The organism is Streptomyces sp. NPDC054849 (assembly GCF_053610945.1).
The window spans coordinates 1-55,003 of record NZ_JBSGZI010000045.1 but is presented as its reverse complement, the minus strand read 5'-3'; the positions used below and the strand labels follow the sequence as shown (position 1 = coordinate 55,003).

47 protein-coding genes and 3 pseudogenes are annotated in these 55,003 nt (G+C 71.8%); 28 read left to right on the top strand and 22 right to left on the bottom strand.

The window, feature by feature from the left end:
- The first annotated feature begins 112 nt into the window (after positions 1-112).
- The 8 genes from ACWGIF_RS20700 to ACWGIF_RS20665 all read left to right on the top strand — a co-directional run bounded on the left by ACWGIF_RS20700 (position 113) and on the right by ACWGIF_RS20665 (position 7,506).
- Entirely contained in the window at positions 113-667 is a 555-nt protein-coding gene (locus ACWGIF_RS20700) for a (2Fe-2S)-binding protein (RefSeq protein WP_453499359.1), read from the top strand.
- Positions 664-1,656 (top strand): FAD binding domain-containing protein, encoded by a 993-nt coding sequence (locus ACWGIF_RS20695; protein WP_453499357.1) that lies wholly within the window; start codon positions 664-666, stop codon positions 1,654-1,656. Before ACWGIF_RS20700 ends, ACWGIF_RS20695 begins: the two co-directional genes overlap by 4 nt.
- A 116-nt stretch (positions 1,657-1,772) precedes the next feature.
- Complete coding sequence (locus ACWGIF_RS20690; protein WP_453499355.1) at positions 1,773-3,944, top strand: xanthine dehydrogenase family protein molybdopterin-binding subunit; 2,172 nt, start codon at positions 1,773-1,775, stop codon at positions 3,942-3,944.
- Between the two features lie 77 nt (positions 3,945-4,021).
- Positions 4,022-4,408 (top strand): VOC family protein, encoded by a 387-nt coding sequence (locus tag ACWGIF_RS20685; protein WP_453499361.1) that lies wholly within the window; start codon positions 4,022-4,024, stop codon positions 4,406-4,408.
- 171 nt (positions 4,409-4,579) lie between these two features.
- Positions 4,580-5,260 (top strand): YoaK family protein, encoded by a 681-nt coding sequence (locus ACWGIF_RS20680; RefSeq protein WP_453499353.1) that lies wholly within the window; start codon positions 4,580-4,582, stop codon positions 5,258-5,260.
- Between the two features lie 152 nt (positions 5,261-5,412).
- Positions 5,413-5,766: a PRC-barrel domain-containing protein gene (locus ACWGIF_RS20675; protein ID WP_453499351.1), complete on the top strand. Its 354-nt coding sequence runs from the start codon at positions 5,413-5,415 to the stop codon at positions 5,764-5,766.
- Between the two features lie 161 nt (positions 5,767-5,927).
- Entirely contained in the window at positions 5,928-6,185 is a 258-nt protein-coding gene (locus tag ACWGIF_RS20670; RefSeq protein WP_453499349.1) for a DUF6296 family protein, read from the top strand.
- Positions 6,186-6,264: 79 nt separating this feature from the next.
- Positions 6,265-7,506, top strand: coding sequence for a glycosyltransferase (locus tag ACWGIF_RS20665; protein WP_453499347.1), 1,242 nt, complete (start codon positions 6,265-6,267; stop codon positions 7,504-7,506).
- 13 nt (positions 7,507-7,519) lie between these two features.
- Here ACWGIF_RS20665 and ACWGIF_RS20660 read toward each other — a convergent pair whose 3' ends face one another.
- On the bottom strand, positions 7,520-7,927 hold the full coding sequence (locus ACWGIF_RS20660) for a DUF3224 domain-containing protein (protein ID WP_453499345.1): 408 nt from the start codon (positions 7,925-7,927) through the stop codon (positions 7,520-7,522).
- Between the two features lie 205 nt (positions 7,928-8,132).
- Between ACWGIF_RS20660 and ACWGIF_RS20655 the strand changes: the two genes are divergently transcribed.
- The 4 genes from ACWGIF_RS20655 to ACWGIF_RS20640 all read left to right on the top strand — a co-directional run bounded on the left by ACWGIF_RS20655 (position 8,133) and on the right by ACWGIF_RS20640 (position 12,162).
- Positions 8,133-9,179 carry a PucR family transcriptional regulator gene (locus ACWGIF_RS20655; RefSeq protein WP_453499343.1) on the top strand — a complete coding sequence of 349 codons (1,047 nt, stop codon included), beginning with the start codon at positions 8,133-8,135 and terminating at the stop codon, positions 9,177-9,179.
- A 146-nt stretch (positions 9,180-9,325) separates the two neighbouring features.
- Positions 9,326-10,456, top strand: coding sequence for a hypothetical protein (locus tag ACWGIF_RS20650; protein WP_453499341.1), 1,131 nt, complete (start codon positions 9,326-9,328; stop codon positions 10,454-10,456).
- A gap of 230 nt (positions 10,457-10,686) precedes the next feature.
- Complete coding sequence (locus ACWGIF_RS20645) at positions 10,687-11,910, top strand: cytochrome P450 family protein (protein WP_453499339.1); 1,224 nt, start codon at positions 10,687-10,689, stop codon at positions 11,908-11,910.
- A gap of 72 nt (positions 11,911-11,982) precedes the next feature.
- On the top strand, positions 11,983-12,162 hold the full coding sequence (locus ACWGIF_RS20640; RefSeq protein WP_453499337.1) for a hypothetical protein: 180 nt from the start codon (positions 11,983-11,985) through the stop codon (positions 12,160-12,162).
- A gap of 53 nt (positions 12,163-12,215) precedes the next feature.
- Here the strand turns inward: ACWGIF_RS20640 and ACWGIF_RS20635 are convergent, their stop codons facing one another.
- On the bottom strand, positions 12,216-13,187 hold the full coding sequence (locus ACWGIF_RS20635; RefSeq protein WP_453499335.1) for a helix-turn-helix transcriptional regulator: 972 nt from the start codon (positions 13,185-13,187) through the stop codon (positions 12,216-12,218).
- 63 nt (positions 13,188-13,250) lie between these two features.
- Between ACWGIF_RS20635 and ACWGIF_RS20630 the strand changes: the two genes are divergently transcribed.
- Positions 13,251-14,396 (top strand): epoxide hydrolase family protein, encoded by a 1,146-nt coding sequence (locus tag ACWGIF_RS20630; protein ID WP_453499333.1) that lies wholly within the window; start codon positions 13,251-13,253, stop codon positions 14,394-14,396.
- 57 nt (positions 14,397-14,453) lie between these two features.
- Here ACWGIF_RS20630 and ACWGIF_RS20625 read toward each other — a convergent pair whose 3' ends face one another.
- Positions 14,454-15,569 carry an AI-2E family transporter gene (locus ACWGIF_RS20625; RefSeq protein WP_453499331.1) on the bottom strand — a complete coding sequence of 372 codons (1,116 nt, stop codon included), beginning with the start codon at positions 15,567-15,569 and terminating at the stop codon, positions 14,454-14,456.
- 229 nt (positions 15,570-15,798) lie between these two features.
- Between ACWGIF_RS20625 and ACWGIF_RS20620 the strand changes: the two genes are divergently transcribed.
- From ACWGIF_RS20620 to ACWGIF_RS20605, 4 genes are all read left to right on the top strand, one after another.
- On the top strand, positions 15,799-16,257 hold the full coding sequence (locus ACWGIF_RS20620) for an LIC_13387 family protein (RefSeq protein WP_453499329.1): 459 nt from the start codon (positions 15,799-15,801) through the stop codon (positions 16,255-16,257).
- 322 nt (positions 16,258-16,579) lie between these two features.
- Positions 16,580-17,791, top strand: a complete 1,212-nt coding sequence (locus ACWGIF_RS20615; RefSeq protein WP_453499327.1) for a lycopene cyclase family protein — start codon at positions 16,580-16,582, stop codon at positions 17,789-17,791.
- A 9-nt stretch (positions 17,792-17,800) separates the two neighbouring features.
- Positions 17,801-18,511, top strand: coding sequence for a class I SAM-dependent methyltransferase (locus ACWGIF_RS20610; RefSeq protein WP_453499325.1), 711 nt, complete (start codon positions 17,801-17,803; stop codon positions 18,509-18,511).
- Entirely contained in the window at positions 18,463-20,061 is a 1,599-nt protein-coding gene (locus ACWGIF_RS20605) for an FAD-dependent oxidoreductase (protein ID WP_453499323.1), read from the top strand. Before ACWGIF_RS20610 ends, ACWGIF_RS20605 begins: the two co-directional genes overlap by 49 nt.
- Positions 20,062-20,192: 131 nt before the next feature.
- Here the strand turns inward: ACWGIF_RS20605 and ACWGIF_RS20600 are convergent, their stop codons facing one another.
- From ACWGIF_RS20600 to ACWGIF_RS20575, 6 genes are all read right to left on the bottom strand, one after another.
- The gene (locus ACWGIF_RS20600) at positions 20,193-21,191 is read right to left on the bottom strand and encodes a DUF5914 domain-containing protein (protein ID WP_453499321.1); all 999 of its coding nucleotides are present in this window, start codon (positions 21,189-21,191) and stop codon (positions 20,193-20,195) included.
- On the bottom strand, positions 21,188-22,261 hold the full coding sequence (locus ACWGIF_RS20595) for a phytoene/squalene synthase family protein (protein ID WP_453499319.1): 1,074 nt from the start codon (positions 22,259-22,261) through the stop codon (positions 21,188-21,190). Before ACWGIF_RS20595 ends, ACWGIF_RS20600 begins: the two co-directional genes overlap by 4 nt.
- Complete coding sequence (gene crtI / locus ACWGIF_RS20590; RefSeq protein WP_453499317.1) at positions 22,258-23,796, bottom strand: phytoene desaturase family protein; 1,539 nt, start codon at positions 23,794-23,796, stop codon at positions 22,258-22,260. The genes ACWGIF_RS20595 and crtI overlap by 4 nt, the downstream gene beginning before the upstream one ends.
- Entirely contained in the window at positions 23,793-25,043 is a 1,251-nt protein-coding gene (locus ACWGIF_RS20585; protein WP_453499315.1) for a polyprenyl synthetase family protein, read from the bottom strand. Before ACWGIF_RS20585 ends, crtI begins: the two co-directional genes overlap by 4 nt.
- Positions 25,044-25,639: 596 nt before the next feature.
- Positions 25,640-26,089, bottom strand: a complete 450-nt coding sequence (locus ACWGIF_RS20580) for a hypothetical protein (protein WP_453499313.1) — start codon at positions 26,087-26,089, stop codon at positions 25,640-25,642.
- Positions 26,090-26,212: 123 nt separating this feature from the next.
- Positions 26,213-27,496, bottom strand: a complete 1,284-nt coding sequence (locus tag ACWGIF_RS20575) for a phage baseplate protein (RefSeq protein WP_453499311.1) — start codon at positions 27,494-27,496, stop codon at positions 26,213-26,215.
- Positions 27,497-27,877: 381 nt separating this feature from the next.
- On the opposite strand from ACWGIF_RS20575, the pseudogene ACWGIF_RS20570 reads away from it, so the two are divergent.
- From ACWGIF_RS20570 to ACWGIF_RS20560, 3 genes and pseudogenes are all read left to right on the top strand, one after another.
- Positions 27,878-28,154 (top strand): annotated as a pseudogene (locus ACWGIF_RS20570) (MBL fold metallo-hydrolase); the annotation flags it as partial.
- Between the two features lie 262 nt (positions 28,155-28,416).
- Positions 28,417-29,070 (top strand): GNAT family N-acetyltransferase, encoded by a 654-nt coding sequence (locus ACWGIF_RS20565; RefSeq protein WP_453499309.1) that lies wholly within the window; start codon positions 28,417-28,419, stop codon positions 29,068-29,070.
- An 88-nt stretch (positions 29,071-29,158) separates the two neighbouring features.
- Positions 29,159-29,704: a DM13 domain-containing protein gene (locus ACWGIF_RS20560; protein ID WP_453499307.1), complete on the top strand. Its 546-nt coding sequence runs from the start codon at positions 29,159-29,161 to the stop codon at positions 29,702-29,704.
- Positions 29,705-29,994: 290 nt separating this feature from the next.
- On the opposite strand, the gene galK is transcribed toward ACWGIF_RS20560, so the two are convergent.
- Together galK and galT are read right to left on the bottom strand one after the other, a co-directional pair.
- Entirely contained in the window at positions 29,995-31,233 is a 1,239-nt protein-coding gene (gene galK / locus ACWGIF_RS20555) for a galactokinase (RefSeq protein WP_453499305.1), read from the bottom strand.
- Positions 31,230-32,291, bottom strand: coding sequence for a galactose-1-phosphate uridylyltransferase (gene galT, locus ACWGIF_RS20550; RefSeq protein WP_453499303.1), 1,062 nt, complete (start codon positions 32,289-32,291; stop codon positions 31,230-31,232). The genes galK and galT overlap by 4 nt, the downstream gene beginning before the upstream one ends.
- A gap of 163 nt (positions 32,292-32,454) precedes the next feature.
- Here galT and ACWGIF_RS20545 point away from each other — a divergent pair, with 163 nt between their 5' ends.
- Positions 32,455-32,886 carry a VOC family protein gene (locus ACWGIF_RS20545; RefSeq protein ID WP_350625615.1) on the top strand — a complete coding sequence of 144 codons (432 nt, stop codon included), beginning with the start codon at positions 32,455-32,457 and terminating at the stop codon, positions 32,884-32,886.
- 69 nt (positions 32,887-32,955) lie between these two features.
- Here ACWGIF_RS20545 and ACWGIF_RS20540 read toward each other — a convergent pair.
- Positions 32,956-33,325 (bottom strand): annotated as a pseudogene (locus ACWGIF_RS20540) (transposase family protein); the annotation flags it as partial.
- An 84-nt stretch (positions 33,326-33,409) separates the two neighbouring features.
- Here ACWGIF_RS20540 and ACWGIF_RS20535 point away from each other — a divergent pair.
- A complete protein-coding gene (locus ACWGIF_RS20535; RefSeq protein ID WP_453499301.1) occupies positions 33,410-34,558 on the top strand; it encodes a CapA family protein in 1,149 nt (382 codons plus the stop codon).
- A gap of 72 nt (positions 34,559-34,630) precedes the next feature.
- On the opposite strand, the gene ACWGIF_RS20530 is transcribed toward ACWGIF_RS20535, so the two are convergent.
- The gene (locus ACWGIF_RS20530; RefSeq protein ID WP_453499299.1) at positions 34,631-34,927 is read right to left on the bottom strand and encodes a hypothetical protein; all 297 of its coding nucleotides are present in this window, start codon (positions 34,925-34,927) and stop codon (positions 34,631-34,633) included.
- A gap of 168 nt (positions 34,928-35,095) precedes the next feature.
- Here ACWGIF_RS20530 and ACWGIF_RS20525 point away from each other — a divergent pair, with 168 nt between their 5' ends.
- Positions 35,096-35,293 (top strand): hypothetical protein, encoded by a 198-nt coding sequence (locus ACWGIF_RS20525; protein ID WP_453499297.1) that lies wholly within the window; start codon positions 35,096-35,098, stop codon positions 35,291-35,293.
- A gap of 40 nt (positions 35,294-35,333) precedes the next feature.
- Here ACWGIF_RS20525 and ACWGIF_RS20520 read toward each other — a convergent pair whose 3' ends face one another.
- The 3 genes from ACWGIF_RS20520 to ACWGIF_RS20510 form a co-directional block, all read right to left on the bottom strand.
- Complete coding sequence (locus tag ACWGIF_RS20520) at positions 35,334-37,397, bottom strand: SpoIIE family protein phosphatase (protein WP_453499295.1); 2,064 nt, start codon at positions 37,395-37,397, stop codon at positions 35,334-35,336.
- Positions 37,398-37,708: 311 nt separating this feature from the next.
- Entirely contained in the window at positions 37,709-38,188 is a 480-nt protein-coding gene (bfr, locus tag ACWGIF_RS20515) for a bacterioferritin (protein WP_453499293.1), read from the bottom strand.
- Between the two features lie 211 nt (positions 38,189-38,399).
- Entirely contained in the window at positions 38,400-39,050 is a 651-nt protein-coding gene (locus ACWGIF_RS20510) for a DUF4232 domain-containing protein (RefSeq protein WP_453499291.1), read from the bottom strand.
- Positions 39,051-39,408: 358 nt separating this feature from the next.
- Between ACWGIF_RS20510 and ACWGIF_RS20505 the strand changes: the two genes are divergently transcribed.
- Both ACWGIF_RS20505 and ACWGIF_RS20500 read left to right on the top strand, forming a co-directional pair.
- Positions 39,409-39,828, top strand: a complete 420-nt coding sequence (locus ACWGIF_RS20505) for a VOC family protein (protein WP_453499289.1) — start codon at positions 39,409-39,411, stop codon at positions 39,826-39,828.
- Positions 39,829-40,045: 217 nt separating this feature from the next.
- Positions 40,046-40,501 (top strand): N-acetyltransferase family protein, encoded by a 456-nt coding sequence (locus ACWGIF_RS20500; protein ID WP_453499287.1) that lies wholly within the window; start codon positions 40,046-40,048, stop codon positions 40,499-40,501.
- A gap of 133 nt (positions 40,502-40,634) precedes the next feature.
- Here ACWGIF_RS20500 and ACWGIF_RS20495 read toward each other — a convergent pair whose 3' ends face one another.
- The 3 genes from ACWGIF_RS20495 to ACWGIF_RS20485 all read right to left on the bottom strand — a co-directional run bounded on the left by ACWGIF_RS20495 (position 40,635) and on the right by ACWGIF_RS20485 (position 47,289).
- Positions 40,635-41,963, bottom strand: coding sequence for an FAD-dependent oxidoreductase (locus ACWGIF_RS20495; protein WP_453499285.1), 1,329 nt, complete (start codon positions 41,961-41,963; stop codon positions 40,635-40,637).
- 942 nt (positions 41,964-42,905) lie between these two features.
- Complete coding sequence (locus tag ACWGIF_RS20490) at positions 42,906-45,209, bottom strand: DUF6777 domain-containing protein (protein WP_453499283.1); 2,304 nt, start codon at positions 45,207-45,209, stop codon at positions 42,906-42,908.
- 1,003 nt (positions 45,210-46,212) lie between these two features.
- Positions 46,213-47,289, bottom strand: coding sequence for a ferritin-like domain-containing protein (locus tag ACWGIF_RS20485; protein ID WP_453499281.1), 1,077 nt, complete (start codon positions 47,287-47,289; stop codon positions 46,213-46,215).
- Here ACWGIF_RS20485 and ACWGIF_RS20480 point away from each other — a divergent pair.
- Positions 47,282-47,638, top strand: coding sequence for a hypothetical protein (locus tag ACWGIF_RS20480; protein ID WP_453499279.1), 357 nt, complete (start codon positions 47,282-47,284; stop codon positions 47,636-47,638). The genes ACWGIF_RS20485 and ACWGIF_RS20480 overlap by 8 nt on opposite strands.
- Positions 47,639-47,827: 189 nt before the next feature.
- Positions 47,828-48,664, top strand: a complete 837-nt coding sequence (locus tag ACWGIF_RS20475; protein ID WP_453499277.1) for a hypothetical protein — start codon at positions 47,828-47,830, stop codon at positions 48,662-48,664.
- Between the two features lie 243 nt (positions 48,665-48,907).
- On the opposite strand, the gene ACWGIF_RS20470 is transcribed toward ACWGIF_RS20475, so the two are convergent.
- The 3 genes from ACWGIF_RS20470 to ACWGIF_RS20460 form a co-directional block, all read right to left on the bottom strand.
- A complete protein-coding gene (locus tag ACWGIF_RS20470; protein WP_453499275.1) occupies positions 48,908-49,432 on the bottom strand; it encodes a hypothetical protein in 525 nt (174 codons plus the stop codon).
- Between the two features lie 1,051 nt (positions 49,433-50,483).
- Positions 50,484-51,110, bottom strand: coding sequence for a DUF4190 domain-containing protein (locus ACWGIF_RS20465; RefSeq protein WP_453499273.1), 627 nt, complete (start codon positions 51,108-51,110; stop codon positions 50,484-50,486).
- Between the two features lie 1,085 nt (positions 51,111-52,195).
- Entirely contained in the window at positions 52,196-53,878 is a 1,683-nt protein-coding gene (locus ACWGIF_RS20460) for a protein kinase domain-containing protein (protein ID WP_453499271.1), read from the bottom strand.
- A 489-nt stretch (positions 53,879-54,367) separates the two neighbouring features.
- Here ACWGIF_RS20460 and ACWGIF_RS20455 point away from each other — a divergent pair.
- Positions 54,368-54,900, top strand: a pseudogene (locus ACWGIF_RS20455) (IS5 family transposase); the annotation flags it as partial.
- Positions 54,901-55,003 lie beyond the last annotated feature (103 nt).

The following is a 55,003-nucleotide window of genomic DNA, read 5'->3' as shown; positions in this document are numbered from 1 at the left end:
CCGCCGGCCTCGGCGCCGATGCGGCCGCTTGCCCCATGCGCGAGGTGTGAAATCCGCTCGGACCGGTTATCCGAGGGGGGATACCTTCACACTTCGGGACAAAGGGGCAGACGTGGCGCATCCCATCCAGGAGACCCGCTCCCGCGTCGGGCTGCAGGTGAACGGCCGGTCGTACGAACTCGACGTGGACCACCGCGTCACGCTCCTTGACCTGCTGCGGGAGCACCTCGGCCTGACCGGCGCCAAGAAGGGCTGCGATCACGGCCAGTGCGGCGCCTGCACCGTCCTGGTCGACGGGCGGCGGGTCAACAGCTGCCTGCTGCTCGCCGTCGCCCACGACGGCGCACGCGTCACCACCGTGGAGGGACTGGGCGACGACACGCGGGGGCCGCATCCCTTGCAGGAGGCCTTCCTGGAACGCGACGCCTTCCAGTGCGGCTACTGCACACCCGGCCAGCTCTGCTCCGCCGCCGGCCTGCTCGCCGAGGCCGCCGCCGACCCCGAGACCGCGGACCTCAGCCGCGCCGGGATCGCCGAGGCGATGAGCGGCAACCTGTGCCGCTGCGGTGCGTACCCCCGCATCGTGGACGCCGTACGGGACGTGGCCGCGGCGTCGCAGTCCGCCGCTCCGGCGAAGGCGCCGGGCGAGGGACGGGGGGTCGCGTGAAGCCGTTCGCGTACGTACGCGCCACCAGCCTCCCGGAGGCCATCGCCGCCCACGGCGGGCGGCCCGGCTCCCGCTACCTCGGCGGCGGCACCAACCTCGTGGACCTCATGAAGCTCGGGGTCGAGGCCCCCGACACCCTCGTCGACGTCACCGGCCTGCCCCTCGGCTCCGTCGAGGACAGCGCGGACGGCGGCCTGCGCATCGGCGCCGGAGTCAGGGGCGCCGACCTCGCCGTCCACCCGCTCGTCCGCACCCGCTACCCCGCGCTGTCCCAGGCCCTCCTGGCCGGCGCGTCGGCCCAGCTGCGCAATGTCGCCACCACCGGCGGCAACCTGCTCCAGCGCACCCGCTGCCCCTACTTCCAGGACGTGGCCAAACCCTGCAACAAGCGCGAGCCCGGCACCGGCTGCGGCGCCCGCGACGGCGTCCACCGCGACCACGCCGTCCTCGGGCACTCCGCGCAGTGCATCGCCACCCACCCGTCGGACATGGCCGTGGCGCTCGCGGCGCTCGACGCGGCCGTCGAGCTCCGCGGCCCGGACGGCGCCCGTACCGTAGCCGCGACCGCGTTCCACCGGCTGCCGGGCGACCACCCCGAACTGGACACCGTCGTGGAGCCCGGCGAGATCGTCACGGCGGTCACGCTCCCGGCGGTGCGCGCCGGACTGCCCTCGCGGTACCGCAAGGCCCGGGACCGCGCCTCGTACGCGTTCGCGCTCGCCTCCGTCGCCGCCGTGCTCGACATCTCCGAGGGACGCGTCCGCCATGTCGCGCTCGCCTTCGGCGGCCTCGCGCACCGGCCCTGGCGTGCGAGCGTCGCCGAGGAACGGCTGCTGGGCGCCGTACCCACCGAGAGTGCCGTACGGGAGGCCGTCGAGGCCGAACTCGACCGAGCGGAGCCGCTGCGCGACAACGCCTTCAAGGTCCCGCTCGCCCGCAATCTGGCCTGCGACGTCCTGAACTCCCTCGCCCGCGGCGCCCGCTCCTGAGCGCCCGCCTCCGCCCGACCCCTACTCGCCCTACTCGCCGCACCGCACTCGACCCAACCGACTCGACCCGACCCACTCGCCCGACCCCGTCCCGTCCCGGATCGCGAGGACCCGTCATGGACTCCATCCCCGCCCTGCAGGCACCCGCCCTCGGCAGCCCCGCCATCCGCCGCGAGGGCCGGGAGAAGCTCGCCGGCAAGGCCCGTTACGCCGCCGAGCACGCTCCGCCGGACCGGGCGTACGCCTGGCCGGTGCCGGCCACCGTGGCCCGCGGACGCGTCACCGCCGTCGACACCGCCGCCGCCCTCGCGCTGCCCGGCGTCCTCGCCGTCCTCACCCCCTTCGACGCGCCCCGCCTCGGCCCCGCCGACGACCCCACCCTCCGCGTGCTCCAGGATCCCGACGTGCCCCACCGCGGTTGGTACGTGGCGCTGGCCGTCGCCGAGACACCGGAGGCCGCCCGGGAGGCGGCCTCCGCCGTCGGCGTCACCTACGAGACCGAGCCCCACGACGCCGTCCTGCACGCAGACCATCCGGACGCCTACACCCCGGAGCGGGTCAACGGCGGCTACCCCGCCCACCGCGAGAACGGCGACGCGGCCGCCGCGTTCGCCGCCGCGCCGGTCCGTGTGGACTGCGTGTACGCCGTACCCCCGCTGCACAACCACCCCATGGAGCCGCACGCCGCCACCGCCCACTGGGAGCCCGGCACCCTCACCGGAACCGACACGGACACCGACACCGACACCGACACCGGTCCCACCACCGAGCCCGGGACCCTCACCGTGTACGACTCCAGTCAAGGTTCCGGACTCGTCCGCTCCACCCTGGCCTCCCTCTTCGGTCTGCCCGAGGACCGCGTCACGGTGGTGTCCGAACACGTCGGCGGCGCCTTCGGATGCAAGGGCACCCCCCGCCCCCACGTCGTCCTGGCCGTGATGGCCGCGCGGCACACCGGCCGTCCCGTCACCCTCGCGCTGCCCCGGCGCCACCTCGCGGCCGTCGTCGGCCACCGCGCGCCCACCGTGCACCGCGTGCGCCTGGGCGCCCGTACGGACGGCACGCTCACCGCCCTCGCCCACGAGGTCACCACCCACACCTCCCGCGTCCGCGAGTTCGTCGAACAGGCCGCCGTCCCCGCCCGCGTCATGTACGCCGCGCCCGCCCTCCTCACCACCCACCGCGTCGTCCCCCTCGACGTGCCCACGCCCTCCTGGATGCGAGCGCCCGGCGAGAGCCCCGGCATGTACGCCCTGGAATCGGCCATGGACGAGCTGGCCGAGGCCCTCGGCATCGACCCGGTCGAGCTGCGCATCCGCAACGAGCCGGACGCCGAACCCGACAGCGGCCGGCCGTTCAGCAGCCGCCACCTGGTGGAATGCCTGCGGGAGGGGGCCGCCCGGTTCGGCTGGTCCGCACAGCGCACACCTCGCCGGGACGGCCCGCTGCTGATCGGCACCGGCGTGGCCGCCGCCACCTACCCGGTGTACATCGCCCCGTCCGCGGCGCGGGCGCACGCCTTCCCCGACGGCACGTACCTCGTCCGGACCAATGCCACCGACCTCGGCACCGGCGCCCGCACCGTCCTCGCGCAGATCGCCGCCGACGCGCTACGGGTCCCCCTGGACCGGGTGACGGTCGAGATCGGGCACTCCGCGCTGCCGCAGGGCTCGGTCGCGGGGGGCTCGGCGGGCACCGCCTCCTGGGGCTGGGCCGTCCACGACGCCTGCACGAGCCTCCTCGACCTCCTCGCCCGCCGCACCGGCCCGCTCCCGGAGGCCGGGGTGTCCGTCCCCGCCGACACGACGCCCTCCGCCAAGCAGAAGTCCCCGTACGCGCGGCACGCGTTCGGCGCCCACTTCGCACAGGTGCAGGCCGACACCGTCACCGGCGAGGTCCGGGTCCGGCGGCTCCTGGGCGTCTTCGCGGCCGGCCACATCCTCAACCCGCTCACCGCCCGCTCGCAGCTCGTCGGCGGCATGGTCATGGGACTGGGCATGGCCCTCACCGAACACAGCACCGTGGACCCCGCCTTCGGGGACTTCGTCGAAAGCGACCTCGCCTCCTATCACGTCCCCGCCCACGCCGACGTGCCCGACATCGAGGTGCACTGGCTGGACGAGCACGACAAGCACCTCAACCCGATGGGCAGCAAGGGCATCGGCGAGATCGGCATCGTCGGAACGGCGGCGGCCATCGGCAACGCCTTCCACCACGCGAGCGGGCGCCGCATCCGCGAGCTCCCCCTCACGCCGGACCGCGTCCTGGCGGCCCTCGGTGGCGGGTGAGGGCGAAGCGGAGGGTCGCGGACCGGAAGCGGGGGGCGGCCGGCGGTTCTCACGGGTGCATGAGCGAAAGGGTGGCCATGGTCCATGTACTGGGCAGCAGAATTCTGCTGCGCCCCACCGATCCCGAGCGCTCACGCGCCTTCTACGGCGACATTTTGGGGCTCGCCGTCTACCGCGAGTTCGGCACCGGTCCCGAGCGCGGCACGGTCTACTTCCTCGGCGGCGGCTTCCTGGAGGTGTCGGGGCGCGCCGATGCGCCGCCCGCACCGGGGATGCGCCTGTGGCTCCAGGTCGCCGACGTGCAGGCGGCGTACGAGGAACTGCGCGGCCGGGGTGCGGACGTACTGCGGCCTCCGCTGCGCGAGCCCTGGGGCCTGATCGAGATGTGGATCGCCGACCCGGACGGCGTGCACATCGCCGTCGTGGAGGTGCCGGCCGACCATCCGCTGCGCTTCCGCCCCTGAGCCGCGCCACGCGGGCCGTCGAGGGGCAGGGCCGCGGGCGTGCACGGCCGCGGGTGTGCAGGGGAAACGGAACATGCCGCCGTTGGGCCGCATACGGTCGCGGCGGCCGGGGTCGGGTGATCCACTGGTGGGCATGGACGCGCGTGCGGAGCATCCCCGGCGGGGCGGAGGATGAGCGGCGCACGGCGCGGCCCGGCGCGATGGCTCTACCCCGAAGGACATCCCCACGCCCAGCTGGGACCGCTGCTCTTGGTGCTGACCTTCGTCAGCGGCCTGGTGGACGCGGCGAGTTTCCTCGGGCTCGGGCAGGTGTTCGTGGCCAACATGACCGGAAACGTGGTCTTCCTCGGCTTCGCCCTGGCAGGTGCCGGGGAGGCGTCGGCGCCCGCGTCCGCTACCGCCCTGGCCGCGTTCCTGGGCGGCGCCCTGGCCGGTGGGCGGTGGCGCCGGGCCGCCGAGCCGGCCCGGCTGTTCGCACCGCTGCCGGCCGTTCAGGCAGGACTGGTCGGGGTGGCACTGGCGGCCGTGGGGTGGGACCTCGGGCGGTATGCCGTCCTCGTGCCGCTGGCGGCCGGGATGGGGCTGCAGAACGCGGTGGTGCACCGGCTCGGCGTACCGGATCTGACCACCACCGTGACGACGCGGACCCTGACGGGGCTGGCCGCCGACCCCTGGCGGCCGGCCGCGGGGCGGCGGGGCCTGTCGGTGGCGACCCTCGCCTGCGGGGCACTCGCGGGCGGTCTGCTGCACGCCGGTCCCGGGCCGGGGTGGGCGCTGGTGGTCGTACTGGTGCTGCTTGCGGCCGTCGCGGTGGCGGCCGCGAAGGCCGGCCTGGCCGGCCGAACCACCTGACCACCTGACCCCATGACCACCTCTCAGATCCTCCCGGCGATGCGGTGTCGCGGGCCGACCCGGCCACGCAGTGAGGACGTGGGGTGTATCCGCGACGCCGCCGGGCAGGCGCGCCGTGACAGCAAGGACGCGATGAAGGGAGCCGTGCTCTCATGACCGAGAACGTCTGGGCCTACCGCCTCACCCTTGGGCACATCGAGGACGTGGACCTGTCCGGCTACAAGGTGGAGGCGATCGACGGCAGCATCGGAAAGGTCGACAAGCACTCCCACGAGGCCGGATCCGCCTATCTCGTGGTCGACACCGGCCCGTGGATCTTCGGCAGGGAGGTCCTCCTCCCGGCAGGCACCGTCACCGGCATCGACGTGGACGACAGGAAGATCCACGTCGAGCTGACGAAGGACCAGATCAAGGGCGCTCCCGCCTTCGTACGGGACGAGCATCTCCAGGACCGGGACTACTGGCAGCAGCTCGGCGGCTATTACGGCATCCGCCCACTCATGTGACGACCGTCTTCCGCCCTGCCGCCCGGCCGGGCCGCCCACTCCCCGTCCCCCAGTCGGACCCCGGTGCCGCGTGGTGCGTCTCGTCATCGAGGCTCATGCGGCACGTTGGTACGCGGCCCGTCCGCTGCGGGCCACGCGACAGCGGGATGTGGAGGTACGCAGTGGGCGATGACCAAGAGGATCGTTACGAGCTGGTGTTCGACAGGGGTGCGGGGGCGGAGGGCATGGACATCGTCGTCGTCACGCGCACCACGCAGACCGGTCCGGGCGGTCACCCCGTCTACGCCGACGACACCGGGATCATCCGCGCCGAGATCAGCGACCAGGGCGAGCTCCGGATGCTGCCCTCAGGGGGCCAGCAGGCCCTGACGCACCCCGTTCGCGCCCGCCGCGCCGGACAGGGCGACCAGTTCGGCTGAGGCCCGAAGCGCCCGCCCCGCCGCAGAGCCCCGCCCGCTGGAGTGACGTGACATCATGAGGTCGTGACATCATGAGGTCGTGCGCGTACTGATCGTGACCGCTGGTTCCTGGGGTGACGTCGCCCCCTACACCGGGTTGGGAGCGCGGCTGCGTGCCGCGGGGCATGAGGTGACGATCGCGACGCACAGCCGCTTCCAGGGCGCGGTGACGGCCCACGGGCTCGGCTTCCGTCCCCTGCCCGTGGACCCGCGCGAGCAATTGGCTTCCGCGGCCGGCCAGGGACTGGCCAGAGCGGTCAGCCCGCCCGTGGCCATGGCCCGCTTGGTGCGCATGGCCCGCACGTTCATGCCCCGGCTCACAGAGGGCGTCGTGGACGCCGTACGGCAGGGCGCCGACGTGCTGCTGAGCTCCACGCTCACCGATCCCATGTGCGCGGCGCTCGGCGAGGCGTCGGGACTGCCCAGCATCGGTGTCTACCTGCAGCCGATCGAACCGACCGGGGCCTTCCCGCCCCTCGTCACCGGGACCCGGTCGTTCGGCCCGTACGGGAACAGGCTGGCCGCGCAGGCCCTGTGGGCCGCCACCGACCGGCTCTTCGCCCCGGCGGTGGGCGGGCTGCGGCGTGAACTGGGCCTTCCATCGCAGAGGTTCGGCGGCCCGCTCGGCCTGCCGCGCGGGCGCACCGTCCTGCACGGGTTCAGCCCGACGGTCGTCCGCCGCCCCGCGGACTGGCCCGGGAGCCACGAGGTCTCCGGGTACTGGTGGCCCGCGGCGCCGCCCGGCTGGCGGCCCGCGCCGCGGCTGCTGGACTTCCTCGCCGCGGGGCCGCCACCCGTGTTCGTCGGCTTCGGCAGCTTCGTCGCCGAAGATGCGGAACGGCTGAGCGCGCTCGTCGCCGAAGCCCTGCGACGGGCCGGGGTGCGCGGCATCGTCCAGGCGGGATGGTCCGGCCTGCACGCCGAGGGCGACGAGCTGCTCACCGTCCAAGAGGTGCCCCACGCCTGGCTGTTTCCGCGTACGGCCGCCGTGATCCACCACGCGGGCGCCGGCACCACCGCGGCCGGTCTGCGCGCCGGGGTCCCGGCGGTCCCGGTCCCGGTCCAGCTGGACCAGCACTTCTGGGCAGGCCGCCTCAACGCTCTGGGCGTCTGCGGCCCACCGCTTCGCTACCAACGGCTGACCGCGCCCCGGCTGGCCGCCGCGATCGTCGCGGCGACCCGGACCCCCGCCTTCGCCGCCCGCGCCCGCCACCTCGCGGCCGTCCTCGCCCGGGAGGACGGCGCGGCGCGGGTCCTCACCGCCCTGGAGCGGCTCGGCTGAGACCCGTGCGCCGTCAGCCGAGCTGGTAGTCGAACCAGATCCGGTGCGTTCCATCGGTGTCGATCGCGATGCCTCCGGCGCCGGAGATCCCGGCCAGGTCCCCGGTGCCGCTCGTGGGAACGATGGTGAAGAACTCGGCGGTGCGGTCGCTGCCGGACGTCGTCGCCGAGTGCACGAAGTTGAAGGCGCCGTCCCGGCCGTGCAGCGAGCCTTCGAAGGACTCCATGGCCACGTAGGTGCCGACGCCGGTCGTCTGGTCGAACGCGGCGGTGAACAGGGTCGCCGCGCGGCCGGCCACCTCGCCCTCGAAGTGCTTCTCCATCGTCGCGACACCCACCGGGAGCCCTGTGGACACGGCCGGCTCAGGCTGCAGCCCGGCAGGGACGAACGCTGTGACGGTGAACGTTCCGGTAGCTCTCATGGGGCGACCGTACCGACCCGGTCCGACAACGCGCGGCGCCGTGCGGCGGACGCGGGAGTGCCGGGGCGCCCGCCCGGCCAGGGCGCGGTCACAGGACGGCACTCGCCACGGGGAGAGGTTCACCCGCCGTCCGTCGCGCATCCCGCCCCGATCACGCACCGTTCGGCGCCCCCTCCTCGCCGCCGCGGGGCCCTATCCTCCTGGCATGGAGGCACTGGCCTTACGGCTGTCGGGACTGGATTCGTACGTCGACGGCGCGATCCGCATCGTCGCGTTCTACGACACGCTGATGCGGCGACGGGTGGATCTCCCGGCGCTCGCCCGGTCGTCGGCGGGACTGGCCGGATGCGTGGCCGGAGTCCGGCTCCACGGCGCGGGACGGGTGATCCGCGTCTCGCCCGACGGCAAGCAGGCCCCCGACCCTCCCCAACCCGCCTCCGTCGCAGCTCCGATCACGCTCGACGAGGAGGAGATCGGCACGGTGTGGCTGGAACGCCCCGGCCCCCCGAACGCGCTCGACGAGGTGCTCCTCGATCGGCTCGCCATCGCCGCCGCGTCCGTCGCCGAACGGTACGGGCCGACCCGTACCACCATGGCCGACCCGGCCCTCGTCGAACTGGTGATCAGCGCCGACAGTGACGAGGCGGCCAGAGCGCGTGCGCTGCGGCTCCTCGGGTTCGCCGCCGGCCTGCCGGTCCGCGTCGTGGCCGTACGGTCGCAGCTGCCGCTCGATCAGGTCGGCGGCCTGGTCTGCCCGGGCCACCCGGTGAAGGCGGCACCGCTCGCCGACGTGGGCGTCATCCTGGCCACCGCCACCGCCACCGCCATCGATCCGGCCCGGTTCCCCCCGGGCGTCCTCGCGGGCATCGGCGCCGCGCAGCGCCCCGACCGGTCCTGGCGGGAAGCCCGCACCGCCCTCCGCTTCGCCACCCCCCGACGGCCGGTCGTCCCGTACGACGAGCTGGGGGCGTTGGCGTTGCTCGCCCACGTGCCCGAGGGCGCCGCGCGGGACAACGCCGACGTGGCGGCGATCGCCCGGATCGCCGAGAGCCCGGCGGATCTGGAGACGCTGGACGCGTACTGCGCCACCGGCTCCCTGCGCCGGGCCGCCGACCTGCTCCACCTGCACCACAGCAGCGTCGCCCGCCGGCTCGAACAGATCGGGAAGACCCTGGGCGTCGACGTCACCGGTCCCACCGGCCTGATGCGGGCCGGACTCGCCCTCACCGCATGGCGGCTGCTCGATGGCTGAGAAGGATCCGCGCCGGCCCCCCGGCATGCCCGAGCCGCGCCCGCACGACGCTGACCTGCGCGTGAACGGCCCATGAGTGCGGGGCCCGTGTAGTACCGCCGCAGCACGGCGGGTTACCGTGTCCCTTCATACGAGGGGGAACAGTGATGTCGCACTACACGGGGCCGGGACCGTACCCGGGGCAGCCCAATCCGCAGTGGGGAGGCGGCTGGACGCAGCCGCCCGCGCCGCAGCCGGGCGTCATACCCCTCCAGCCGCTCTCCGTCGGCGAGATACTCGGCGGCGCCTTCTCATCTTTCCGCCGGTACGCGAAGCCCCTGATCGGGATCATGCTCCTCATCCAGGGCATCGGGTTCCTGGTGGTGGCCATCGCGATCGGCGTCACCGCCGCCGCCGTACAGGACCGGTTCTCCGCAGTCTTCGACCTGGCACCGGGGCAGAGCCCCGCCGGCGACGACGTGCTGGCCCTGTTCCTGGCCTTCATACCGGCCGTCGTGCTCATGCTGGTCGCGATGACACTGGGCGCGGCGATGATCAGCGCCCTGTGTGCCGCGGTGATGCAGGAGGCCGTGGTCGGCCGCCCCACCACCTTCGGCGCGATGTGGCGCCGCTGCCGGTCCCGGCTGCCGTCGGTGCTCGGCGTCCTTCTGCTCACCTGGCTGATCGTGGGCGGGCCGATGCTCCTCCTGTACGCGATCTGCATCCCGCTGATCATCATGTCGGCGGCGGTCGATGCCGGCCCGGAGATCACTCTGACCGCGCTGTTCCTGGGCCTGTTCCTCTGCATGCCCCTGGCCGTCTGGCTCCTCACCCGGTTCAGCCTCGCGTCCGCCGTCGCCGTGTGCGAGGAGCTGGGCCCCGTCGCGTCCCTGCGGCGTTCCTCGCAGCTGGTCAGCGGTGGCTGGTGGCGCGTGTTCGGCATCTCGCTGCTCGGATACCTCGTGGCGGGGGCCGTGGGCTACGCGATCCAGATGCCGTTCAGCCTGGTCGGCATGTTCGCGCTCTTCCCCGCTATGGCGGATGCGGGCGAGGGCGGCACGGATCCGAGCAGCATGATCTCCGGATTCGTCATCTACGCGATCGTCTCGCTGATCGGCGGTTTCGTCGCCGCCCTGTTCCAGTACAGCTACCCGCAGTTGCTCGTGACCCTCCTCTACGTCGACCAGCGGATGCGCAAGGAGAACCTGGCGGCGGCACTGATCGCCACCTCCGCTTCCGCCCCCGCCCCCGCCCCGGCCGCGGCCTCGGCACCCGCCCCGGCACCCGACGAGATGTGAAGCGGCACCTTCCTCGACGCGGCCCCTCCTCGGGTCGGTGACCGACACGGGCGGCTCCCCCCAGGGGAGTCGCCCGTCGGCACGTACGGTCCCGCTCCGGCGTCCTCGCGGGGACGGCGGCCCGGCCACCGCACGTCTCCGTTGCCCTGTGCGGCACTTCAGTAAGGTGATCAAGGCTCGGTACGAGCCCCTCGCCGACGACCTCCGCCTCGGGAACGCAAGGAATACGCATGATCCAGACATCGGAAGACGTGGCCCTCCCGCAGCCGTTCGGCGCGTCGTTCACGGACGACCCGCACGCCGTCTACGCGGAACTGCGCGCCGCGGGGCCGGTGCACCGGGTGGCGCTGCCGGACGGTTCCCCGGTGTGGCTGGTGACTCGCGAGAGGGACGTGCGCGAGGGCCTGTCCGACCAGCGCCTCTCGGTCGACAAGAGGCATTCGTCCACGGGTTTCAGCGGCTTCTCACTGCCGCCGGCGCTCGACCGCAACCTGCTGAACATCGATCCGGACGACCACCTGCGCCTGCGCCGCCTGGTGGCCAAGGGGTTCACCGCCCGCCGCGTCGACCTGCTGCGGGCCGAGATCGGCACGGCCGTCGACGCCCTGGTCACGCAGCTCGGCGACCAGATCGGGCGCAACGGCGAGGCCGACCTCGTGGCCGCGTTCGCCAAGCCCCTGCCGCTACGGGTCATCGGCGCTCTGCTCGACGTCCCGGCCGGCGACCAGGAACGGTTCTCCGCCTGGATCTCGACCATGCTCAGTCCCCGTTCCCGCGAGGGGCTCTCCCAGGCCATCGGTGACATCCACGGCTTCCTCACCGACCTCGTGGCGCTGCGGCGCGCCGCGCCCGGCGACGACGTGCTGTCGGGCCTGATCGCGGCGCGCGACGAGGAGGACCGGCTCACCGAGGACGAGCTCGTCTCCCTCGCCTTCCTGATCCTGGGAGCCGGCAGCGAGAACGTCCAGCACGTCATCAGCGCCGGCATCCTCACTCTTCTCGAACACCCCGACCAGTTGGCCGAACTGCGGGCCCGGCCCGCGCGCATGGCGGACGCGGTCGAGGAACTCCTGCGGTACACCAGCCCCAACCAGACGGCGATCCGCCGCTTCCCGACCGAACCGGTCGAGATCGGCGGCGTACGGATACCGGCCGGGGACACCGTCCTGTTCAGCCTGGCCTCCGCGCACCGGGACCCGGCCCGCTACCCGGACCCGGACCGCTTCGACATCGACCGCGCCGACAAGGCCCACCTCGCCCTCGGACACGGCATGCACTACTGCCTCGGCGCACCACTGGCCCGGCTCCAGCTCACCTTGGCCCTGGGCGCGCTCATCGACCGTCTCCCCCGCCTCGCGCTCGCCCGCCCGGCGGACCAACTGCACTGGAACGGCACCTTCCGATTCCGCGCGCTGCGCGAACTGCCGGTCACCAGCACCCCCTTGCGCGCATAACCGCTACACATCCGCGCACTTCTGGTGCAGTCTTGAGGCGAATCCGGCCGAGCCGACCGAAGGGCCTGTGACATGGATCAGCTTCCTCCCCACCCCGACACCGAGCGGTACTCGGTGACCATGTGCCCTCCCGCCGTGACCGTGGTCTCCGAGCTCACCGCCGCGTCGGGAGTCAGCAAGTCCGACGTGATCAACCGCGCGGTCCTGCTGCTCGGTTCATCGAGAGCGAGCGCGCCAAGGGGCACGACCTGATGATCCGCGACACCGACGGGGCCCTGGAACGCATCCACATCATCTGAACCGCCTCAGCGGGCAGGCGCCGTCGAGCGGGCGTAGCGGTCCGCGAGGCGGCGGAGATGGGCGACCAGTTCCGCGGGCCCGGTGACCTCGAAGTCGAAGTCGAGCAGGCCCAGGTGCACGGCGAGGGTCTGCACCGTATCGGCGCCGGTGACCAGGACGCAGGTCTCGGCGTCGAGCGCCTCGACCGTCCCGACCGCGGGGTTGATCCGCTCGGCCACCGCCGCCGCCGGAGCGTGTACGGTCACCCGCGCGTAGTGGCGCCAGGCCGCGCCCGACACCCGCTGGGAGACGTACGACGCGGCGTCGCCGCCGGGCGGTTCGCGCGGGGTGAACCGCGGTCCGGTCGGAGTTCGGGGCTGGATCCGGTCGATCCTGAAGGTCCGCCAGTCCTCACGCTCGACGTCCCACGCCACCAGGTACCAGCGCTGCCCCCAGTTCACCGCACGATACGGCTCCACCACACGGCGGGTGGGCGATCCGGCGTGGTCCAGGTAGTCGAAGCGCAGTCGTTCCCGGTCACGGCAGGCCGAGACCAGGGCGGTCAGCACGTCCGCCGACACGGCCGGGGCCGGGCGGTCGGCCGATACGGCCACGGTGTACGCCTGCAGGGTCCGCACCCGGCGGCGCAGTCGCGAGGGCAGTACCTGCTCCAGCTTGGCCAGCGCCTGCAGCGAGGTCTCCTCGGCACCGGGGACCGCGCCCTGCGTCGCAGCGGTGCGCAGGGCGACCGTCACCGCGACGGCCTCCTCGTCGTCGAGCAGCAGCGGGGGCATCGCGGCGCCGGCGCCCATACGGTAGCCGCCGGTGGCTCCGCGCGTGGCGTCCACCGGATAACCGAGCTCGCGCAGCCGGTCGATGTCGTTGCGAACGGTGCGGCCGCTCACCCCCAGACGCTCGGCCAGTTCGGATCCGGGCCAGGCCCGGGGGGTCTGCAAGAGGGAGAGCAGGCGCAGCAGCCGTGCGGAGGTGTCCAGCATGAGGTCCAGCCTGTTCCGCCAATAGGAAAGAATTGTGCCTATATGGAGAATACTGTCGTACCCATGGAGAGCAGCAGCACCACCGACGCCCGGATCCACCCCTTCCGCATCGACGTCCCGCAGGGCGAGCTCGACGACCTGCGCGACCGGCTGGCACGCACCCGCTGGGGCAGCGAGACCCCCGGCACCGGCTGGAGCCGGGGCGTGCCCACCGCCTACCTGAAGGACCTGGCCGCGTACTGGGCCGACGGCTTCGACTGGCGCAAGGCGGAGGCGGAGCTCAATGAGTTCCCCCAGTTCACGACCGAGATCGACGGCCAGAACATCCACTTCCTCCACGTCCGTTCGCAGAACCCGGCGGCCGTCCCCCTGCTCCTGCTGCACGACTGGCCCTGCTCGTTCGTGCAGTTCGTCGAGGTCGTCCGGCCCCTGGCGCAGGACTTCCACGTCATCGTGACCTCCACGCCCGGCACCGGCTTCTCCGGTCCGCTGGGCGAGGCCGGCTGGAACACCGGCCGCATCGCGGGCGCGTTCGTCGAGCTGATGGACCGGCTCGGGTACGGCTCCTACGGCGTCCAGGGAACGGGCGGCGGCGCCTGGATCGCCGCCGAGATGGGCCGCCGGGCCCCGGACCGGGTCACCGGCGTCCACGTCAACGGGCTGATCACCTTCCCCTCCGGCGACCCCGCCGAGTTCGACGGACTGACCCCGTCCGAGCAGGAACGGCTGGCCCGGCTGGAGGAGTTCCAGCAGGACAAGATGGGCTTCAACGCCATCCAGTCCACCCGCCCGCAGACCCTCGCCTATGGCCTCCACGACTCGCCGGTCGGTCAACTCGCCTGGATCGTCGAGAAGTTCAAGGAGTGGACGGACCCGGCCGCCGAGCTCCCCGAGGACGCCGTGGGCCGGGACCGCCTGCTGGCCAACGTCAGCGTCTACTGGTTCAGCGGCACGGCCGGCTCCTCGGCGAACCTCTACTACGAGTCGGGCCACGACCCGAGCGCCTGGGCCCCGAAGCCGCGCGGCACCGTCCCCACCGGCGTGGTCGTCGCCCTGCACACCGACATCGCCATCCGTCGCTTCGCCGAGCGGGACCACAACGTCACCCACTGGATTGAGTTGGAGCGCGGCGGCAACTTCCTCTCACTGGAGCAGCCCGAGGCGTTCGTCACCGACGTCCGCGCCTTCTTCGGCACGCTGGGCGGCTGATCGGCAAGACACGCTCGGGGGGCGGGCGACCGGAGTGTCGGCGCCCGCTGCGCGGTCCTACGACGGTGCAGGAGCAGGGGAAAGCCGTTCACCGGCCTCCGTCTCGTGCGGTGGTTCGCCTAGCTGCTCGCGCAGGTAGTTCCAGACGACGGCGACGAGTGCGGCCGCCGGTACGGCCAACAGGCTGCCCACGACGCCGGCCAGGCTGCCGCCCAGGGTGACCGCCAGCAGGACCACCGCAGCGTGGAGACCGAGACTGCGGCTCTGGATCATGGGCTGGAACACGTTTCCCTCGAGCTGCTGCACCGCGACGATGATGGCCAGCACGATCAGCGCGTCCGTCAGGCCGTTCGACACCAGCGCGATGAGCACCGCCACCAGGCCGGCGAAAAGGGCTCCCACGATCGGCACGAATGCGGAGACGAAGGTCAGAACTGCCAGCGGCAGCACCAGCGGTACTCCTACGATCCACAGGCCCAGGCCGATGAACACGGCGTCGAGGAGGCCGACGAAGGCCTGGGACCGGACGAACGAGCCCAGGGTCTGCCAGCTGCGCGCGGCCACGACCGGGATGTCGGTGGCGAGCCGGCCGGGGAGCTGACGGGTCAGCCACGGCAGGAAGCGGGGGCCGTCCTTCAGGAAGAAGAACATCAGGAAGAGCGCCAGGATGGCGGTCACCAGACCGTTGAAGACGGTGCTCACCCCCGTGACGACGGTGGAGACCGCGCTGCCGACGCTGTTCTGGAGTCGGGCGATCGCGGCGTCGAAGGCGCCGGTGAGCTGGTCGTCACCGATGTTCAGCGGCGGCCCGGCCGCCCACTCGCGCAGTCGCTGGATGCCCTCGGACACGCCGTCGACCAGTTCGCCCGACTGGGAGGCCACGGGCACGGCGATCAGCGCCACGATGCCCGCGGCCACCAGCAGGAACAGCACGGTCACCACGGAGGCGGCCAGAGCCGGCCGCCACCCCCGGCGGCGCAGGAATGCGGCCAGGGGCCAGGTCAGAGTGGTGAGGAACAGGGCGACTATGAGGGGCCAGACGACCGACCACATCCGGCCCAGCACCCACAGCGACGCCGCCGCCATGACCAGGACCACCAGCACCTCGGCGGAAACCCGTGCCGACGTACGGAGTGCGGCAGCCGCCTTCGCGGAGCTCAATATGACAGACATGGCGTCACCCTATTCACTCTCCGTTCGCATCGGGGCGGGGTCGCCGACCGTCAGGATCGTGTCCGGCCGCGCATCGCCCATCCGCCGGATGGCCGCCGGGTTTCTGACGGGCACTCGGACCTTCGACACGGACCCCCCGCGCCGCAGTACCTCTACAGGTGTAGAGTGCGGCTCGTCTGGACCTCTACAGATGTAGAGGCGGATGTGATCCAGCCCCGAAGGAGTCACAGTGAGCGCGTCCACCCCCTCTGTTCTCAGGCGTAAGCCCGAGCCGTTGCGGCCCTTCAAGGTGGGGGTCGGCGGTTTCGCGCTGCTGGGTACGGCCCACCTGGCCCTGACCGGCGCCGCGGCCTGGGCCGACCCGACCCCGCAGCAGGAAGCCACCTCAGCGGCCATGCGGGCAACGAAGACGAACCTGCTGGGCCTGGAACGCAGCACCCTCGACGTCGTCAACGGCATGAGCTCCGTCGTGGCCCTGTTCGTCATCTCCTGCGCTCTCCTCGCCCTGCTCGCCGCCCGGCACTCCCCGGCCCTGGTCGAGCGACGCACCGCCTTCGGCTGGACACTCCTCGCCACCTCTCTCGTCGGCCTGGTGATATCCGCCTTCTTCCTGCCCCTGCCGCCGATCGCCGTCCTCACCGTCACCAGCTGCGCCTTCGCCCTGTCCCTGCGCCGGGCGGTTTCCTGAACCGGGCCCGGGGCGGCGCCCGGCGAGAGGGCGCGGGCGGGTCGGGGCGCAGGGGACGGCGGCGCTGATCTCTTCGGTGCTGTCGCGCGACGTCGTCACCCGTTCCACGCGTCTCTGCTTCTGCACGGGCGGGACATGCGCGCGACCTTCCGGTGCGAAGGCGGACCAGAGGGCCCCGTCTGTGGCCGGTGGCAGGGTTCGCGGCCCGCGCCGCGTGCCGCCGTGTCGCTCGGAGTCCGGGCCTCGACGGGCGGTTTACTGCATCCGTCGGCCTGTTCGGAACGGAAGAGGGACGGTGGGCGCGCAGAGTGGGAGGCCGGGGTTGAGCTGGGACACCGATGTGACCGTGGTGGGTGCCGGGGCCGCCGGGCTGTCGCTGGCGGTCGAGCTCGCCAAGCCGCTCCCCGGGGGAAGGCCGGCGCCGCGCGTGATCGTCGTCGAGGCCCCGCCGGGGCCTCTGCGGTCGCCCGCCCGGACCTGGTGCTACTGGGAGACGGGCGCCGGGCCGTACGACGGGCTCCTGACAGCGAGTTGGGACCGGCTGCGCGTCTACGCTCCGGACGGCGCGGTGATCGATCGGCCGCTGGGTCCTCTGCGGTACAAGATGCTGAGGTCGGACCGGTTCGAGGCGGCCATGACGGTGCGGCTCGACGCCTACGGGGTCGACGTGCGACGGGCGACGGTGGAGTCGGCGCACGACGCCGGCGGAGCCGCATGGGTCCGCGGCCGCGACGCGTCGGGGGCGCCGTCCGTGCTCCGGTCGGGGCTGGTCTTCGATTCGCGGCCTCCGCGGCAGCTGCCCGCCGCCCGGACCACGCTGCTCCAGCACTTCAGGGGATGGTTCGTGCGCACGCCCGAGCCGGCCTTCGATCCTGACGCGGCGACCCTGATGGACTTCCGCCTCCCCCAGCCGTCCCGTGGGCTCGCCTTCGGTTACGTCCTGCCGGTCAGCCGGTACGAAGCACTGGTCGAGTACACGGAGTTCTCCCGCGCCGCCCTGGACGACGCGGCCTACGAGCGTGCCCTGCGCCACTATTGCGGGTCGGTCCTCGGCCTCGGCGACTACACCGTCCGGGGGCGTGAGCAGGGAGTGATCCCGATGAGCGACGGCCGCTTCCCCCGCCGCGCGGGGCGCCGGGTCTTCTTCATCGGAGCCGCGGGCGGGGCGACCCGGCCGTCGACGGGCTACACCTTCGCGGCGATCCAGCGCCAGAGCCGCCACCTCGCCGGCGCGGTGCGGGCGGGCCGCTCCCCCGCCCGGGTGCCGGCCGTGCACGGGCGCCGGGCCCGGGCGATGGATGCGGTGCTGCTGCGCGCGCTGGACACCGGGCGGGTCGCCGGCGGGCCCTTCTTCGCCCACCTCTTCTCCTCCGTGCCGGCCGAGAAGGTCCTGCGGTTCCTGGACGGCGCGACCTCGCCGCTGGAAGACCTCGGCATCGGTCTGCGCACACCCGTGGTTCCCATGCTGCGGTCGCTGCTGGAACTGCCGTTGCTTCCCCGATCCGCCCCGGCCGCGGGGCCGGGACCCCGCTGAAAGGCTGTCATGTCACTGCTGCGCGACGACGCCCTGTCGGTTGCCTTCGACCGTGCCGCGGCACGCTACGACCTGATGGTCGCGGCGAGTCCCGGCTACCACGGGCACCTGCGCCGGTCGGCCCGCCGGCTGGGTCTGCCGCACAAGGGCCGCGGCGCCCGCGTCCTGGACCTGGGCTGCGGTACCGGCGCCTCGACGGCCGCGCTGCTGTCGGTCGCGGGACGGGCCGACATCACCGGGGTGGACGCCTCGGCAGGCATGTTGGAGCGGGCCGCGGACAAGAGGTGGCCTCCCGGGGTGCGCTTCGTCAAGGCGTCGGCCGACCGGCTCGGCGCGGCCGGTGTCGAGGGGCCCTTCGACGCCGTCTTCGCCGCCTACCTCTTCCGCAACGTGCCCGATCCCGATCGCACGCTGGCCGCCGTGCGTGCCGTGATGGCTCCGGGCGCAAGGATCGCCGTCCACGAGTACGCGCTCAGCGGGAAGCCGTTGCACCGGGCGCTGTGGACGGCGGTGTGCCGGTCGGTGATCATGCCGATGGGCCGGGCCGGCGGGGATGCGGGGCTGTACGAGCACCTGTGGCGCAGCGTGCTCCGCTTCGACACGGCGGAGAAGTTCGCCGCGCGGATGCGCGGTGCCGGTTTCACGGACGTACGGGTCCTGCCGCTGCCGGGGTGGCAGACGGGAATCACCCACACCTTCGTCGGGCGGGTCGCCGCGTGAGTGGGTCCTACCCCGGCCGGGACCGGCGGGCCCGGCGCATCGACGGCCGGCGCGGACGGGAGCGGGTCGAGGGGGACGGTCCGCGGGTGGCGGTGGTCGGCGGGGGCATCGCCGGTCTGTCCGCGGCGACCGTGCTCGCCGAGCGGGGTGTGCGCGTCACGCTGTACGAGCGGGACGCGCAGCTCGGTGGCCGGCTGGCGGGCTGGCGGACGCGACTGGCGGACGGCTCGGAGGTGACGATGAGCCGGGGCTTCCACGCGTTCTTCCGGCAGTACTACAACCTGCGGGCGCTGCTGCGCCGTACCGATCCGGGGCTGAACGGTCTGACCGGGCTGGCGGACTATCCGCTGCGCCATCGCAGCGGCGGGCAGGACAGCTTCGCGCGCGTGCCGCGCACGCCGCCGCTCAGCGCCCTCGGTTTCGTCGCGCAGAGCCCGTCCTTCGGCTGGCGGGATCTGGGACGGATGAATCCGCGGGCCGCCCTGCCCCTTCTGGACGTCGGCGTTCCGGGGGTGTACGAGTCGCTGGACGGGGTGAGCGCCACCGAGTTCCTGGCCGGGATCCGCTTCCCGGAGGCGGCGCACCACCTGGCGTTCGAGGTGTTCTCGCGCAGCTTCTTCGCCGATCCGGCGACGTTGTCGGCGGCGGAACTGGTGCTGATGTTCCACATCTACTTCCTCGGTTCCAGCGAGGGACTGCTCTTCGACGTGCCGCGCGAACCGTTCCCGCAGGCCCTGTGGGAGCCGCTGGCCAGGTACCTGGGCGGCCTCGGCGTGGACGTCCGCACGGGCACGGCGGTGCGGGAGGTGGGCCCCGTCGGCGAGGACCGGGTCGAGGTCGTCGCGGGAGCGGCGGGCGAGCGGTACGACGGGGTGGTGCTGGCCCTGGACACCGGAGGACTGCGGGGGGTGGTGAGCGCCTCACCGGAGTTGGTGGACCCGGCGTGGCGGGCCCGGATCGGCGGGCTGCGGACGGCGCCGGCGTTTCTGGTGACGCGGCTGTGGCTGTCGCGCGCGGTGGCGGGCGACCGGCACGGCTTCCTCGGCACCAGCGGCTTCGGCGGCCTCGACAACGTCAGCGTCCTGGACCGGTGGGAGGGCGAGGCGCACCGTTGGGCGTTGCGGACCGGCGGTTCGGTGGTGGAGCTTCACGCGTATGCCGTCGAACCGGCGGAGCGCCGCCCGGAGGTGGAGGAGCGGCTGGCGCGCCGGTTGCGTGAGGTGTACCCGGAGACGGCGCGCGCCGAGATCGTTGACGTCCGGCACGAGTGGCGCGAGGACTGCCCCCTGTTCACGGTCGGCGGCTACCGTGACCGGCCCGGTGTGCGCACGGGTGACGCCCGGGTCGTGGTCGCCGGTGACCTGGTGCGTACGGGTCTGCCGGTCGCGCTGATGGAACGGGCGGCCACCAGCGGGTTCCTGGCGGCGAACGCCCTTCTGGAGCGGTGGGGTGTACGGGGCGAGACGCTGTGGACGGTGCCGGACGGGGGTCGTTCTGCCGCGGGCCGGGCGCTGGCGAGCCTCGGGCGGCGGCCGGCCGGCGTGCGCTGACGGCTGTCCCGCCGTGACGGCCGGGGTGCGGTGAAGGCCCTCGTGCAGAGACGGCCGGCGTGCAGTGACGGCTGTCCTGTCCTGCAGTGACGCCCCGGCGCGGCAGGCGCGGGTCGCGCATGCCGCTCGGGTCACCCGGGGAAGTGTCCGGTGCTACGTCGGTCCCAGCGGCGCTCCGCGTAGGCGAAGTCGTCCTGCCACAGGCGACCCGACGCGCGCCGCATGAGGGGGCGCAGCAGCGGGGCCGCGGTGCGGGCGAGGGTGAAGCCGGTTCGGGACGAGGTGGCGATGACCGCTTCGGTGAGGAGGGTGCGGGGGCGGCCGTCGCGGCCGCATCCCAGCGGAGTGGCGTGGGTCTCCACGACGGAACCCTCACCTTCGCCCGCGGTGATGCGCATGACGACGGTGCGGGGTCCGGGGGCGGTGAACGCGGCGGTGACCGGCACGACCATCCGCCGGGCCACTTTGAAGGAGACGCGCACGGTGAGGACGTCGCTCTCGGCGCCGTCGTCGAGGACGGTGAGATCGACGAAGGAGTACGGGTGGAGCCAGGCACCGTGCCAGGGGTCGAGGCGGTTGGCGACGATGTCCTCGGGCTCGCAGACGGCGGTACCGGTGTAGACGGCGGTCAGGGAGAGGGCGGCCGGCGGACGGGTGGGCACGGGCGGGGTGTCGAGGGGTTCCTCGCCCCCGTGTTCGTCCAGACGTACCCAGGCGAGGACGCCGTCGTCATGAGAGGGGTACGGGGTCCAGCCGGCGAAGGGCGTCCCGTTGAGGGCGAGTCCGTGCCAGGAACAGATCAGGGTGCCGCAGCGGACCGGGGCCCGGTCCAGCGGGGCGCCGAGGTGCGGGCAGGCGCCGGGGCCCGCGACGAGGGCGCCGTCGGTGCCGCGCCAGGCCACGATCTCCGTGCCTTCGACGGTGCGCCCGTAGCCGGCGTCCGGACGGACGGCTGCGCTCGGGCCCAGGACGTACCAGTTGCCGGCGGGCCGGGCCTGCGCCCGTTTGAGGGCGGTGTCGATGAGCCGGGGTGATGCGTCCCGCCAGGTCGGTCGCTGCCGGTGCCAGGCCACCGGATCGCGCCGCAGGCTGACCGGAAGACGACGGCGGCGGGGTGCTCTGGGGCTCATCGGGACGGCTCCTCAAGTACGGGGGCGGCGGGGGCCGTCAGGCGGACCGCCGCAATCCTTGCCAGTCCGGCCGCCGCGACGGCCGCCCGCCGGGCGAGGGAGACCGAGGAGCGGCGGTGGACGCTCGCGTACCCGTCGCGGGCGACCGCGTCGAGGATGTCCCCGTAGAGGACGAAGGCGGTGCGGACGCACGGCCGGGAGACGGGGGCGAGCATGTCCAGACCGGGTTCCGCCGCGGCGTAGAAGCGCCGGGTGAGGGCGGTGGCGGAACGCAGGGCGCGGGTGATGCGGGGGTCGTGGCGGCCGGTGCGTCTGCTCCAGCGCAACAGGTCCCGGTCCACGCCTTCGGCGGCGAGGAGATCGGCGGGCAGGTAGACGCGATCGCGGTCGAGGTCCTCGCCGACGTCGCGGATGAAATTGGTGAGCTGGAACGCCTCGCCGAGCGCGGCAGCGTACGGAGCGGCCTCGTCCCGGGACGTGGTGTGGCCCAGTACGGGGAGCATCTGGAGGCCGATGACGGCCGCGGAGCCGTGCATGTAGCCACGCAGCGCGTCCAGGGTGCCGTAGTCGGTGACGGTGAGGTCGCTGCGCATGGAGGTGAGGAAGTCGTCGAAGTGGCGGTGGGGGATGCGGTAGCGGCGCGCGGTGTGAGCCACGGCGGTGACGACGGGGTTGCGCGCGGGGGCGCCGGCGGGGTGGTGGGCTGAGTTGGAGGCGGGGTTGCGGGTGGGACTGCCGGCGGGGTGGTCGGCTGAGTTGGAGGCGGGGTTGTCGGCGGGGTTGTCGGCGGAGCTGCCCTCCATCGCCGTGCGGAGGTCGTTTGAGAGGGCGTGCAAACGGCCGGCACGTTCGCCGGGCGAGACGGGGGCGGTCAGGTCGTCGACGATGTCGTCGGCGAGCCGGGCGAAACCGTAGAGGGCGTGCACGGCGGGGCGGCGGGATGCGGGCAACAGCCGGGTGGCCAGGAAGTACGTCTTGCCGTGCCGGGCGTTCAGACGCCGGCAGCGGACGAAGGCCGCACGCAGGGCCGGGTCAATGATGGCGGCGGCGTCGAGTTCACGTCGCGTCATGCGGGGTCGCCTTTCGTCGCTGCGGGAGGACCTGCGGCGGTCCGGCGGCGGACACCGGGCAGTCCGGTGACGCGGGCTGCGGCGAGGCGGCCGGAGATCAGGACGGGCGGGACGCCGACGCCCGGGGTGGTGCCGCAGCCGGCGAGTACCACGTTTGCGGCCCCCCGTACGAGGTTGCGGGGGCGGAAGGGGCCGGTCTGGGGGAAGGTGTGGGCGACGGAGAAGGGGGTGCCCGCTGCGTGGCCCTGGGCTGCCCAGTCGCCGGGAGTGACAAGAACCTCGGTGTCGATGGAGTCCTCGAAGCCGGTCAGCCCGCGGCGCTCCAGCTCGCGCAGCAGGCTGTCCCGGTAGCGGGGTCCCAGATCGTTCCATGACGCGGCGGAGGGGCCGACGTCGGTGTTGGGGCAGGGCGCGAGCACGTAGTGGGTGTGCTTTCCGGGCGGGGCGAGGCTTGGGTCGGTGGCGGTGGGCCGGGTGATGAGAAGAGAGGGATCGCTCATCAGGCGGCCCGTGCGGGTGAGTTCGCGGAACGTCTGCTCCCAGGCCGCGCCGAAGGAGATCGTGTGGTGGGCCAGTTCGGGCCATGTGCGGTCGGTGCCGGCGTGCAGGACGACGGCCGACGGGGAGTGGCGCAGGGCGAGCGGGCGGCGCGGGCGGCCACCGAGCAGCCGGTACGCGAGGGGGAGGTCCGGGGTCAGGACGAGCGCGTCGCAGGGGATGCGCTGCCGGTCGGTGATGACCGCGGTGATCCTCTCACCGGTGCGCTCCAGGCGGGTGACGGTCTGCCCGAGCAGGAGGGTGGCGCCCGCGTCGGCGGCGGCCGCGGACAGGGCGGTGGGTACGGCGTGCATGCCGCCTTCGGGGAAGTAGACCCCGGCGACCGTGTCCATGTACGCGATGACGGCGTAGGCGGCGAGCGCGCGGGCCGGCGGAACGCCCGCGTAGAGGGCCTGGAAGGAGAAGACGCGCTGCAGCCGCTCGTCCGTGATGAACCGGCCGATCTTCGGCTGGAGGCGGCCGAAGCCGCCCAGTGCGGCGAGCCGGGCCAGGTCCGGGTGCAGGAGTGAGAGGGGCGAGTCGAAGTTGGCCTCGATGAAGCGCCGCGTCTGCGCTTGGTAGAGGTCGTGCAGCCACTGCCGCAGACGCCTGTATCCGGCCGCTTCCCGGCCGCCGGCGAAGCGTTCGACCTCCGCCTCCATGGCCTGGGCGCCGGTGTGGACGTCGAGGCTGCTGCCGTCGGCGAACCGGGCGTGGTAGGCGGGGTGGAGCGGTTTCAGGGTCACCCGGTCGGACATCTTCTGACCGACGGCGCCGAAGGCCTCTTCCAGCAGGTGCGGCATGGTGAGAACGGTGGGGCCGGTGTCGAAGCGGTGGCCGCCCCGCTCGATCAGGCCCGCCCGGCCGCCGGGGAGGGGGTCGCGTTCGACGAGGGTGACGCGGCGGTTCGCGCCGAGGAGGTGGAGGGTCGCGGAGAGCCCCGCGAGGCCGGCGCCGACGACCACCACGTGGTCGGTGCGCCCGGGGATCGTCCTCATCCAGCGTCTCCCTGGTGGCCGGCCGGTGCGGTGGTGGTCGTGGAGGCGGCGGTACCGGCGCTGGCGGCGCTGGCGGCGGCAGTCGACAGGTGCGGTGGTGACGCAACCTGTCGGAGCAGTTCGGCGAGGTGCTGGGCGGCAGGGCCGCGCATGCCCGCCGCGGCGAGGTGCTGCTCGGACGCGCGGACCAGACGTTCGATGCGCCGCTCGACCTGCGCCGGAGCTCCGGTGGACTGAAGGGCTGCGCGGACCGAGGACAGGGCGGCCCCGGACAGGTCGTCCCTCCCCCGGCAGTCCTGGAGCAGGTCGATGACGGAGGTGGCGCCGGTGGCCCGGGCCCGGGAGTGGGTCAGGGCCAGCAGGTACGTGGCCTTGCCGGAGCGGATGTCGTCCCCCGAGGGCTTGCCGGTCACCTCGGGGTCACCGAACACGCCGAGGAGGTCGTCGCGCAGTTGGAAGGCGATGCCGGCGCAGCGGCCGGCGGCGGTCAGGGCGCGCACGGTGGCGTGGTCGGCGCCCGCCAGCGCCGCGCCCAGGGCCAGGGGCCTTTCCACGGTGTAGCGGGCCGTCTTCAGGCAGACGATGCGGATGGCCTGGACTGCCGAACGGGAGGAGGTCGCCTGGCCGTGCAGGTCGAGGTACTGCCCGGCGACCATCTCCGTCCGCATCGCCCGCCAGATCCGCAGGATGTCCGTGCGCACGGGCGGGCCGAGGTCGACTCCGGCGACCAGGTCGTCGGCCCAGGACAGGGCCAGGTCTCCGGCGAGGACCGCGGCCGAGTGGGCGAACGACGACGGTCCGGGCGCCTGCGGGGGCGCACCCGCCGGGTACTGAAGCGCTATCTGCGCGTGGAACGAGAGGTTGCCACGGCGCACAGCCGACTGGTCCATGACGTCGTCATGGATGAGGGCGCAGGCCTGGATGAGTTCGAGGGCGGCGGCGACACGCAGGGCCGCCGGAACGTGGGGGTCGGACCCGCCACACGCCCGCAGGGCCCACCAGAGGAACCGCGGACGGATGCGTGAGCCGCTGCCGAGGATGAAAGCGGCAAGCCGGTCCGCGACGTCGGCGGCGAAGATGGCGTCGAGTGAGCGGCTGTATGCGACGAAATCGGCGCAGACACGTTCCAGTTCGCGGTTGACGGCGGCGGTCACGTCGGCGTCGACTGCGGCGGTGTGCGGGAAGGACTGTACGGTTTTCCGCTCGGAAGTCTTGACGAGATGGGGAGCATCCGACTTCGCGTGCATCTAGTCCTCCGTGTCGTGAAGTGCTGTGTGCCACCTGTTCGGCGTTAACCGGGCGGACGGATGCGCTCGGGCCGCGCGAGTCATTCGTCCCCCGCGCGGTGAGCGGCTCAGACACACCGGGACGGCCGATCGCCTCAATGGGTGCATCAGAGCGGGCCCGGGGCGGCGAGTCTCCCGGGCCCGGATCACAACGCGGCTTCTCCCGGCGGTACGGACGTGCCCCGCCGGTCTGCGCGGCGGGGCCGGAGGGGTGCCTACACCTCCGCGGCCGTCTTGCCTGTTCAGAGGGCCGGGCTGCCGCCCGTACCGCCGGTGCGGCGCCTCGGGGTCCGGTTACAGAGAACCGAGCTTCGCTACGACGTTCGGACGGGTCGGCGCTCGTGCGCTCGTGCGCTCGTGTCCCGGTGTCGGAAGCCGGCGTGCTGGTGACGCTCCGACGCGTTCTGCCCGTGTGCGCCCCCTTGCGGCCCCGGCCCGAGCCGCCGGGCCATGACTTCGCACGGGTCGGGTCCGGGGCCGGGCGGGCGTGCGGACGTGCCTGTGTGGGTGCGTGGGCGCGTGGGTGCGAGGCGTTACGCCGCCCCCGCTCGCTGCCCTCAGCGCCAGATCGTCTGCACGGAATCGAACTGGACCCAGGTGACCGGGTTTCCGGCGTTGCCGCCGTAGATGGTCACGGACCCGGCGGTGTTGACCTCGAAACGGCAGGCGTTGATGCCCTGGCTGTTGTTGCGCGGGGCGGTGGCGCGGACCAGGGCGGTGGGGCGAAGCCCGGCCGGCAGGGCGGCGATCTTCGTGTCGGCGGCGAGGTTGCAGGTCACCGAGCCGCGCGCCTGGAGGAAGACCGTACCGGCGATGGTGATCAGCCGGACCTGCGGAGTCGCTCCCGTCTGGGCGGTGACCCCCGGTTCGAGGAGCAGGTCGGTCCACGGCTGTGCCTCGATACCACCCGCAGCGACGGCGGGAGCGGCGGCCATCAGGTTCGTGGTGGCCAGCGTGGCGGGCAGGGCGAGCGCAGCGCCGAGGATACGGCGGCGGTTGTGGGACATGGGGGGTCGGTCTCCTTTGCCTTGGCGGCGGAAGGGTAGGCGAGGGGAAAGTCGGGAGAGTGCAAGCAGGGAGAGAACGAGTGGGACGAGCGGGACGAGGAGAACGAGGAGAACGAGCGGACGTCAACGCCAAACGACGCTGAAGTTGTCCAACTGGGCCCATGTGATGGGGTTCGTGGAACGCCCGCCGTAGAGCCAGAGCTCCCGGACGGATCCCGCCTCCGCCCGCGCGGTGCACACTCCGCCGCTGTTGTTACGCGGCACACTGCCCTGGGCGGCCATGCTCGGCGCCAGCGCGTCGGGCAGCGTACCGATCCGGGTGTCCGCCTCGAAGGTCCCCTGCACCCCGCCACTGAGCTGGAGCACCGTCGTCCCCCCGATACTGATGAGCCGCCCCTGCGGTGCCCGGCCGTCGGCGGTCACGCCGCTCGCCAGTGGGATCGGCTGCCAGTCGGCCAGCACCTTCACCCCGTCGGTCTCCGGTGCCCCGGACAGCGACAGAATGGTGCAGGTGCGCGGCCCGGGTTCCTCGCCGGCGAAGCCGAAGTGCACATGCTGCACCCCGTTCCGCACCGATACGGCCATCCCCTCGGGTTCACGCAGCTCCAGGCCGGGAGCGGCCGTGACGAACCGCTGGTCCAGGATGGCGCCGGTGGCCCAGTCCACGGCGGTCAGGTACGTGTTGCCGGGTGGCTTGACCTCGGCCGAGTAGCCCTGGCCGGCCAGCATGTACAGCACGCGGCCGAGAGAGGCGTACCCCTGGAAGACCCCCTTCGGGTCCGGCTGGGTGATCCGCGTCAGCGGCGTCCAGTCACCGGCCCTGGCCTTGTCCAGGTCGTAGGCCTCGAACATCATGCTGCCGCTCTTGAAGCGGACGATCACCCGGTTCGTCGTCGGGTCGATGGTGCAGGTCACGTTGGTGGCACCGGATACCGGCCGGTACGGCTGCGCGAGTTGGGAGGAACCGGAGTCGATGACCGCGCCGCTGCGGAACTCGAAGTGGGTGACGGCGGTGCCGTAGCCGTCCTTCTCCTCTTCCGGCACGTCGGTGCCCATGGGGATGGACGCCGTCTCCGTCCACAACCGCGAGACACCGTTGTGGTGCTCGACGCCCATGGACACGCCGTGGCCGAAGCCGCGCAGGTACATGTGCCCCGTGATGGCGCCCGCCGGGTTGATCCGGGTCACGGCCAGGTCGCCGGCGTAGGCCCGCTGCCTGCCGGTCTTGGGGGCGGACTCGCCCGGGAGGGTGAGACCGCCCTCGACGACCTGGAGGACGAAGATCTCGCCGGTGACGGGATCGATGCCGAAGGACTGCATCACCGTGGTGTTGTGCAGCCGCCGCCGGTGGAGCAGTTTGCCCACCGGACCTGATATGTCGATCTGTCCCTCGACGCTGATACTCAACTGCGCCTCCTGCCCGGTCCGCTTGCTCGTCTTGCTCGGCCGGCTCATCGCTGTCCTGACCGGGGCCAGTCTTGCATCCGAGGCCGGCGAGGGTGCGAGGGTGTCCGTGGTGTTCTCCAGGACCTCTGGCTCGGCGTTGCCGTGAGAGCAAGCGATTGACTTGGGGGGAACAACCGAACGACGCGATACTCATGGGGGTACGCAGCGAAGAGCCATCGGATGGCGGGGGGCCAGGGGTCGCCGAGGTGAACGGGTGCAGCATCTGCCTTGCCGACAACAGCAGTTGGAGAGCCGGGGTTCTACACTCTCCGGATGACCGGCGATCTTCTCCGTCTCACCATTCTGGGTAGTGCGACGCCCTATCCGAGCGTGGACAATCCGGACACGGCGCCGTGCGCCGCGCTCACGGGTCTGGCCGAGGGGTGCGACGTACTGCTGTGCGAGGCGGAGAGTGCACAACCGCCGACCGAGGGCGAACAGGTCCACCACACGCCCCGAAGACGCCGGTTACACGGCCGCCGCGGCCCGCGCCGGCCGGCTGATCGTGACCCATGTGGGCCGCTCCCTCACGCCGCAGGATGCGGTGGCACGTGCCTCGGCCCGGTTCTGCGGCCCCGTCGACTACGCCGCTCCGGGCGCCACCTTCTCGATCGGTTGAGCACCGTGTGAAGATCGGCAGTCTCTTCGTGCTGTTCGCGAGGCCGACGAGACGGTGAGGGGGCGCAGCCGGAGGCGGTCGGTGGTGATCGCTGTCGTCCAGTCCTTGGTGAGGGAGTCCGCCGTGTCCGGACTGCAGTTCGGAAGCTCGGGGCTCACGGTTCAGGCGACCGTCTCACGCCCCGACGGCGGGTGGCTCATCCGACGGCGTGTCCGTCGCGGACGAGGGGGGGCGGGCCGGTCCCGCTGCCTACCGTGGCCTGATGAACGCTCGTACAACCCTGCCGTCCACCGGGTACGGGATCCGGTGCGCGCGCCCGGCCGAATCGGGCGCGATCGCCGCGCTCCTGGCCCGCGCCTTCGCCGACGACCCGGTCATGCTGTGGATGATCCCCGACTCCTGCGGCCGTGAGCGCAAAATCGCCCGCTACTTCAGGCTGGCCCAGCGGCAGCAGCGGCCGCGCGCCGGCGCTGTACGGGTTGCCGCGACGAGCGGGGGACGGCTGCTGGCGGCCGCGCTGTGGTCGGGGCCCGGCCGGTGGAAGCCCTCCGCGGGGCAGGAGCTGGCCGCCATGCCGGGCTACGCGCGCGTCTTCGGCGTACGGGGGATGCCACGGGCCGCCGACGTCCAGAACTCCCTGCACGAGGCCCACCCGGACGAGCCGCACTGGTACCTGCCGACCCTGGGAACCGATCCGGCGAACCAGGGAGCGGGCGTCGGTTCAGCCCTCGTACGGGAGCAGCTGGCACACTGCGACCGGCTTGGGCAGGCCGCCTATCTGGAGACCGGCAAGGCGTCGAACGTCCCTTTCTACGAACGGTTCGGCTTCCGCGTCACGCACGAGATCCGGCTGCCGGACGAGGGGCCGACCCTCTGGTCCATGTGGCGCGATCCCAGCCCCGCCGCGAGGCAGTGACCAGGAGGTGCGGTGGTGCGGGTCCGCCATGGACCGGCGGGGCATGCTGTTCGTCGTCAGGAACGGGACGCGGGAGCGGAGTACGGCCGTGGTACGTGGAAGCAGGTGGCGGCGCCGACCGCTGGTCATCAGCGCGTTGATCGTGCTGGCCGCCGGACTGGTGCTCGGGCTCTACTGGTTCGAGCCCTGGAAGCTGTGGGTGGACCGCACGGTCGAGGAGACCCTGCCCAGCCCGTCGGCCGCCCCGTCGGTCTCGGGTACGGCCACCCCGCCCCCGGGACCGGTGACGGTCGCCCAAGGCACCCTCATCAGCCACGAGCACACCACCACCGGCACCGTCAGGCTCCTGCGCCTCGCCGACGGTTCGCACATCCTCAGACTGGAGAACCTCGACACCAGCAACGGACCGGACCTGAGGGTGTGGCTGACCGATGCGCCCGTCAAGGAGGGCCGGGCAGGCTGGCATGTATTCGACGACGGCCGGCACGTCAGCCTGGGAGCACTCAAAGGCAACAAGGGCGACCAGAACTATGCGGTCCCGCCCGACGTGAACCCGGCCGACTACACGAGCCTCTCCATCTGGTGCGACCGCTTCGACGTGTCCTTCGGTGCAGCGCGGCTGGACCGGTCCTAGGCCGTCTCTTTCGGATCTTGCCGGTTGAGCCCCCGGCGTCTGGTGCGGTGCATCGCAAGGCGGAGCGTCGCAGCTCGTACGTGTCGTACTCGCGCGACGCGACAACGCGGCGAGGTGCCGTGCCAGGCGTCGCGGGTCAGGCAAGATCCGGAAGAGCCGGCCTAGCCACACCGGCGCAAAGCCGCCCGCCTCGGGCGCCCGTGGAGCGCGCCGGAGCGGGTGAACGGGCCGGGGTTGTCCGTCCCCGCCCGCCCTCCGCGCCCGCTTCCCAGGCACGCGTCACCGCCCGGCTACCGCGGCCCGAGGCGGCGGGCGCCGGCGGCGGGGGTGGCCGCCAGGATGTGCGGAGGGCGGTGACCGGCGGCGCCGAAGGCGGACGTGACGGCCCCGCCCACCGCGCTCTCCCGTCCGGCCTCCACCAGGGCGATGACGGAACCCCCGAAGCCGCCTCCCGTCATCCGGGCGCCGAGCGCCCCTGCGTCCACGGCGGCCGCCACGGCGAGGTCGGTCTCCGGACAGGAGACGCGGTAGTCGTCGCGGAGCGAGGCGTGGCCTTGGGTGAGGATCGGGCCGAGCGCCGCGGCGTTCCCCTGCCGCAGCCGGGAGACGGCTTCGGCGACGCGGGCGTTCTCGGTCACCACGTGGCGGACCAGCGGGACGAGGTCCGCCGGCAGTTCGTCCAGGGCTCGCGGGAGGTCTGCGGCGGGCAGGTCGCGCAGAGCGGTCAGGCCGAGCAGCGCGGCGGCGCGTTCGCAGCCCGCGCGCAGGGCGGCGTACGCCCCGTCCCCGAGGTCGTGGGTGACCCGGGTGTCGATCACCAGCAGCCGAAGGCCCTGGCCCCGCAGGTCGAAGGGCACCTGCCGGTGGTCCTGCGGGGTACGGGCGTCGAGGTGGAGCGCGGCGCCGGCGGTGCAGCAGACGGAGGCCATCTGGTCCATGATTCCGCAAGGCACGCCGGCGAAGCCGTTCTCCGCGCGCTGGGCGATCCGGGCCAGCTCGGGCCCGGGCAGCCGCAGTCCGTACAGCTCGTCGTAGGCGACGACGACGGCGCATTCCAGTGCGGCTGAGGAGGAGAGGCCGGCGCCGGTGGGCACCGTGCTGTCGAAGTGGAGGTCGGCGCCCCCGACCGGATGTCCCGCCTCGGCGAGCGCCCAGACCACGCCCGCCGGGTAGGCGGCCCAGCCCGTCACGGCGCCGGGGGCCAGCGCGGCCACGGCCAGGTCGGTGATCCGGCCGTCGCCCTGCGCGCTGTGCAGCCGCAGCCGTCCGTCCTGGCGGCCGCGGGCGGCGACCAGGGTGGTCTGCGGGAGGGCCATGGGGAGGGCGAACCCGTCATTGTAGTCGGTGTGTTCGCCGATCAGGTTGACTCTGCCCGGCGCCGCCCAGATCCCGTGCGGGGCCTCGCCGAAGAGCCGCCGGAAGCGGTCCGCGACCCGGTCCTGCCGATTGCCGTCGCCGTTGCCGTCGCCGTCGCCTTTGCCTGAGCCGTTGCCTGAGCCGTTGCCGTTCCGCTGAACGGTCCCCTTCACGACAGGGCCTCCCGGAGTCGCCGCGCGGCCTCCTCGGGGGCCACGTCGTTGATGAACGCTTCCGCCCCGGACTCCGTCCCGGCGAGGAACTTGAGCTTGTCGGGAGACCGTCGGACGGTGAACAGTTCCAGGTGCAGAGCCAGTTCCTCGCCGCGGGTGCGGGGCGCCTGGTGCCAGGCGGAGACGTACGGGGTGGGCGCCGGCCTCTCCGGCCCCTCCAGCCCCGCTCCCGGTACGGGGAACAGCCGGTCGAACCGGCGCAGCAGGTCCAGGTAGATGCCGGGGAATTCAGCCCGCTCGGCCTCGTCCAGGCAGGTCAGGTCGGGCACGCGGCGGTGCGGGTAGAGGTGCACCTCGTACGGCCAGCGGGCGGCGTACGGCACGAAGGCGGTCCAGTGCTCCCCCTCCGTGACCACCCGCTCGGTGGCGGCGCGGGCGCCCGCCAGCAGGTCCTCGAAGAGGTTGCGTCCGGTGGCGGCGCGGTGGGCGGCCGCGGCGGCCGTCATCTTGGCGGTGCGCGGCGTGACGAAGGGGAAGGCGTAGATCTGGCCGTGCGGGTGGGCGAGCGTCACCCCGATCTCGACCCCCCGGTTCTCGAAGCAGTACACCTGCTCGACGCCGGGGAGGGCGGAGAGTTCCGCGGTGCGGTCGGTCCACGCGTCCAGGACCAGGCGGGCGGCCGGCGGCGTGAGGTCGGCGAAACCGGCCTCGTGCTCCGGGGTGAAGCACACGACTTCGCAGCGCCCGGCCTCCCCCGCGAGGGAGGGAAAGCGGTTCTCGAAGACGGCCACCGCGTAGTCGGCGGCGGGGATCTCGCCGAGCCGGCCGTCCCGGGAGGGGCAGAGCGGGCACTCACCGGCGGGCGGGTGGTACGTCCGGCCCTGCCGGTGCGAGGCGATCGTGATCCAGTCACCGGTCGCCTCGTCCCGCCGCAGTTCCGGCCGGCTGTGCACGCGGTCCAGGGGGCGCAGGTCCGGCGCGTCGCGTACGGCGCTCACGTCATGGTCGAAGTAGATCAGTTCGCGGCCGTCCGCGAGTTTCGCCAGGGTCTTCTTCACTCGCCAAGAGTAAAGAGAATCCACAGCCCATCGGCAGCCCGGCCTCGTCACGGTTCACCCCTGCGACCGCACGACACTGCAACGGGTAGCAGGTGCCTCCTCCCGACAACGTGCGGACCTACCGACCCGGGGAGAGGAGCAGGGCCCCTGCTAGTGTGCGCCGATGTCAACGATCAAACAGTTTCAAGTGACCTTCGACTGCGCGGAACCTGCGCGCCTCGCCGCCTTCTGGTGCGAGGTGCTGGGGTACGTCGTACCGACGGTCCCGGAGGGCTTTGCCACGTGGGGGGAGTACCACCGCTCGCTGCCGCCCGAGGACGAGATCTACTTCGCGTGTACTGATCCCTCGGGTGTGGCCCCGCGCCTGCTCTTCCAGCGAGTTCCCGAAGGCAAGGTCGTCAAGAACCGGGTGCATCTCTGTGTGCGGGCCGGCGCCGGGCTCGTGGGTGACGAGCGCCTGGCCACACTCGAGGCCGAATGCGCACGGCTGATGGCGCTGGGCGCGAAGCACGTGCTGACGCAGCGCGCCGATGGCGTCAACGAGTCGTGCATCACGATGCAGGACATCGAGGGCAACGAGTTCTGCCTCGCCTGATTCTCCTCCGAGACTGCGAGGTGGGGAGCCGTCTCCCGGGGACCTCTCAGGTCCCGCATGCGGCGGGAGTCATCCCGTGAGAGCGAGGTTGTGCAGTCGGGCAACGCCGTGCATCGCGTGGGGTGCGCACACCGTCGCCTCTCAGGCGGCAGTCGCGCAGGGTCTTCCAGGTCTTCATCCGGGCGAAGGCGTGCTCGACGCGGGCCCGAACCCGTCTGTGGTCGTGGTGGTGTTCGGCCTGCCAGTCGGTCAGTTCGCCGCCCCGGGGCCGGCGGTGCGGGATGACGAGGCCGGTTCCGGGGCAGCCGCCGTCGGCGATCGTGGTTGTCCGGCCGACGGCGGCCTTGGCCCCGGATTCCTCCCATGCCCTGCTGTCGTTGCGGTTGCCCGGCAGGGGCCGGCCGACCACCACAACCTGGCGGGTGTCGGCGTCGAGGACGGCTCCGACGTCGTGATCACACCAGCCACGGCCAAGATCATCGCTCGGCAAGATCACTTATGGGACACCCCTTAGCCTGGAGAGATGGGCGGTGCACCCGTGACGCTGTTCCTCGCCGGTGACGTGATGCTCGGCCGCGGCGTCGACCAGATCCTTCCGCACCCCGGCGATCCCCGCCTGCCGGAGGCCTACGTCACCGATGCCCGTACGTACGTCGAGCTGGCGGAGGCGGTGAACGGGACGATTCCGCGCCGGGCGCCGTTCTCCTGGCCCTGGGGAGAGGCGCTGGGTCTCCTCGACGCGGCCGCGCCCGACGCCCGCATCGTGAACCTGGAGACGTCCGTCACGCAGAGTGACGACATCGCCCCCGACAAGGCCGTTCACTACCGGATGCACCCCGCCAACCTGCCCTGCCTGGCCGTCGCCCGTCCCGATGCCTGTGCCCTGGCCAACAATCACGTCCTCGACTACGGGCGCCGTGGACTGGCCGAGACGCTGGACTCGCTCGCCGCCGCAGGACTGCGGACGGCGGGAGCGGGCCGCGACCTCGCCGAGGCGCGGCGGCCCGTGGTTCTTCCGCTCCCCGGGGACCGGCGCCTGCTGGTCTTCTCCGTGGGGACGGCGTCGAGCGGGATCCCCGACGACTGGGCGGCCACTGCAGACCGGAGCGGGGTCGACTTCGTCGACGAGGCCTCGGATGCGGCCGTGGCCGAGGTGGGCGCCCGCATCCGGCGGGCGAAACGATCGGGCGATCTCGCGATCGTCTCGATCCACTGGGGTTCCAACTGGGGCTACGCGGTCCCGCGCGACCAGATCCGCTTCGCGCACGCGCTCGTCGACGGCGGCGCGGACGTCGTCCACGGGCACTCCTCGCACCATCCCCGCCCGCTCGAGGTGTACCGGGGACGTCCGATCCTGTACGGCTGCGGCGACCTGATCGACGACTACGAGGGCATCGGCGGCCACGAACGGTACCGGGACGACCTGCGCGTCCTGTACTTCGTCGCGCTGGAGCCGGACACCGGCCGGCTCGCCCACGCTCGCCTCGTCCCCGTGCAGGCCCATCGGATGCGCCTGCGCCGTGCCGCGCGCCAGGACTGCGACTGGCTGCACGAGGTCCTCGCCCGCACCAGCCGCACGTTCGGCACTCACCTCACCCGCGACCCGGACGGTACCTTCACCGTTCGGCCGCCGCACGGCCGTCCCCCTCGTATCACTTCGCTCGCCGGATGAAGACGGCGGAGACGATGGCGATGGCGATGGCGATCCTCGAGGAGCGGCCCGGTCCGGCCCGGTCCGGCCCGGTCAATCTCCGGGAAGGGTGAGTTCGCCTCCGCGGCCGAAGCTCTCCCGCTCCTCCACGACGTAGGGGGCCATGACCTCCCGCCGCTGTTTCTCCGCGTCGGAGGACCGCCACGCGTCGCAGGCCTCCCTGGAGTCCCACAGCGACACTCCGGTGATCTCCCGCCCGTCCTCGGACCAGTACGCGAACGCGCCGTGGATACCGTCGGGGAGGGTACCCGGGCGCCACGCCCTCTCGAACTCCTCCAGGGTGCCCGCCTTGATGCGACGTGTCGTCACCCAGACAAAGTGCTCCTCCATGGCAGCCTCCTCCAGCGCGGGGATCGGCCCGCCCCGCCTCTCTGACCACCGTAGGTCCGTCGCGCCGCTTCCGCCTCCGAGCCGACGACCGCTCCCGTCACAGGCGGCGAGAGATGACAAAACGGTCACGCACCGCCACGCTCCGGGCAGCAGAATCGTTGGCTCAGCATGCAGGAGACGACTTTCGCCACGCAGGCAGCAGCCCGGGTCCCGCAGCCCTTCCGGCCGTCTTGGGAGGGGTCCGACTCGCCGATCTACGACCGGCTGGAGCGCGAGTGGATGCGCGCCGGGCGGACGGTGCCGAGGCCGGTGGGGCCTCCCGGCTGGCACCGGGTGGACGAGCCGGACCACGCCGGCCGCCCCTGAGCCGTCACCTCACCGACGGTCTCGGACGGGAAACGGCGCCTCAAGGGGCGCGGTGGACGCGGGCGAGGACGAGGACCGTGTCGTCGGTCAGCGGGTCCGGCAGCAGGCTCGCGAGGATGCGGTCCGCCATCGCCTCCAACGGCCCCGGTTCTCGGCCCAGTTCGGCGCGCAGCGACTCCAGACCGGCCTCGATGTCCCGGCCGCGTGCCTCGATGAGGCCGTCGGTGTACAGGGCGAGGACCGCGTGCTCGGGGAGTTCGATCTCGGTCGTCCGGAACGGGCAGCCGCCGACGCCGAGAGGGACCCCGAGGACCTCGTCGAGGGTCTCCACGGTGCCGTCCGGCCGTAGTACGAGGGGCGGGGGGTGGCCGGCGCTGGCGATGCGGGCACGGCCGTTGCGCGGGTCGTAGACGATGTACAGGCACGTCGCGAGCTCGATGCCGGCCTCCTGGGCGCACGCGTCGAGCTCGGTCAGCAGCTCGTCGGGCTCGCTGTCGTGCCGGGCCAGCGCCTTGGTGGTGATGCGCAGGCGGCCCATGGCCGCGGCGGCCGACACCCCGTGCCCCATCACGTCGCCCACCACGAGGACGACCCGTCCGTCGGACAGGCTGATCACGTCGTACCAGTCTCCGCCTACCTCGGTGATCCGGCTGCCGGGCTCGTACCGGTGGGCCACGTCCACGTACGGGCCGGTCTGCAGCGCAGTGGGCAGCAACGCCCGCTGCAGGGTGAGCGCGATGTCCTGGACGCGGCTGTAGAGGCGGGCGTTGTCCAGACAGATCGCGGCACGCGAGGCGAGCTCACCGGCCAGGCTGACATCGTCCGGCGTGAAGGCCGGTCGGCCCGTGGACCGGCCGAACATGGCAATGCCCTGGACCGTGCCCCTGGCGATGAGCGGGGCGACGAGGACGCAGGCCAGCCCGCTCTCGACCATGAGCCGGGCGCGCGACTCGATGACGACGGTCCGGGCCACGAACTCCTCGTTCACCACGGCGGAGACGGCCCGCCCGCTCTGCAGCATGTCGTGGATGACGGAGCCGGGCGGATACCGCACCGTCTCCACCCCGCTCACGAGCTCGGTGGCCGGAGGGGGCAGGATCGTCCCGGAGGCGATCCGCCGGGTGAACAGCGGCCGCGCCGGGTCAAAGTCCTCCGCCTCGTCCATCCACTCCACGACTTCGACCACGGCGCCGTCGCAGAAGTCCGGCATCGACGCGTCGACCAGCTCCTGGGCGGTGACGTTCACGTCCAGGGTGGTCCCGATACGCGTGGAGGCCCCGTCCAGCAGAGCCAGCCGGCGCCGGCCGGCGGTGGCTTCCAGGATGGCCTGTTCCCGGTCCGTCACATCCACCATGAGCCCGCCGACCCCGGGACGTGAGCCGACCGCCTGGCTCAGCGGGAAGAAGCTCACCGATCGGACCTGGTCGTGGTCCGGGTGCCCTCGTGGGCGCATGCCCACCAGCGTCCCGACGACCGGCGCTCCGCCCTCGGCGACGGTGCGCAGCATGCGCCGGAACTCGCCGCCGTCGGACATGATCATGAATTCGTCCGTGTGCCGCCCGAGATGGGCCTCGATCGGCACGCCGTCCATGTCGGCGAGCGCCTGGTTGAGGTGGACGTACCGGAGGTCCTCGTCGAGCATGACGAGGCCGATCGGGCAGGTCTCGAAGAGGGCGTCGAGGAAGGCCAGGTTGGTCTTGACCCGGTCGAGTTCGTCGCTGCGGCTCGCGAGGACCATCACCACCGAAGGGCCGCCGGATCCGGTCACGGAGAAGGCCCGGAAGCCGCAGTCGAAGACGCTGCCGTCACGGTGCCGGGCCGGCAGCCGGCCTCTCCAGTATCCCTGGGTCCTGCCGAGGCCCGTGAGTCGCGCGCACGGGTCCGGGGCTCCCGGGGGCGCGTCGGCGAAGAGCATGGCGCCGGGCTTCGACAGGACGCCGGTGGAGTAGTACCCGAAGAGGTCACGGGCGCCGGGCCCCCAGAAGCAGACGCGGTCGCCGTCGTCGATGCCGAGGACGGCCACGGGCACATGTTCGAGCAGCGTCCCCGGCTCGGACCAGAACGGGCCGTGGGACTCCGCGCCCCCCGGCCGAGCCGATGGCACGAGACGTCCCCTTCCACCCGTCCGTTCTCTCCACCCAGTATGCGGACAGAAGCTTCGCCCCGCCCGGGTGTTCCGCGCCGGCAGTGCGCCACCGCAGGCAGCGCCGGGCACCGTGGGGCATGGGGATCAGCCGTCCGGGGCGGAATCGGCGTGGCCGCCGAGCGGGCGGGGCCGGGCGGTGCCGGGCGGTGCCGTGGAGGCGGAGGGTGACCTCGTCCCGCTCGTCCCCCCTCCCCCCCTCGTCCCCCTCGTGCCCGACGTCGGGCGGGGCGAGGGCGATCTGTTCGGGCCGGCTCCGGGCCGGCTCCGGGTCAGTGGTCGGGCTGACCGATCAACTGCGCGATGTAGAGGGGCTCGCCCAGCTTTGCGATGAGTTCCAGCTGTGCGTCGAGGTGGTCGATGTGGTGCTCCTCGTCGGCGAGGATCGCCTCGAAGAGGTTCGCCGAGGTGACGTCACCCTTGGCGCGCATGATCTCGATGCCCCGCCTGAGCCGGTCGATCGCCTCGAGCTCGACCTCCCGGTCCACCTGGAACATCTCCGTGACCGTCTGCCCCACCAGCACGGCGAAGAGCCGCTGATAGTTGGGCAGTCCGTCGAGGAGGAGGATGCGCTCGGTCAGGACTTCCGCGTGACGCATCTCCTCGAACGACCCGTGCCGCGTGGAGGCGGCGAGCTTCGTCCAGCCGTAGCTCTCCTGCACCTTGGAATGAAGGAAGTACTGGTTGATCGCGGTCAGCTCGGCGGTCAGCTGCTCGTTGAGGAACTCGATGACCTCGGGGTCGCCCTGCATCACACGTCGCCTCCCGGAGAGGCCGACTCCCCCGCCAGTCCTCGAATCGGCCCGGACACCATGACCACCCCTGCCTTCGACGATAGCCCCGCCCCCGCGGCGGCGCCCCGGCCGCACCTGGTCACCGGCAGACACCTGGTCGGCTCGCGCAGCCACGGAGGGCCTGGCACAAGGAGCCGGCACGCGCGCGGGGTGGGGACCTGCGAGGGGCCTACAGACTGAGGGCGTCCTCCGCATTGTCCACCCACGCGGTGACGGAGTTCTTGTCGGGCGAGACGTACAGGCCGGGAGTCGGCGCCTTGAGCGGTGTCTGCTCCAGATCGGACGCGGTGTCCATGGTCAGCGCGATCGAGTCGACGGTCTTCCCCTTGCCGTCGTTGGCGCCGCCCATGAGCCCGGCATACGCGGACTCTCCCGGATCGAGCCTGATCGCGTCCTCGATGCCTGGAGCCGCGCCTCGCTCCGTGGCCTGCCCGTCCAGATCACCGAAGGTCACGACCGGATGGCTCAGTGCCTTGCACGCCTTGGTGCCCTTGTTGGTGATCTTCAGCAGGTAGCTGCTCGTCGTCGGCTCGGCCAGGGTCGCCGTGAACTTCACGTCGTACGTGCTGCACGGGAAGACGTCGAAGTCGGAGCCGGGTGACGGCGACGCCGTCTTGGAGGGCTTGGTGACCTTCGACGGCTTCGCCGGTGTGGCGGGCTTCGCCGGGCTCGGGGAGTTCGTCGGGGTCGCGGACTGTGTCGGGGTCGCGGTCGGCCGCTCGGGCCCGCCCGCCGCGCCGTCCTCGGAAGGACCACAGGCGGTCAGGGCCAGTGCGGACACGGCGGCGAGGACGACGGCGGATCTGCGTACGGTGCTCATGGCGTGGTACCCCCGAGAAGAGGCGCGAGTGCGCCGGGCTGGGACGGGACGGACAGGCCGACTTGAGCACCAGCTTCCCGCAGAAGCTTCACAGCTTGGTGACGGCGCGTTCCCGAGTCCACCACGACCGCCGGCGTGTCGACCGCTCATCCACAACAGCGCCGTACCCCCCTCCCCCTCCCCCTTCCGCTTCCGCTTCCGACCGGCCGTCCCGTCTCGTCCCGTCGCGGCGCCGGTCCGGCGGTCCGGCGGTCCGGCGGACCGGCGGACCGGCGGACCGGGGAGTCGCTCCGATCGGCGGCGGCGCATCGCCTAACCTGGCGCAAAACTGACAGATCATCATGAAGGGAAGATTTCAGTGGCTTCTCGACTCAACCCTTACATCAGCTTCAACGGCGACGCCCGGCAGGCCATGGAGTTCTACAAGGATGTCTTCGGCGGCACCCTGAGGATGCACACGTACGCGGACTTGGGCGGCGAGAAGGAGGCCGGTGACGCCGCTGACAAGATCATGCACGGCATGCTCGAGACCCCCCGCGGCTTCACGCTCATGGGCGCCGACAACCCGCCGGGGACGGAGTACGAGCCCGGCAACAACATCTCGGTGAGCGTGAGTGGGGACGACGCCGACGAGCTGCGCGGCTACTGGGACAAGCTCTCCGGCGGCGGCACGGTCTCGGTCCCGCTGGAGGAGCAGATGTGGGGCGACGTCTTCGGCATGTGCACGGACCGCTTCGGCATCACCTGGCTGGTCAACATCAACCAGCCGCAGACCTGATCCCGCCACGCCACCCGGGCCACACCTCCTCACCGCCGCAACGCCGGGAGCGCGGCCCGGTGGCCCCGGTACCCGTCCACCCGTCCACCCGTCCACCCGTCCAAGGTGGCGCTCCGACGGCCTACGTTTTCGACACTGTGGCAGCTGCCGCGCCCGCCGGGCTCCAGCATGATCGATTCTCTGTTCCAGACCCTTTCGATCCCGGGAGTCCAGCCCTATGTCCGACATCAAGGTGCGTGCCGTGCAGGCCGGGGACTTCGCGCAGTGGCGCGCCCTCTACCGCGGTTACGCCGACTTCTACCGGGTGGAGCAGACCGAGGAGGCGGCAGCCACCGTGTGGTCGTGGGTGACCGACCCCCGGCACGAGGTCAGCGCGCTGGTGGCCGAGGACACCGAGGGCCGTCTCCTCGGCCTCGCCCACTACCGCCCGTTCGCCCGTCCGCTGTCCGCGACGGTCGGCTGCTTCCTCGACGACCTGTTCGTGGCGCCGGAGCACCGCGGTTCGGGCGCCGCCGACCTGCTGCTGGGCGCGCTGCGCGAACTCGCCGCCGAGCGGGGCTGGAGCGTCGTCCGCTGGATCACCGCCGACGACAACCACCGGGCGAGGGCGAAGTACGACCAGGTGGCCACCCGGACCATGTGGGTCACCTACGACATGGCGCCCGTCCGCTGACCCTCGGAAGACCGTCGAGGCGCTCAGGTACCGCCGGGGCCGACTGGTGCCCGGACCCGCTCCTGCGAAGGGTCCGCCGGAGCGCCTCGGCCCGGGCCGCGTAGACGTCGGACCGGAGCGCGCGGCAGCGCACTCACCGCCCGGAGCCCAGCACACGCAGGACGAAGGGCGGGGTGAGCAGCCACTCCGGGCGCCGGGCCAGGCCCGCGACCTCGCTGAAGCGGATGCTGACCGCGTCGTCGTGCTGGGCGGCGAGGGTGACGCGCCGCATGTAGCGGTTGAGCAGATCGGTTCCCGTGGGCTTGCGTCCCGTGGTGCCCTCGTACGCGAAGTCCCCGCCCGCGGCGATGGACCAGGGGGCGGCCACCGTGCGTGCGGCGGCGCCGAAGTACCGGCGGGCGAAGGCCAGGTCGAGCGCCGCCGAGTGGTCGAGGCAGTCGCCGAGCGCCGCCGCCTGCCGGGCGCCGGACGTCATGCCCTGCCCGTAGACGGGGTTGAAGCTGGCGACGGCGTCACCGAGCATCACCCAGCCCAGTGGGAAGCGGCGCAGCCGGTCCAGGTGGCGGCGCTGATTCGACGGGAACCGGTGGGCCACCGGGTCGGCGAGCGGTTCCGATGCGGCCATGAGATCCGCGACGACCGGCGACTCCAGGCTGCGGGCGAAGGCGAGCCGCCCCTCCTCGTCGGTCGGCGGCACCTCGCCGTTGACGCCCACGAGCACGACGATCCACCGGCCGTGCTCCAGGGGCAGGGCCATGGCCAGCCGCCGGGTGTCGGGGCGGCCGATCACCGCTGCGGCCTTCCAGTCCCGCACCGTGGTCTCGTCGCGGCGGTAGACGCGGCTCGCGTAGTGGGTGTCGACGGTGACCACGGAGAGAGGCGGCGGCCTGTACCCGAGTTCCTTGAGCCAGCCCAGGCTCCTCGCCTGGCGCCCGGTGGCGTCGACGATCAGATCGCACCGGAGGGGTGGCCGCCCGGCCAGGCGGACACCGGCGATCCGTGTGCCCGTGGCGTCGGTGACCAGCCCTTCCACGAGGGTGCGGTCGCGCAGGGTGACGGAGGGGATCCGGGCCAGCCGCCTTCGTACCGTCGCCTCCAGGAGCGGCCGGGACATCGCCGGGCCGCGGAGACCGGAACGCGGGCGGGTCAGGACGCCGCCGTCCTGGTGCCAGTAGAAGTCGCGGCAGACGTCGAACTCGACGGCTCCACCCTCGTACAGCTCTTCGCTGATGCCCGGGAACCAGCCCTCCAGCAGCTGCGCGCCCGCGTACAGCAGGAGGTGGGGCTGGCGCCCCTGCGGTACCTGCGCACGCCATCGGACCTCGTCCGGCAGGATGTCGCGGTCGATCACGACGACCTCGTCGAACCGGTCCGACAGGACGCGCGCCGCACACAGCCCGGCCATGCTCGCGCCGGCCACGACCGCCGTCTGCGCCATGCGGCGGGGTACACCACGGGTCATCCGGACTCCTCCGGGCGGCCCCCGCTCCGCCCCTCCCGATTCTCCCACCGGCGGGGCGAACCTTCGCGTCTGCTCCATCCAGGCGATGGCTCCCCACCCCTTCACGTGACGGCCTCAGACGACCGGTCCTGTGGGGGGCGGCACCCCGACGCAGCCTGCGACGGTGTCGGGGTCCCGGCCGCCAGGCCACCAGGCCACCAGGCCACCAGGCCTCCAGGCCTCCAGGCCTCCAGGCCACGATTACGCGCGGTACAGGGTTTCGGCGCGGCGAGAAGCGGCCCCAGGCTCGGGCCCCCGGCCTGGCCCTGGGGCGGCGCGCGAGGACATCGCCGTACGGTCCCTGATGCGGCCGGCCCGGAGCCTGCGCGTGCGACCAGCCTCGCTGTGTGCTGTGCACTGGATCTGGCCGCGGCCCTGGTCCCCGGCCTCCTGCGCACGGGACCTGGTCGCGGCCCTGGTCCGGCAGGCCGCTCACATCACGGCCCAGTGGTCGCGTACGCCGGGCGGGGTCTCATCCGTGACGGCCGGCCGGTCGCGGCGCTGCCGTGCGTGTCACGCCGCCGTGCCGTCGGCGCGGTCGGGTGCGGCGCTTGCGCAACCCGTCCCGTCGCACCGGTCACGGCGACCACCTTCAGCGCGGCCGGGACCCAGCCGGCTCTTCACCGCACGACCGCGGAGCCGCGTAAGGCGACGATCGTGTGGAACGCGCGGCCGCACCTTCCTTCGCGAGCACGCGGTCCCCGCCCGGCGCCCGACCCCGGCCTGCCCGGACGGGAGGTCAGCCGATCCGCCCCGGGCGGCAGCGCTGGGGCCACCCGGGGCGGTCATCGGCGAGAGAGGTGAACCCCGGGCTTCGGCCCAGCCGCGGTGGCGGAGCGTGGTCGTCCGCCTGGTGGAGGTGGCGCGGGCGGTGGGCCTGGGCGGCCCGCGTGGGCGGCTTCCTCAGCAGCCTTCCCGCCGACCCCAGACGGCCGCTGTCGTGTTGCCGGACGTGTTACCGGTGCTCTGGCGGGAGTCCTGGTCTGGCGCGTTACCGGTGTCCTGGCCCGGGCCCTTCCCAGGGTTCTGGTCTTGCGAGTCACCGGGGGTCGAGCCCGGGTCCTTGTCCGGCGTGCCGCCCGGCTTGTGCCCCTCCTTACCTGGGTCCGTATCCGCATCGTGGCCCGGCTCGTTGCCCGGGTTGGTGCCGGAGTCACTCCCGGCGTGCCGGCCCGGGTCCTTCCCCGGACCTTGATCCGGCTCGTTTCCGGTGCCTTGGCCCGGCCCCTGACCCGCCTTGCCGCCGGCACCCGACCCCGGGGCCTGCCCCTGCTCATTGCCCTGCTTGGTGCCGGAGTCGCTCCCGGAATCCCGGCCCGGCTTGCCCCCAGAGCCCGAACCAGGGGCCTGCCCCGGCTTGTCGCCAGAACCCGAACCCGGGTCCTGACCCGGGGTCGGGTTCTCGCCAGGATCCCTTCCCCCGCCCTGGCCCGGCGTGTCCCCGGAGTGCTTCCCCGGGCCTTGATCCGGCTTGTTGCCCGGGTCCTGACCCGACCTGCCACCGGGGTCCTTCCCAGGGTCCTGACCTGGCTTGATGTCGGAGTCGCTCCCAGGGTCGTGTCCCGGCTTGCCACCCGAGCCCGACCCCGGTGCCTGACCCGGCTTATCGCCAGAACCCGAACCGGGGTCCTGCCCCGGCTTGTCGCCAGGATCCTTTCCCCCGCCCTGGCCGCCCTCCTCGCCCGGCCTGGTGCCGGAGTCACCTCCGGCGTCCTGACCCGGCTTGTCCCCGGAGTCCTTCAAAGGATCTTGACCCGGCTTGTTGCCCGGGTCCTGACCCGACTCGCCACCGGAGTCCTTCCCAGGGTCCTGACCTGGCTTGGTGCCGGAGTCGCTCCCGGGGTCCTGGCCCGACTTGCCACCAGAGCCCGAACCCGGGGCTGAACCCGGCCCATCGCCGGGATCCTTTCCCCCGCCCTGGCCCGGCTTATCCCCGGAGTCCTTTCCAGGACCTTGATCCGGCTTCTTGCCCGGGTCCTGACCGGGCTTGGCGCCGGAGCCCTTGCCCGGGCCCTCGTCCGGGCCCTGGTCCGGCTTATCGCCAGGGGCCTTACCCGGGCTTTCGTCGGACTTGTTGGCCGGGTCCTGACCCGGCTTGGCGCCAGGGTCCTTACCGGGGCCCTGGTCCGGCTTGCTGCCGGAGTCCTTGCCGGGGCCTTGATCCGGCTTGTTGCCCTGCTCCTGACCTGGATTGGTGCCGGAGTCGCCCGGGCCCTGGTCCGGCTTGCTGCCGGAGTCCTTGCCCGGGCCCTGGTCCGGCTTGCTGCCGGAGTCCATGCCTGGGTCTTGGACCGGCCTGCTGTTTTCAGGGTCCTCGCCCGGCGCGTTCCCCGGGGCCTCGGCTGAGGGCCCGACCGGGTCCTGCCTCGTGTCCTGGGGCTTGCCGTGTTCCCCGCCCTGCTCCCCGTCGGGAGGCTTCTCCGCTGATCCCGGCTGGGGCGAGGGCAGGGACGGATACGGCGCGTCGGGTGTGTGACCCTTCGGCGGAGGGATCTCGCGGTCGTGCCGGCCCTGCACGTCGCCGCTGGGGCGGGCGTACCAGCCCTTGCGGTCCTGGTCGAACATCGTGACGGTCTCCACCGGCTTCTCGGCAGGTGTGACCGCAACACGGTCGGACGACTCGAACGACGGCCACGCCTCGCCCCTGTACGTCTGCCCGCCCTGGACGGCGACGGGCGGGGCCAGGGGGTTGCCGCAGGCGCAGCGGACGCGAGGTACGCCGTGGTCGTCGACCAGGACGGACGTGCCGGCCTGCAGGACCGCCTGGTTGTCGGTGGGCGCGCCGTTCTTGTACCCGTAGTTGGTGACCCGGGTGTCCCAGCCCAGCCGAACGGGCGTCAGGGACCGTAGGTACGAGGGGATGTCGGGCTGCCTGATGTGCAGGGGGGCGGCGAAGGCCTTCCCCTTGTCCGGGTGCCGCGTGAGAAACCCGATCTGCTTCTCGACGTCGCAGCTCGCGACGTTCCGCGTGCCCCCGTACAGACCCGGGTGCGCGCCGTCGACCTCGATGGTGCGCGTTCCGCTTGCGCCGTCCTTCGCCTTGTCCTCGGTGGTGGGCGGGGCTGCGACGGCCTCGGACTCCGTCGGCGTCGCCGTCGACGGGGTGAACGGATCGGGGCCGGCCGCCGAGGCGGCCTGGAGGAAGACCTCCCCGCCTGCTGCGTCGTCCCCGCCGACGGTGAAGCCGAAGACCACGGCCGTCGCCATGACCACGGCGATGCTTGCGCTCAGCAGGTTTCTGCGCGACCGCCACCCCGAAGCCGCCCCTCTGCCGCGACGGCCCGGCTTGCCCGGCTTGCCCGGCTTGCCCGGCTTGCCCGGCCTGCCGATGCCGGCCGGCGGGCCCGTGGGCCCGGGCGGGGGCGGAGGCGCCGGTGGCGGAGGAGGCGGGGGTGGCGGGGGCGCCGGTAGGGGCGCGGTCTGCTCGTTCGTCGGCCGACCGGACAGCGGACCGGCCGGGGGGCCGGTGGGGCGCTCGGACGGCGGAGGGAGGGAATTCACGACACTCTCCCCCCGACGCAGGACATCGGGACAACAACGGTGATGCGCATGCTCTGGCTCCCTATGGCAACTACGGCCTCCACGTGTCAGAGGCGGAATCAGTGGAAATTCCGCTCCCGCGAGAAAGGGTGAAGAGGCGGCCGGACGGGCCGTCTCTTCACGAGTCGACGCGGGTGGGGCCACTTGCTGTGCGTGGGCCCACGTCTTGAGTAAGCCCTTGGCCTCGGTACGCGTCATGTTGCGAACATTCGGGACTTGACAGGCGGCAGTGGCCTCGCCGGCCGGATTCGGCCCCGCTTCGGACCGATCGCCGCAGCCCGGGTCGGCTGCACGCGGCTGCCCGAGCAGGCCGCGCATGACACGCAAGACATGCAGGACATGCAGGACATGCAGGACATGCAGGACACGCTGTCGTCAGCGCGATGGCCTGCCTGCTCGTGGCTCGCGCCTCCCAGGTGTCCGTGTCCATGCATAGACGGAGTCGGAGACGGGCTGGTCGAACCACCCCGCGGCCTCCGGAAGCTCACGGATCAGCGCGGGGATCCCGGGCTCGGACCGCAACACGGCCGGAGTCTTCCAGCCGTGCGGGATCGTGTCCCCTCTGCTTCCGCACCGCTGGGTGACCGCCACGATGGTGGCGGTCACCCAGGCGACATCGCGGCTGCCGTGGGTTCTGGACGATACGCGGAGCGCCGCGAGAAACGGCGTCTCAGGCGTCGATGTACCGGAATTCCGGGCCGTAGGTCCTGCCGCTGCCATCCGGTAGCTGTCGCTCCATCAGCATCCGCGCCGGTTCCTTGAGCTCGAACATCTGGCCTACGGCCTCGCCCAGCAGATCGCTCGCCTCGGACGGGAAATCCGTCTGCCAGGCCGTTTCGAGGAACCGCAGCATCTGGCTGTACGCGCGGTTGACGTCGCCGAGCAGTCGCCTGGTGTCGGCGTCGACCGGGCCCGCCGCCTCCCAGCCGCCGAGCGGGACGGTGGCCATGGGAAGGGCCGCCGGCATGGGGATGTCTGCGCCTTCGAAGGCCCACGTCTCCGGGTCCTCGGAGGTCTTGATCAGCTTGCGGCCGAGGAAGAGCTCCCGGAAGACGTAGTAGTGGGCGAGCTCGCCGTCCTCCCCGGGGTGGGGGTTCTCCGGTGACCCGGACGTGCCCTCGCCCTGCTCCTTGATGATGCCGATGGCCTTCTCGACGGCCGCGAGCGTGGTGAGCGGCTCGATGCTGTTGCCGGTGCCGTGGTGCATCATGCGCCGTTTCAGCTGCCGGGCGCCGGTGATCAGCCCCTCGTGCTGCCGGAACGCGTCGAGGATCGCCGTGTAGAAGGCTCCGATCGAGGTGTGCGTACCGCCCTCGGTGTCCGCGACCGGAGCGTCGGGTTCCTCGATCCGCGCGTACAGGTCCAACGACTGCTTCGTCAGTCCGCTGAGGAAGACGGACAGCTCGGGTCGTACTCCGCCGGGCAGCGGGCCGGGGTACTTCGGCACCGTGCGCTCGTCGGCGAGGCGGGGCACTCCCCCGATGGTGGTGAGCAGATTGCAGGCGAGGCCCAGGTGCGACATCTCGTCGAAGACGATGCGCCGAATCGCCTCGGCTGCGACCTCGCCCTCACCTTCGGACGAGTCCTTGATCGACCACACACCGCACAAGTAGGGCGGAAGCGTGGCGAGTTCCAGCATGATGGCCTGCTGCAGCGCGTCCTTCAGCCAGTCGCCGCCGCGGCCTTGGGCCGGCTCGGCCATCAATTCGACGATCCTGTTGCTGCGGTATGCGAGAAGCGTGGTCACGAAGGATCTCCTTCCGTGCGCCTTCCTTCCGGTGCCCGGCAACCCGGTGGCCGGCTGCCCGCAGTCCGCAGTCCGCCGCAGGCCCGCCGCAGGACCCGCAGGACCCGCGGGGCGCAGCACGCAGGACGCAGTGGGGAAGGTGGAGGCCGAGGTGGGGGTCTGCCGCTCCCGGAGTGCGTTCGAGAGCACGGCCGAGCGCCTGGCAGGCGCCTTCCACGCTACGTCACCGGACCGGCGTCGGCTCGTCGACCTGCACCCCTCCGGCCGGTCGCACCTCGCCGACCCGGTCACCGTCTTGCAGAGCACCGGACACGTCCTGATCTGCTCAGGAGTCCGCCGCGATGTGTAGGGGCCGTGACCGGTGGCGAGTGGCCGGCCAGGAACCCGGGACTCCTGGTCCCGGATGCTTCGGCGCACGCGCCGCAGCCGTCCGACGTCCGCCGACCGCGGCGACCGCGGCGACGACGGCGACGACGGCCGTTACGACCGCTCCCCGCGCCGAATGGCCGGTCAACCGGCGGCCGCGCACGATGGAGGGGTGCGGACCAAGCCATACGGCACGGCCGCCGGCCGGGTGTCCGGATTCCTGGAGAACCCGGTCGTCGGTATGGCGCCGTGGATCGTCTTCTCGCTCCTGGTCGGACCGGGCCGGTTCGAGATCGCCGTCGCCATCGCCCTGGCGGCAGCCGTCACCCTGATCGTGCTGAGCCGCCTGGTCAACCGGGGCACTTCCTGGAAACTGCTGGAGCTGGCCGACGTGGTGTTCTTCGCCGCGCTGGCCGTCATCGGGGCGCTGGCGAGCGAAGGCACCCTGCACTGGCTGGAGACGTACGCCGGTGAGGTCGCGAACGTCACCCTCGCCGTGATCGCCTTCGGTTCCATGGCCGTCAGGATGCCGTTCACCCTCCAGTACGCCCGCGAGCAGGCCGATCCGGCCCTCTGGAACACGCCGGCCTTCCTCCGCACCAACTACGTGATCACGGGGGTGTGGGGGCTCGCCTTCGTGGTGGCGGCCCTCGCCGGCGCGTACGGGGACTTGGTCCTGCACAACCCGAACAACATCTGGACCGGCTGGATCATCCAGATCCTGGCGATCGTCGCGGCCTTGAAGTTCACCGCCTGGTATCCGGATGTCGTTCGGGCCCGTGCCATCCGAAAGGCGACCGGGCAGGGCCCCGAACCGCCCCGCCTGGCAGGACTCCTGCTGCCGCTGGCCGGGTTGCTGGTGCCGATCGGAATCGCCGTTCTCATCTTCGACGACATGTGGTGGCTGGGCGTCGCCCTGATCGTCGCGGGCTCGCTCCTGACGAAGTCGCTGCAGTCGCAGGACCGGGCCGCTCCCGACCCCGCTGATCCGCACGGCCCTTCAGGCTGAAAAGCGGGCGGGCCGTCGTACTCCACAAAACAGGCCCCAGATGCTCCGTGAGAACCCCGAGACCGTCCGCCGATGGGCCGAGACCGGACGCCTGGCCGCGATCCGCGCCGCGCACGTGGACTTCGGCGCCCCCGGGCGTCTGAGCGCGGAGGATCTGACTCCGGATGGACCGCCCCTCGACGAACCGGTGGCCGGGGCCACCTCGGTGGCCGTTGCGCTCGACGAGCGGGACACCGGCCTCGATCATGTCGGCGTTGGCTCCGGCCCGCCAGGAGTGCGAGGTGACCTTCTTCCCGTCGATGTACGGGACTCCGGCGCGCTCCGCCAGCTCCTGGAGCCGGTCGTCCAGGGAACCTGGGCGCATCCTGACCCCTCCACCACGTGGTATCCGCCGGTGTAGCCGAGGGCGAGCAACTGCCGATAGAGCTGCATCGAACTGGTGCAGCCCGCCAGGAAGCGTTGCTGCACATGCTCGATGAACGTGTCGAGAACGCCATGCCCGCGGTCCTGCGCCGAGGCGAGGAGCCCGGCCAGGTCCTTGTTCCGGTAGCGCCGGACCGTCTTGCGCTGGTACGCGACGTACGACATGTCGAAGGGTACGAGTCCGTGTTCGTACATGGCGTGGAGTACCCAGGCCGCGTCGGGCAGCGCCGGCGGCATGAACCCGGTGAGCCCGTCCTCGGCGGCCAGTTCCCTCAGCCAGTCGGTCTCCGCGGACGCGGCGAGCGGCCAGCGGGCGGTCGCCAGAGCGGCGGGGGCCTCGTACATCAGCTCAGGATATGAGCACAGATCCGGTGCTGCTCAGGCGCTTGCCCGGTCTGGACGCGGCCGTCCTCCCGGCGTAGTCGCCACGGAAGAGCGGTCAGACCCTCGTAGTTGGCCCGACTGGCCGACTCTGTGCTCAGGACACCATCGGCTCTGTGACCCCGGCTGACGGCCGCTGTGCGAAGGGCGGGGCTGCACGCAGGTCAGCTCGAGTCGTACCAGTGCGTGAAGGGGCGGTCCGGACAGGACCGGCACTCGAGGACGTACACCGCGCCCCCACCGCCGATGTCGAGGCCGGTGGGGTCAGAGGGTACGGACCGGACTCCGTCCGGATCCCGGTCCTCTACGGGAAGCCAGGTGCGCCACGAAACACCGTCGTATTCATCGCTGGCTATGGTGAGCAGGTGGTCCATCGGCCGACCGCATCCCTCGCAGTCGACTGCGCCCGGTGCGGTGAACCACGACGGGTAACCAACGAGTTTCGTACCCGGTGCCTCGGCGAAGTGGCTCGCGTACGACAGCTGCGGGGCGACCTCCTCTAGCCGGTAGAAGTCCTCTCGCCACGCCTCGCTCAGGTCTTCCGGCAGATCCCACGACGGTGTCGCGAGCCCACACCGCAAGGCCAGGTACCAGTCCCACTACGTCGACCGGGCGCGAGGGCGTCTGCCGTGTCGCTCCACCTGCTGCGGTAAGCGAATCCTTCGTCTCATGATTCACACTGCGAAGCCTGCCAGACCCCCAATCAGGTCCCCAGCCAGTCCAGGCGCTGACTTTGAAGCGCTGGAACAGCGCGGGCGGGAACGGACGGGGCGAACCAGCGCCCCGGCCGGGGCAGATGGCAGTTCCCTCACAGCCGGCGGAGCCGTCCAGGGCCCGAATGGCGGAATGGGACGCGCAGGGGTCCGGGACAGGTCCAACGCGGGCTGTGCCGCTCCTCGACGAACAGCGGATCTCAGCCAAGGCGTGACTTGCTTCCCTGGGGCGTGAGTTGTGTTTTCGAGACCATCGCCCGCATGACCGGTCAGCCCGGTGCGCGGATCCTGGCTGAGGCGGCTCAGGAACCGGTGGCGCGGACCGAGCCGGTGCTCGTGCCGTCGGGGTAGCCCAGGAAGCAGGTGACACCTCGGTCGCCGGCGTCCCAGTGGCCGGACCGCGGGTAGTAGTAGTAATACTCCAGGTTCGACGGTATCTTCGCGGCGCCGCCCACGTAGTCGTTGAGCGTCGTGCCTCCGCACCTCTCGTTGGCAATCGAGATGATCTTCTCCTTGCCCGGGTACGGCCCCTCTTCCAGTTGGAAGAGGGCGTATGCCTCCGCCTCATGGGCCTGCTCGCAGGGCACGATGGTCACCGAGAAGGCGGCCTCTGCCTCTTCCTTGTCGTAATCCTTCAGGCTGTCATCCGTGTTGAAGCAGTCCCCGGCGCGGATGTCCGCCACTTCGCTGGTGCCCGTTTCGGTCACCTTGCCACTGCTGTCGCGCTCTGGGCCGTCCACGAGCACACCGGTGACCCCGACGGTCAGCGCGAGCAGCATGGCCGCACCGTTGATGGCGATGGCCGCGACGGCCAGTCCCTTGCCCTGCTCGCCGCGCTCGCGGATCTGTTTGAGGGCGATGAAGCCGAGGATCAGCGCGACGAGCGGGATGCAGGTGAGCGACAGGACGAACGCCACGATGGCCAGCACGTTGGTCTTCTGCGACGGCAACGGTCCCTGTGGCGGCGCGTTCCACCCCTGCGGCCCGCCGTACGGACCGGGCTGCCCCGGCCGTCCGTACGGCCCCCACTGCGGATCGGGCTCGGGGGAAGACGGTGGTTGCGGAGGTCTGGACATGCGCGGACCCTCCTTGCGCAGAGGATGAAACGCAACGAACAGCCGGCCGGTGGCTTTTGCCCTTCTACGCTACGTCCGGCACCCGGGGGAGCGCCTGCGGACACCGGCTCGAACCGCATACACGTTCGAGTCCAAGCGGATGGCCGCTCGTACGTGCGCCGGGCGGCGGAAGCGGCCGCCGCATTGGTGATGGCGTGCTGGACCGCGTCAGACAGCGCCGGGGTGTTCAGGGGCGGGGCCGCTTGCGGCTACTGCGCCGCGGCCTTGTCATACCCCCCTCCGGACCGGGCACCTCGGCCTCGGAGACCGCGCCGGCCTCCTGCGCCGCCGTCAGCAGACACCCCTTCAGGTAGAGGTAATCCGGCGACTCCTCCCCCACCGGGCACTCCTCCGGCGCGCCGGGCTGGCGCGCGAAGTGCCGTACCCTCGGCCGCGATAACCGAGCGTGTTTCGGCCAGCCGCAGCCCCTGCACTTCAGCCGCGACGGCTTCACCTTGCAGACGTCCGCCCAGGTCATCCCGCACCCTGAATCCGGCAAGCATGCGTGAACCTGTCCCCATTCAGCGTGTTCGGCATGGAACATGAAGGCCCCCCTTCAGGGGTGGCGGCTGCCCGCACGTCCCGTAGCCCGAGACCGGTCGTAGCCGAGCCCCCCCGGCGGGGACGTCCTCATTCCGTGGCCGCCGGACAGCAGCGCACCCCGGCGCGGTCGGGCGCGGGGTGCCCATGCGCTCTTGCTGCGTTGATAACCGCCCTACACATCACGGAACGGATCGAAGTCATGCCTTGAGGCGACGTCCGGCTGACGACGCGAGACGCTGTCGGACCGCTCTCCCGGCAGGCCCCGCCATGCCAGGGATGCCCTGCGTCGATGTCACGGTTGAGTAGAGCTTCCACGCGGCCCGCAGGGGGCGCCAGGCGGGCGTCAGCGAGCGGTGCTACTGGCAGCCCGGCTGGGCAGCCATCGCTTCGCCGGTTTCCCCGGAATTGAGCTTCTGCTGGGCTGCGTTCACCGACGTGTCGATCTTGTCCAGCTGTTGCGCGATGTCTTTGAGGCCGTCGGCGAACTTTGCCTGGTCTGCGACGTCGAGTTCGTCAGTCTGCTTCTTCAGGTTCGCATAGGAGGTGGCGGTGTTCTCGTACGCCTTGACAGTGTTCTGCTGAGTCGTCGCCCCCTCCTTGACGGGCGGAGCGCCTGAACTCTGGAGAGCGGCGCCAAGTGCCTTGTAGGCGGCCGAGATCTGTTGGAAGGCCTGAGAGTCGGCCTTCTGGACGGCTTCTGGCGTGCTGTCTTCGGTGCTCTGCTGGCGAATGGCCTCGTTGGCGTCGGAGATTTTCTGCCACTGAGGCTGGGCCTGGTCGCAGAACCTCTTCGCCCAGTCGTTCACTGTGTCGCTGCTGTCTGATCTGCTGGGGGCTGGGCTCTCAGCATCTGCCGACAGGCCTTGCGGAGGTTCCTGGGAGGAGAGCGTCACCCAGAGGAGAACACCTGCCAGCAGCGTGGCTGCACCTACCATGGCGATACCCCAACGTGCCTTGGGGGGCAGGCGTCGTGTCGGTGCACCGAAGCCGTCCAAATGTGTCTTCAAGGTCTGTTCGGCTCGGTGCTCTCCGGTCTCCCGCGCGGTTGGCGGGGAGAGTGAAGGCTGCTGCTGTGGGGTGGATGGCGCCTCTTGTGTCGGGGGCTGGTCGGGCGTTGGGGAGACCCGAACAGTGGGCGCATGCGGACGCTGTGAAGATGGAGGTCGCGCCTCAGTGCCGAATTGAGCGAGCTGGTGGATTGCCGCGTCCCCACTGAGCCGCTGTCCCGGGTCCTTCGAGAGCAACCCCAGCAGAGTGGGTGTCAGACCCGCAGCTCGGCGTGGCAGCGCGGGTTCTTCGAAGAGAAGTGCTGTAAGGGTGGCCACATCAGTGTCGCGGCTGAATGGACCCTGGCCTTCGACCGCAAAGTACAGAGTGGCACCGAGCGAGAACATATCTGAGGCTGCTGTTGGCGGCGACCCGTGGGCTCGTTCCGGGGCGATGTACTGGGGGGTTCCGATGATCCCGGAGGGCGAGGTCAGCCGAGGCTCGTCAGAGTCTTGTTGCAGCGAAATTCCGTAGTCAGCCAGCATGACGCGCCCGACGTCCTCGGCGGCCGAGTGATTGGTCACGGAACCAGTCAGCAGAATGTTGGCAGGTTTGACGTCCCGATGCACGATGCCGAGCTGGTGGCCTGCGCTGAGTGCATCGAGCACAGCCAGCCCAATCCGGGCGCACGCCACCGGCGACAGGGGGCCGCCCTCGCGTACCACCTCCCCGAGGTCTCGCGCGCCGGGTACGTTCTCCATGACAATCCAAGGAAGGCCGCCGTCCTCGATGACGTCATACACCGTCACCACGTGAGGATTGCTGCGCAGCCGGGCAGTGTGCCTTGCCTCGACCCGGGCTCTGGCGATGCGGCCTTCCAGTTCCTTCTTGGGGGTGTCGGGCGGGACGAAGATCTCCTTGAGGGCGACATCGCAGACCAGTTCCTGATCGTGGGCAGACCAGACCCGTCCCATGCCGCCGGCTCCAAGCTTGCGCTGCAGGCGGTACCGCCCGGCGATCACCCGGCCAGCGGCGTCATCCGTGCCCGTCATGCGTGCCTTCCCTGCAGTCCGGAGCGGTGCGGACACCACGGCCGGGCGGAGATCCTAACCTGTATGGCCACACACTAGGATCATCTATGAAGAATGCGGGTACATGGGAAACCTGTGTCGTAGAGTCCATGCCCAGCCGACGACGCCCTGCTGCAGCTGCCAACCAACAAGCGGAGACACCCAGGCAGACTCGGTGAGCTGAGCGGTCGGAACACTCCTCAATCAGCCTGGTGACGGCTGAGCTGACTTCTCGCCCTCTTCGCTGAAGCGGCGGCGCGCCTCCTTGCCGACACGTGACGATCGAGGAGTGGTTGCCCGGCCGTTCTGGTGATCGAGTGGCGGCGGTTGGAACATCGGTACAGCGGTTATCGGTGAGATTGATCTTGACAAGGTGGGACCGCTGAGCGTCGTGTCCGGGGACGCAGGCCGAAGTGGTTCAGTCAAGGGCTGCCATGCCGAGCGGCGGTAGGCATGTCAGTGCCCAGGCGAGAGCTTGGCGCCCGTGGCGATCGGGACTGGTCCCGCTGCGCGATCGACTCGGTCAACATGCGGGCCCTGAAAAGGGGGACCTGACAGGCCCGAATCGTGTCGACAGGGGCAAGTACGGCTCGAAGACCCACTTGATCACGGAGCGGACCGGTCTGCCCCTGTCCGTCGGAATCTCGGGCGCGAACCTGCATGACGGCCAGGCCCTTGAGCCCCTCGTCCGTGGCATACCGCCCATCCGCTCGAGTCGCGGGCGCCGACGGCGCAAGCCCGGCAAGCTCCATGCAGACAAGGGCTACGACTACGCCCACCTGCGGAAATGGTTACGTGGACGCGGGATCAAGCACCGCATAGCCCGCAAGGGCATCGAGTCCTCGCAGCGACTGGGCCGACACCGCTGGACCATCGAACGCACCATGGCCTGGCTCGCCGGCTGCCGCCGTCTCCACCGTCGCTACGAGCGCAAAGCCGAGCATTTCCTTGCCTTCACCAGCATCGCCTGCACCCTCATCTGCTACCGCAGACTTGCCAAATGAGATGACGCCTTAGGGGTCCTAACAAAGGCGTTGGACGTGGCGGTGGGTGATGAGGCAGGTGGCGAGGCCGAGGAAGGCCTCGTGGATGTCGTCGCGTCGTTCC

What these genes read in the sequence shown, in the direction of transcription:
- ACWGIF_RS20690 (WP_453499355.1), top strand. Translation starts at nt 1,773, where the DNA reads ATGGACTCCATCCCCGCCCTGCAGGCACCCGCCCTCGGCAGCCCCGCC.
- ACWGIF_RS20685 (WP_453499361.1), top strand. Translation starts at nt 4,022, where the DNA reads ATGGTCCATGTACTGGGCAGCAGAATTCTGCTGCGCCCCACCGATCCC.
- ACWGIF_RS20680 (WP_453499353.1), top strand. Translation starts at nt 4,580, where the DNA reads ATGAGCGGCGCACGGCGCGGCCCGGCGCGATGGCTCTACCCCGAAGGA.
- ACWGIF_RS20675 (WP_453499351.1), top strand. Translation starts at nt 5,413, where the DNA reads ATGACCGAGAACGTCTGGGCCTACCGCCTCACCCTTGGGCACATCGAG.
- ACWGIF_RS20660 (WP_453499345.1), bottom strand. Translation starts at nt 7,927, where the DNA reads ATGAGAGCTACCGGAACGTTCACCGTCACAGCGTTCGTCCCTGCCGGG.
- ACWGIF_RS20655 (WP_453499343.1), top strand. Translation starts at nt 8,133, where the DNA reads ATGGAGGCACTGGCCTTACGGCTGTCGGGACTGGATTCGTACGTCGAC.
- ACWGIF_RS20650 (WP_453499341.1), top strand. Translation starts at nt 9,326, where the DNA reads ATGTCGCACTACACGGGGCCGGGACCGTACCCGGGGCAGCCCAATCCG.
- ACWGIF_RS20645 (WP_453499339.1), top strand. Translation starts at nt 10,687, where the DNA reads ATGATCCAGACATCGGAAGACGTGGCCCTCCCGCAGCCGTTCGGCGCG.
- ACWGIF_RS20640 (WP_453499337.1), top strand. Translation starts at nt 11,983, where the DNA reads ATGGATCAGCTTCCTCCCCACCCCGACACCGAGCGGTACTCGGTGACC.
- ACWGIF_RS20635 (WP_453499335.1), bottom strand. Translation starts at nt 13,187, where the DNA reads ATGCTGGACACCTCCGCACGGCTGCTGCGCCTGCTCTCCCTCTTGCAG.
- ACWGIF_RS20630 (WP_453499333.1), top strand. Translation starts at nt 13,251, where the DNA reads ATGGAGAGCAGCAGCACCACCGACGCCCGGATCCACCCCTTCCGCATC.
- ACWGIF_RS20625 (WP_453499331.1), bottom strand. Translation starts at nt 15,569, where the DNA reads ATGTCTGTCATATTGAGCTCCGCGAAGGCGGCTGCCGCACTCCGTACG.
- ACWGIF_RS20610 (WP_453499325.1), top strand. Translation starts at nt 17,801, where the DNA reads ATGTCACTGCTGCGCGACGACGCCCTGTCGGTTGCCTTCGACCGTGCC.
- ACWGIF_RS20600 (WP_453499321.1), bottom strand. Translation starts at nt 21,191, where the DNA reads ATGAGCCCCAGAGCACCCCGCCGCCGTCGTCTTCCGGTCAGCCTGCGG.
- ACWGIF_RS20595 (WP_453499319.1), bottom strand. Translation starts at nt 22,261, where the DNA reads ATGACGCGACGTGAACTCGACGCCGCCGCCATCATTGACCCGGCCCTG.
- crtI (WP_453499317.1), bottom strand. Translation starts at nt 23,796, where the DNA reads ATGAGGACGATCCCCGGGCGCACCGACCACGTGGTGGTCGTCGGCGCC.
- ACWGIF_RS20585 (WP_453499315.1), bottom strand. Translation starts at nt 25,043, where the DNA reads ATGCACGCGAAGTCGGATGCTCCCCATCTCGTCAAGACTTCCGAGCGG.
- ACWGIF_RS20580 (WP_453499313.1), bottom strand. Translation starts at nt 26,089, where the DNA reads ATGTCCCACAACCGCCGCCGTATCCTCGGCGCTGCGCTCGCCCTGCCC.
- ACWGIF_RS20565 (WP_453499309.1), top strand. Translation starts at nt 28,417, where the DNA reads ATGAACGCTCGTACAACCCTGCCGTCCACCGGGTACGGGATCCGGTGC.
- ACWGIF_RS20545 (WP_350625615.1), top strand. Translation starts at nt 32,455, where the DNA reads ATGTCAACGATCAAACAGTTTCAAGTGACCTTCGACTGCGCGGAACCT.
- ACWGIF_RS20535 (WP_453499301.1), top strand. Translation starts at nt 33,410, where the DNA reads ATGGGCGGTGCACCCGTGACGCTGTTCCTCGCCGGTGACGTGATGCTC.
- ACWGIF_RS20530 (WP_453499299.1), bottom strand. Translation starts at nt 34,927, where the DNA reads ATGGAGGAGCACTTTGTCTGGGTGACGACACGTCGCATCAAGGCGGGC.
- ACWGIF_RS20525 (WP_453499297.1), top strand. Translation starts at nt 35,096, where the DNA reads ATGCAGGAGACGACTTTCGCCACGCAGGCAGCAGCCCGGGTCCCGCAG.
- bfr (WP_453499293.1), bottom strand. Translation starts at nt 38,188, where the DNA reads ATGCAGGGCGACCCCGAGGTCATCGAGTTCCTCAACGAGCAGCTGACC.
- ACWGIF_RS20510 (WP_453499291.1), bottom strand. Translation starts at nt 39,050, where the DNA reads ATGAGCACCGTACGCAGATCCGCCGTCGTCCTCGCCGCCGTGTCCGCA.
- ACWGIF_RS20500 (WP_453499287.1), top strand. Translation starts at nt 40,046, where the DNA reads ATGTCCGACATCAAGGTGCGTGCCGTGCAGGCCGGGGACTTCGCGCAG.
- ACWGIF_RS20495 (WP_453499285.1), bottom strand. Translation starts at nt 41,963, where the DNA reads ATGACCCGTGGTGTACCCCGCCGCATGGCGCAGACGGCGGTCGTGGCC.
- ACWGIF_RS20490 (WP_453499283.1), bottom strand. Translation starts at nt 45,209, where the DNA reads ATGGCGACGGCCGTGGTCTTCGGCTTCACCGTCGGCGGGGACGACGCA.
- ACWGIF_RS20470 (WP_453499275.1), bottom strand. Translation starts at nt 49,432, where the DNA reads ATGTACGAGGCCCCCGCCGCTCTGGCGACCGCCCGCTGGCCGCTCGCC.
- ACWGIF_RS20460 (WP_453499271.1), bottom strand. Translation starts at nt 53,878, where the DNA reads ATGACGGGCACGGATGACGCCGCTGGCCGGGTGATCGCCGGGCGGTAC.